The sequence below is a fragment of the Streptomyces sp. NPDC033165 genome (assembly GCF_055577965.1).
In genome coordinates this window covers 1-57,671 of the sequence record NZ_JBVIPK010000012.1, presented here as the reverse complement: position 1 = coordinate 57,671, position 57,671 = coordinate 1, and the positions used below count along the sequence as shown (strand labels likewise).

Annotated in this window: 46 protein-coding genes and 1 pseudogene (1 of these 47 running past the window's edge); 17 read left to right on the top strand and 30 right to left on the bottom strand. The window is 73.1% G+C overall.

Features of this window, described 5'->3' with window-relative positions:
* Together ACZ5WC_RS25185 and ACZ5WC_RS25180 are read left to right on the top strand one after the other, a co-directional pair.
* On the top strand, window positions 1–345 hold the 3' end of the coding sequence (locus ACZ5WC_RS25185) for an ATP-grasp domain-containing protein (protein WP_468542927.1). It extends 510 nt beyond the left edge of the window; 345 of the gene's 855 nt are visible here — the last part of the coding sequence; its start codon lies beyond the left edge, outside the window; it ends in the stop codon at window positions 343–345.
* 57 nt (window positions 346–402) lie between these two features.
* On the top strand, window positions 403–2,496 hold the full coding sequence (locus ACZ5WC_RS25180) for an MDR family MFS transporter (protein ID WP_468542926.1): 2,094 nt from the start codon (window positions 403–405) through the stop codon (window positions 2,494–2,496).
* Between the two features lie 55 nt (window positions 2,497–2,551).
* Here ACZ5WC_RS25180 and ACZ5WC_RS25175 read toward each other — a convergent pair whose 3' ends face one another.
* The 4 genes from ACZ5WC_RS25175 to ACZ5WC_RS25160 all read right to left on the bottom strand — a co-directional run bounded on the left by ACZ5WC_RS25175 (window position 2,552) and on the right by ACZ5WC_RS25160 (window position 5,149).
* Window positions 2,552–2,983 (bottom strand): YchJ family protein, encoded by a 432-nt coding sequence (locus ACZ5WC_RS25175; RefSeq protein ID WP_468542925.1) that lies wholly within the window; start codon window positions 2,981–2,983, stop codon window positions 2,552–2,554.
* A gap of 77 nt (window positions 2,984–3,060) precedes the next feature.
* Window positions 3,061–3,870, bottom strand: coding sequence for an SAM-dependent methyltransferase (locus ACZ5WC_RS25170; protein ID WP_468542924.1), 810 nt, complete (start codon window positions 3,868–3,870; stop codon window positions 3,061–3,063).
* Between the two features lie 182 nt (window positions 3,871–4,052).
* Window positions 4,053–4,289 carry a DUF397 domain-containing protein gene (locus tag ACZ5WC_RS25165; RefSeq protein ID WP_018955330.1) on the bottom strand — a complete coding sequence of 79 codons (237 nt, stop codon included), beginning with the start codon at window positions 4,287–4,289 and terminating at the stop codon, window positions 4,053–4,055.
* Window positions 4,289–5,149, bottom strand: a complete 861-nt coding sequence (locus ACZ5WC_RS25160) for a helix-turn-helix domain-containing protein (protein ID WP_468542923.1) — start codon at window positions 5,147–5,149, stop codon at window positions 4,289–4,291. Before ACZ5WC_RS25160 ends, ACZ5WC_RS25165 begins: the two co-directional genes overlap by 1 nt.
* Before the next feature lie 206 nt (window positions 5,150–5,355).
* Between ACZ5WC_RS25160 and ACZ5WC_RS25155 the strand changes: the two genes are divergently transcribed.
* Both ACZ5WC_RS25155 and ACZ5WC_RS25150 read left to right on the top strand, forming a co-directional pair.
* Entirely contained in the window at window positions 5,356–5,832 is a 477-nt protein-coding gene (locus ACZ5WC_RS25155; protein WP_468542922.1) for an ATP-binding protein, read from the top strand.
* Complete coding sequence (locus ACZ5WC_RS25150) at window positions 5,826–6,266, top strand: hypothetical protein (RefSeq protein ID WP_468542921.1); 441 nt, start codon at window positions 5,826–5,828, stop codon at window positions 6,264–6,266. The genes ACZ5WC_RS25155 and ACZ5WC_RS25150 overlap by 7 nt, the downstream gene beginning before the upstream one ends.
* Window positions 6,267–6,278: 12 nt before the next feature.
* Here ACZ5WC_RS25150 and ACZ5WC_RS25145 read toward each other — a convergent pair whose 3' ends face one another.
* The 8 genes and pseudogenes from ACZ5WC_RS25145 to ACZ5WC_RS25110 all read right to left on the bottom strand — a co-directional run bounded on the left by ACZ5WC_RS25145 (window position 6,279) and on the right by ACZ5WC_RS25110 (window position 15,200).
* Window positions 6,279–7,631, bottom strand: a complete 1,353-nt coding sequence (locus ACZ5WC_RS25145) for a 6-phospho-beta-glucosidase (RefSeq protein ID WP_468542920.1) — start codon at window positions 7,629–7,631, stop codon at window positions 6,279–6,281.
* 167 nt (window positions 7,632–7,798) lie between these two features.
* On the bottom strand, window positions 7,799–9,358 hold the full coding sequence (locus ACZ5WC_RS25140) for a cytochrome P450 (protein ID WP_468542919.1): 1,560 nt from the start codon (window positions 9,356–9,358) through the stop codon (window positions 7,799–7,801).
* 180 nt (window positions 9,359–9,538) lie between these two features.
* Window positions 9,539–10,153, bottom strand: coding sequence for a GTP-binding protein (locus tag ACZ5WC_RS25135; RefSeq protein WP_468542918.1), 615 nt, complete (start codon window positions 10,151–10,153; stop codon window positions 9,539–9,541).
* Window positions 10,134–10,505 carry a DUF742 domain-containing protein gene (locus ACZ5WC_RS25130; protein WP_096633079.1) on the bottom strand — a complete coding sequence of 124 codons (372 nt, stop codon included), beginning with the start codon at window positions 10,503–10,505 and terminating at the stop codon, window positions 10,134–10,136. The genes ACZ5WC_RS25135 and ACZ5WC_RS25130 overlap by 20 nt, the downstream gene beginning before the upstream one ends.
* On the bottom strand, window positions 10,502–10,909 hold the full coding sequence (locus ACZ5WC_RS25125) for a roadblock/LC7 domain-containing protein (protein WP_006128841.1): 408 nt from the start codon (window positions 10,907–10,909) through the stop codon (window positions 10,502–10,504). Before ACZ5WC_RS25125 ends, ACZ5WC_RS25130 begins: the two co-directional genes overlap by 4 nt.
* Entirely contained in the window at window positions 10,906–12,546 is a 1,641-nt protein-coding gene (locus tag ACZ5WC_RS25120; RefSeq protein ID WP_468542917.1) for a sensor histidine kinase, read from the bottom strand. The genes ACZ5WC_RS25125 and ACZ5WC_RS25120 overlap by 4 nt, the downstream gene beginning before the upstream one ends.
* A gap of 454 nt (window positions 12,547–13,000) precedes the next feature.
* Window positions 13,001–13,507 carry a MarR family winged helix-turn-helix transcriptional regulator gene (locus ACZ5WC_RS25115; RefSeq protein ID WP_468542916.1) on the bottom strand — a complete coding sequence of 169 codons (507 nt, stop codon included), beginning with the start codon at window positions 13,505–13,507 and terminating at the stop codon, window positions 13,001–13,003.
* Window positions 13,504–15,200, bottom strand: a pseudogene (locus ACZ5WC_RS25110) (FUSC family protein). The gene ACZ5WC_RS25115 and the pseudogene ACZ5WC_RS25110 overlap by 4 nt, the downstream one beginning before the upstream one ends.
* Before the next feature lie 109 nt (window positions 15,201–15,309).
* Between ACZ5WC_RS25110 and ACZ5WC_RS25105 the strand changes: the two are divergent.
* The 4 genes from ACZ5WC_RS25105 (at window position 15,310) to ACZ5WC_RS25090 (ending at window position 18,444) form a co-directional block, all read left to right on the top strand.
* Complete coding sequence (locus tag ACZ5WC_RS25105) at window positions 15,310–15,741, top strand: hypothetical protein (RefSeq protein WP_468542915.1); 432 nt, start codon at window positions 15,310–15,312, stop codon at window positions 15,739–15,741.
* A gap of 56 nt (window positions 15,742–15,797) precedes the next feature.
* Window positions 15,798–16,448 carry a DUF3105 domain-containing protein gene (locus tag ACZ5WC_RS25100; protein ID WP_468542914.1) on the top strand — a complete coding sequence of 217 codons (651 nt, stop codon included), beginning with the start codon at window positions 15,798–15,800 and terminating at the stop codon, window positions 16,446–16,448.
* Window positions 16,445–17,104, top strand: a complete 660-nt coding sequence (locus ACZ5WC_RS25095; RefSeq protein WP_468542913.1) for a DUF305 domain-containing protein — start codon at window positions 16,445–16,447, stop codon at window positions 17,102–17,104. Before ACZ5WC_RS25100 ends, ACZ5WC_RS25095 begins: the two co-directional genes overlap by 4 nt.
* 92 nt (window positions 17,105–17,196) lie before the next feature.
* Entirely contained in the window at window positions 17,197–18,444 is a 1,248-nt protein-coding gene (locus tag ACZ5WC_RS25090; RefSeq protein ID WP_468542912.1) for an ROK family protein, read from the top strand.
* Between the two features lie 115 nt (window positions 18,445–18,559).
* On the opposite strand, the gene xylA is transcribed toward ACZ5WC_RS25090, so the two are convergent.
* Window positions 18,560–19,726 (bottom strand): xylose isomerase, encoded by a 1,167-nt coding sequence (gene xylA / locus ACZ5WC_RS25085; protein WP_468542911.1) that lies wholly within the window; start codon window positions 19,724–19,726, stop codon window positions 18,560–18,562.
* Between the two features lie 221 nt (window positions 19,727–19,947).
* Here xylA and xylB point away from each other — a divergent pair, with 221 nt between their 5' ends.
* From xylB to ACZ5WC_RS25055, 6 genes are all read left to right on the top strand, one after another.
* Window positions 19,948–21,429 (top strand): xylulokinase, encoded by a 1,482-nt coding sequence (xylB, locus tag ACZ5WC_RS25080; RefSeq protein ID WP_468542910.1) that lies wholly within the window; start codon window positions 19,948–19,950, stop codon window positions 21,427–21,429.
* 93 nt (window positions 21,430–21,522) lie between these two features.
* Window positions 21,523–22,812, top strand: a complete 1,290-nt coding sequence (locus ACZ5WC_RS25075) for a VWA domain-containing protein (protein ID WP_468542909.1) — start codon at window positions 21,523–21,525, stop codon at window positions 22,810–22,812.
* Window positions 22,812–23,687 (top strand): hypothetical protein, encoded by an 876-nt coding sequence (locus tag ACZ5WC_RS25070; RefSeq protein WP_468542908.1) that lies wholly within the window; start codon window positions 22,812–22,814, stop codon window positions 23,685–23,687. The genes ACZ5WC_RS25075 and ACZ5WC_RS25070 overlap by 1 nt, the downstream gene beginning before the upstream one ends.
* A 131-nt stretch (window positions 23,688–23,818) precedes the next feature.
* On the top strand, window positions 23,819–24,037 hold the full coding sequence (locus ACZ5WC_RS25065) for a hypothetical protein (protein WP_468542907.1): 219 nt from the start codon (window positions 23,819–23,821) through the stop codon (window positions 24,035–24,037).
* Between the two features lie 9 nt (window positions 24,038–24,046).
* Window positions 24,047–25,531 (top strand): oxidoreductase, encoded by a 1,485-nt coding sequence (locus tag ACZ5WC_RS25060; RefSeq protein ID WP_468542906.1) that lies wholly within the window; start codon window positions 24,047–24,049, stop codon window positions 25,529–25,531.
* A gap of 227 nt (window positions 25,532–25,758) precedes the next feature.
* Window positions 25,759–27,126, top strand: coding sequence for a cytochrome P450 (locus tag ACZ5WC_RS25055; protein WP_468542905.1), 1,368 nt, complete (start codon window positions 25,759–25,761; stop codon window positions 27,124–27,126).
* 57 nt (window positions 27,127–27,183) lie between these two features.
* On the opposite strand, the gene ACZ5WC_RS25050 is transcribed toward ACZ5WC_RS25055, so the two are convergent.
* The 17 genes from ACZ5WC_RS25050 to ACZ5WC_RS24970 all read right to left on the bottom strand — a co-directional run bounded on the left by ACZ5WC_RS25050 (window position 27,184) and on the right by ACZ5WC_RS24970 (window position 54,010).
* Window positions 27,184–28,158, bottom strand: coding sequence for an ABC transporter substrate-binding protein (locus tag ACZ5WC_RS25050; protein WP_468542904.1), 975 nt, complete (start codon window positions 28,156–28,158; stop codon window positions 27,184–27,186).
* A gap of 1 nt (window position 28,159) precedes the next feature.
* A complete protein-coding gene (locus ACZ5WC_RS25045; protein WP_468542903.1) occupies window positions 28,160–30,145 on the bottom strand; it encodes an ABC transporter permease in 1,986 nt (661 codons plus the stop codon).
* Window positions 30,145–31,266 carry a quaternary amine ABC transporter ATP-binding protein gene (locus ACZ5WC_RS25040; RefSeq protein WP_468542902.1) on the bottom strand — a complete coding sequence of 374 codons (1,122 nt, stop codon included), beginning with the start codon at window positions 31,264–31,266 and terminating at the stop codon, window positions 30,145–30,147. The genes ACZ5WC_RS25045 and ACZ5WC_RS25040 overlap by 1 nt, the downstream gene beginning before the upstream one ends.
* Entirely contained in the window at window positions 31,263–32,882 is a 1,620-nt protein-coding gene (locus ACZ5WC_RS25035; RefSeq protein ID WP_468542901.1) for a GMC family oxidoreductase, read from the bottom strand. The genes ACZ5WC_RS25040 and ACZ5WC_RS25035 overlap by 4 nt, the downstream gene beginning before the upstream one ends.
* 98 nt (window positions 32,883–32,980) lie before the next feature.
* Window positions 32,981–34,483, bottom strand: a complete 1,503-nt coding sequence (locus ACZ5WC_RS25030; protein WP_468542900.1) for an aldehyde dehydrogenase family protein — start codon at window positions 34,481–34,483, stop codon at window positions 32,981–32,983.
* A gap of 269 nt (window positions 34,484–34,752) precedes the next feature.
* A complete protein-coding gene (locus tag ACZ5WC_RS25025) occupies window positions 34,753–36,528 on the bottom strand; it encodes an HEXXH motif domain-containing protein (RefSeq protein ID WP_468542899.1) in 1,776 nt (591 codons plus the stop codon).
* A gap of 61 nt (window positions 36,529–36,589) precedes the next feature.
* Window positions 36,590–36,778 carry a hypothetical protein gene (locus tag ACZ5WC_RS25020; RefSeq protein ID WP_468542898.1) on the bottom strand — a complete coding sequence of 63 codons (189 nt, stop codon included), beginning with the start codon at window positions 36,776–36,778 and terminating at the stop codon, window positions 36,590–36,592.
* A 116-nt stretch (window positions 36,779–36,894) separates the two neighbouring features.
* Window positions 36,895–38,061, bottom strand: coding sequence for an effector-associated domain 2-containing protein (locus ACZ5WC_RS25015; RefSeq protein WP_468542897.1), 1,167 nt, complete (start codon window positions 38,059–38,061; stop codon window positions 36,895–36,897).
* On the bottom strand, window positions 38,058–39,248 hold the full coding sequence (locus tag ACZ5WC_RS25010) for a hypothetical protein (RefSeq protein ID WP_468542896.1): 1,191 nt from the start codon (window positions 39,246–39,248) through the stop codon (window positions 38,058–38,060). The genes ACZ5WC_RS25015 and ACZ5WC_RS25010 overlap by 4 nt, the downstream gene beginning before the upstream one ends.
* A 92-nt stretch (window positions 39,249–39,340) precedes the next feature.
* On the bottom strand, window positions 39,341–43,726 hold the full coding sequence (fxsT, locus tag ACZ5WC_RS25005) for an FxSxx-COOH system tetratricopeptide repeat protein (RefSeq protein WP_468542895.1): 4,386 nt from the start codon (window positions 43,724–43,726) through the stop codon (window positions 39,341–39,343).
* On the bottom strand, window positions 43,726–44,799 hold the full coding sequence (locus ACZ5WC_RS25000; RefSeq protein ID WP_468542894.1) for an AAA family ATPase: 1,074 nt from the start codon (window positions 44,797–44,799) through the stop codon (window positions 43,726–43,728). Before ACZ5WC_RS25000 ends, fxsT begins: the two co-directional genes overlap by 1 nt.
* Window positions 44,796–46,313 carry a VMAP-C domain-containing protein gene (locus ACZ5WC_RS24995; protein WP_468542893.1) on the bottom strand — a complete coding sequence of 506 codons (1,518 nt, stop codon included), beginning with the start codon at window positions 46,311–46,313 and terminating at the stop codon, window positions 44,796–44,798. The genes ACZ5WC_RS25000 and ACZ5WC_RS24995 overlap by 4 nt, the downstream gene beginning before the upstream one ends.
* A 127-nt stretch (window positions 46,314–46,440) precedes the next feature.
* Window positions 46,441–47,268 (bottom strand): ATP-grasp domain-containing protein, encoded by an 828-nt coding sequence (locus ACZ5WC_RS24990; protein ID WP_468542892.1) that lies wholly within the window; start codon window positions 47,266–47,268, stop codon window positions 46,441–46,443.
* Window positions 47,269–47,303: 35 nt separating this feature from the next.
* Complete coding sequence (locus ACZ5WC_RS24985; protein ID WP_468542891.1) at window positions 47,304–48,557, bottom strand: cytochrome P450 family protein; 1,254 nt, start codon at window positions 48,555–48,557, stop codon at window positions 47,304–47,306.
* Window positions 48,554–49,855, bottom strand: a complete 1,302-nt coding sequence (locus ACZ5WC_RS24980) for a cytochrome P450 (protein WP_468542890.1) — start codon at window positions 49,853–49,855, stop codon at window positions 48,554–48,556. The genes ACZ5WC_RS24985 and ACZ5WC_RS24980 overlap by 4 nt, the downstream gene beginning before the upstream one ends.
* A 147-nt stretch (window positions 49,856–50,002) precedes the next feature.
* Entirely contained in the window at window positions 50,003–51,730 is a 1,728-nt protein-coding gene (locus ACZ5WC_RS24975) for a hypothetical protein (RefSeq protein ID WP_468542889.1), read from the bottom strand.
* 87 nt (window positions 51,731–51,817) lie between these two features.
* Window positions 51,818–54,010: a regulator gene (locus ACZ5WC_RS24970; RefSeq protein ID WP_468542888.1), complete on the bottom strand. Its 2,193-nt coding sequence runs from the start codon at window positions 54,008–54,010 to the stop codon at window positions 51,818–51,820.
* A 122-nt stretch (window positions 54,011–54,132) separates the two neighbouring features.
* Between ACZ5WC_RS24970 and ACZ5WC_RS24965 the strand changes: the two genes are divergently transcribed.
* From ACZ5WC_RS24965 to ACZ5WC_RS24955, 3 genes are all read left to right on the top strand, one after another.
* On the top strand, window positions 54,133–54,855 hold the full coding sequence (locus tag ACZ5WC_RS24965) for a response regulator transcription factor (RefSeq protein WP_468542887.1): 723 nt from the start codon (window positions 54,133–54,135) through the stop codon (window positions 54,853–54,855).
* Window positions 54,856–54,919: 64 nt separating this feature from the next.
* Entirely contained in the window at window positions 54,920–56,932 is a 2,013-nt protein-coding gene (locus ACZ5WC_RS24960) for an ATP-binding protein (RefSeq protein WP_468542886.1), read from the top strand.
* 124 nt (window positions 56,933–57,056) lie between these two features.
* On the top strand, window positions 57,057–57,482 hold the full coding sequence (locus tag ACZ5WC_RS24955; RefSeq protein WP_468542885.1) for a hypothetical protein: 426 nt from the start codon (window positions 57,057–57,059) through the stop codon (window positions 57,480–57,482).
* Window positions 57,483–57,671 lie beyond the last annotated feature (189 nt).

Below are 57,671 nucleotides of genomic sequence, written 5' to 3'. Positions count from 1 at the left end.
CTCCTCGTCCAGCCGAGGGTCACCTTCCGCTACGAGATGTCCTTCTACTTCGTCGACCACGACTTCCAGTACGCGCTGTACGCGCCGGACCCGGAGCGGCGATGGGTGCTGGAGCCGTACCCGGCGAGCGCCGAGGATCTGGCGTTCGCCCGGCGCTTCATCGACTGGAACGCCCTCGCGCACGGCATCCAGCGGGTCGACGCCTGCCGTACGGCGGAGGGTGCCCTGCTCCTCGTGGAACTGGAGGACCTGAATCCGTATCTGTCGCTCGACCGGGTGGGCGAGGACGTCCGGGAGGCGTTCGTGGCGCGGCTGACGGAGTCGGTCCTCTCGCTGACCGGCTGACCCCCGTCCGGACTGTCCCCGCATGCGGGCGGCGGGGGCCGGTGTGAGGGTGCAGACGTGACCACTGCCAGCGAGCCAGCCCCCGCCGCGCAGAGTGCCGCCGCGCCGCCGCCCGTCCTCGACCGGCGGCGCCGGAACATCATCTTCACCACGATCGTCCTCGGCATGCTGCTGGCGGCGCTGGACCAGACGATCGTCGGCACGGCCCTTCCCACGATCGTCTCGGAGCTGGGCGGCGCCGAGCACATGTCGTGGGTGGTCACGGCGTATCTGCTGGCCGAGACGGTGGCGACCGTCCTGGTCGGCAAGTTCGGCGACCTGTTCGGACGGAAGCTGGTCTTCCAGATCTCGGCGATCATCTTCATCACCGGGTCGTTCCTGTGCGGTCTCGCCTCGGACATGCTGCTGCTGATCATCTGGCGCGGTATGCAGGGCGTCGGAGCGGGCGGGCTCATGGTCACGTCGATGGCGCTGATCGCGGACGTGATCCCGCTGCGCGAGCGGGGCAAGTACCAGGGCGCGATCGGTGCGGTCTTCGGTATCTCGACGGTGATCGGACCGCTGCTCGGCGGCCTGTTCACCGACCATCTGACCTGGCGGTGGGCGTTCTACGTCAACGTACCGATCGCCATCGTGGTGGTGATCGCGGCCGCCCGGAACATTCCGTCGGTGAAGGCGGCGGGACGGCCGGTCATCGACTACGCCGGTATCGCGCTGGTCGCCGTCGGGGCGAGCGCGCTGATCCTGGCGACGAGCTGGGGCGGCAACGAGTACGCCTGGGGCTCGTCCGTCATCATCGGCCTCTTCACCGGCGGGCTGATCGCCCTGGCCCTCTTCTGCCTGGTGGAGCGGCGGGCCAGGGAACCGATGCTGCCGATGCGACTGTTCCGGAACCCGGTGTTCACGGTCTGCTCGATCCTCAGCTTCATCGTGGGCTTCGCGATGCTCGGCTCGATGATCTTCCTGCCGACCTACCTCCAGTACGTGGACGGGGACTCGGCGACGCTCTCGGGCGTGCGGACCCTGCCGCTGATCGTCGGTCTGCTGGTCGCCTCGATCTTCAGCGGCAATGTGGTGAGCAAGACCGGCCGCTACCGCCTCTTCCCCATCGTCGGCACGCTGGTCATGGCGGCCGGGCTGTTCCTCCTCTCCCGGATGGGGCCGGAGAGCGGGGTGTGGCTGGAGTCGCTGTACATGGTGATCCTGGGGCTCGGCATCGGGCTGGCCATGCAGGTGCTGACGATCGCCGTGCAGAACACCGTCGACTACGCGGACCTGGGTACGGCGACCTCGGGCGTGACGTTCTTCCGTACGCTCGGCAGCGCCTTCGGCACGGCGGTGTTCGGCACGATCTACGTCAACGCGCTCCAGCCCAATCTCGCCGAGGGGGTCGCGCAGGCGGTCGCGGCGGGCGGCGACCCGGCGGCGCTGATCGGCGCCTCGCAGAGCCCGCAGGCGCTGCACGCGCTGCCCGCCGCCCAGGCTGAGCCGCTGGCTCAGGCGTACGCGCAGACGCTGCACACGGTGTTCCTGTGGACGGTCCCCGTGGCGCTGATCGGCTTCGTCGTCGCGCTGTTCCTCAAGGAGGTGAAGCTGCGGGACTCGGCGCGGCTCTCCTCGACGGACATGGGCGAGGGCTTCGCCCAGCCCGGCAGCGGCGACTCGGAGATGCTTCTGGAGATCTCGGTGGCCAAGATCCTGCACGGCGCCGGCCCGGAGACGGCGCGCCGGATCGTCGCCGAATCCGACACCCGCCTCGACATGGCGGGGGCCTGGGCGGTGATGCAGGTGGACCTGTTCACCCGGATGGTCGGCCACGCGGGCCTCGGGCTCATCGCCGCCCGGCACCGCATCCCGCCGGAGGTCCTGGTGCCCGTCTTCGACCGGATGATCGAGGAGGGCTATCTGACGGGGGACGGGCGGCTCTTCTCGCACACGGCGGCGGGCCGCCGCGAGGCGGCGGTGATCTCCGACGCCTGGGGCCGCTGGCTCAACGAGCGCCTGGCCGAGGACGGCGCCCGCCCGGACGACCGCCGGCTCCGAGCCACGGTGGACCTGATCGCCAAGCGCCTGCTGGCGGAGGACCTGGCCCAGGAACTGTCCCCGGCGCCGAATCCCGGCGGCTCGACGCGGGTGGGGGCCCCGGCCTGAGCCTGCCGGGTGGGCCGGGCCGACCGGATGGACAGAGCCGACCGGATGGGCCGAATCAGTCGACGAAGACCGCCGTCGTGTAGACCCAGGCGCCCTCGTGGCGGGTGAAGCGGCTCTTCTCGTGGAGAGAGTCGGGACGCCCGTCGTCGGTGTAGTGGGCGCGGAAGGTGACCGTCCCGGCGGTGTGGAAGGCGCTGCCCTCGGTGGTGTCCAGGATCTCCAGCCCCGTCCAGCGCATCGCGGGGTCGAAGTCGACGGCGGGCGGCCGGGTCTCCGGGTGCCAGGTGCGCAGCAGGTACGCCGCGTCCTGGACGACGAAGGCCGCGTACCGGGAGCGCATCAGGGCCTCGCAGGTCGGAGCGGCGGCGGTGCCGGAGTGGAAGCGGCCGCAGCAGTCCCCGTACGTCGTGGGCAGGCCGCAGGGGCAGGGGGCCGCGGGCGTGATCCGCGGGGCGGCGGCCCGGGGCCGGGAGGTGCGTCGTGACATGGGTCCATTGTGACGCGGGGCGCCCGTGACACGCTCCGCCCCGCCCCGCGTACGTCGCGCGGGGCGGGGCGGGGGACTCAGACCTTGCGCGCTACGCCCGCGTAGCCCGGGATCGGGTCGTCGCCGGGGACGTCGACGACTTCGCCCAGCTCGGGGTGCCAGTCGGCGGAGAGCGAGACTCCTGGCTCGACCAGTTCGAGGCCGTCGAAGAAGGCGGTGAGCTCGGCGTGCGAACGGGGGCGCAGGGTCATCCCGCGCTCCTTGTACATGGCGCGTGCCTGCGCCGCACCCTCCGGGTTGAAGTCACCGGTGGTGTGCGAGAGCACCAGATAGCTGCCGGAGGGAAGCTGCTCGACGAGCTTGTCGACCAGGTCGCCCGCGCCGTCCTCGTCGTCGATGAAGTGCAGCAGGGCCAGCAGGGACAGGGCGATCGGCTGGTCGAAGTCCAGGATCTCGCCCGCCTCGGCCAGGATGCTCTCGGGCTTGCGGGCATCGGCCTGGATGTACTCGGTGGCGCCCTCGGGGGTGGAGCGCAGCAGGGCCGCCGCGTGGGCGAGGACGATCGGGTCGTTGTCGCAGTAGACGATGCGGGCGTCGGGGGCGGTCCGCTGGGCGATCTGGTGGAGGTTCGGCTCGGTGGGTATGCCCGTGCCGATGTCCAGGAACTGGCGCACCCCGTTCTCGGCGAGCCAGCGGGTGGCCCGGTGCATGAACGCCCGGTTGACCCGCGCCATGTCGCGGCCGCGCGCGTCCAGCTTGAGGAGCTGGCGCGCCATCTCCTCGTCCACCGGGTAATTGTCCTTGCCGCCGAGGAACCAGTCGTACATCCGGGCCGGATGCGGCTTGCTGGTGTCGATCTCGATGGAGTGGGGTTCTTGCCCGGCCATGGCTCGCTCCGTGGGTTGGGGGTCCGTACGTCGACGATCAGGAAAATCAGAAGGATCAGAAGAATCGGAAAGACAAGGATCGGGAAGATCGGGAGGGCCGACGAACAACTCTGCCGGCTCGTGCCCAAGTGCCTTGTCAGGCCGGGTTCTTCGGGGCCCGGACAGGATATGCGGCGGGGGCCTCAGGTGAGGAGGAAATCCGCCTGGCCCGCCTTGGCGCCCTGGATGAACGCGGCGATCTCGCCGTTGGAGTAGATGAGGGCTGGACCGTCCGGGTCGGCGGACTGGCGCACCGCGACCCGGCCGTCCGCCAGCTTCATGGCCTCGACGCAGTTGCCGCCGTTGCCGCCGCTCCACGGCTTGTACCAGCCTTCGGAGCCGAGATCACCGGCCGGCATGCCGTTGTATATGTGGTTCATCACAGCTCCTTGCGGAAGTCCCGGAGGATTTCCTTCGTGCGTTGTGCGGTTGCGGCCTGCGCCGCCATGCGGTCCATGGCCTCCAGGTAGGAGGCCACCTCGGGACGGGCGTCGAAGTAGACCGCACCGGTCAGGTACTCGCTGTAGACCATGTCGGGGAGTTCGGGCACCGCGAACCGGAAGAGGACGAACGGCCCGTACGTCCCCGGGTGATGGCCGGTCGCGAACTCCGCGATCTGCAAGGTGACATGGGGCAGCTCGGTGGCTTCGAGCAGCCTGTCGGCCTGTCCGCGCATGGTCTCGGGGCTGCCGACGGGACGCCGCAGGACGGTCTCGTCCATGATCACCCACAGCTTGGGGGCCTCGTCCTTGACCAGCAGGGACTGCCGTTCCATGCGCAGCGCCACATGCCGCTCGATGTCCTCGGGTCTGGTCTGGCCGACCGCCCCGGTGCGCATCACGGAGCGCGCGTAGTCCTCGGTCTGGAGCAGTCCGGGGACGAAGTGCGGCTCGTACATGCGCAGCAGGCTCGCGGCGCCCTCCAGGCTGACGTACATGCTGAACCAGTCGGGCAGGACGTCGTGGAAGCGCTGCCACCAGCCGGGCTTGTTCGCCTCCTCGGCCAGCTCGACGAAGGCCTCGGCCTCGGGGTCGGCGACACCGTACGCCTTCAGCAGCAGCTGGACGTAGGGGATCTTCAGTCCGACCTCGGCCGTCTCCATCCGGCGTATCGTCGCGGGGGCGACGCGCAGCACCTTCGCCGCCTGATCACGGGTCAGGCCGACGCGCTCGCGCAGATCTTGCAGGCGCTTGCCGAGAACGACCTGGCCCACGGTCGGGGCGGACCGCGGTTCGCTCACTTCAGACCTCCCCATGCGCTGTTTTGCGAGCAGTGTGCCACGCGTGCGCCCCCAACGACACAGTCACTCTGAAAAATTCAGAGTGCCCCTTGCCAAGTGTCCGCGTCAGGGGGAGAGTTGACTCCCGAACCAGTTCGCTCGGTCATGCCCGCTCCCGCATCCGGGGGCACGAAGCGTGACGCAGCCCCCACTGTGAGGAATCGGTCGTGGCACCTGGCAGTGCGCTCATCCCCCGGCTCATGGACCTCAGTCCCGGGACGGAGGCGCTCCGTTACTGCTTCGCGCTGCCCGCGCACCCCGGTTCGGTGGCCGGGGCCCGGCAGCTGACACGGGCCCGGCTGGACGCCTGGAAACTGACCGGCGACGCCTACGACGCGGCCGTTCTCATCGTCTCCGAGCTGGTCACCAACGCGGTCGTGCACACGACGAGCGCCCGGGTGGTGTGCGAGCTGCGCTGCCTCGGCAGACGGCTGCGGATAGCCGTGCAGGACCAGGGACACCCGCTCGACGGCCCCCGGCTGCGCCGCTCCTCCGACGACGAGCACGGCCGCGGTCTGCTCCTGGTCGACGCGATGAGCAGTTCCTGGGGATCGCACGACGCCGGGGACTCCTCCGGTCTCATCGTGTGGGCGGAACTGCCGCACAGCACGGAGCGACCGTGCGGCACGGAGCGGCCATGCTGAGGAACGCGCTGTCCCGGCTGCGCGGTGCGCACCGGGACCGGGCGGCTCCCGTGGAGACCCGCGCCGGGCGTGTACGGCTGGCGCTGCCCGCCTCGATGTCGGCCAGCCTGGGCTGCGACGCGGTGGGCGTCCCCGCGCTGCACGGCTTCCGCCTGATGTCGCATCTGCCGCGCACCGGCTGCGTCTTCGCGGACGCCGACCGCTGGTGGTGGATCGTCCCGGCGGGCTCGGACCTGGACCTGGACTGGCCCGAGCAGGTGACCTACGCGCGGGGCGCCGATGTCCCCGCCGGGCGGCCCCGGCTGATCCACTCGCCGGACGCGCTCACCCCGTACACCCCGCCGATCCCGCTCTTCCTGATGGTCTGCCAGGTGACCGGGGTGGCTCCGAGCTGGACCGCCGCCACCGCGCCCACGGCTGTCTCCGCGCCCTGAGCAGCCCGGACACTAGCCCTGCGTCCCGTCGAGGCGGGCGAGCTCCGGATGGACCTCGGTGTACCGCTCGACCAGCCGCCGGGCCGCCGCGACGGAGTCGACGAGCGGATGCAGGGCGAAGGCCCGTACGGCCGCCGCGCGGGAGCCGCTCTCCGCCGCCTCCAGCACCGCGCGTTCCACGGCCTTCACCGCGGTGACGAGTCCGACGGCGTGGTACGGGAGCGGCGTCACGGCCACCGGGTGGGCTCCGTTGGCGTCGACGAGGCAGGGCACCTCGACGACCGCTTCGGCGTCCAGTGCCGCGAGCGTGGTGCGGTTGCGGACGTTGAGGATCAGCGAAGTGCGTTCGTTGCGGGCGACGGCCCGCATCAGGGCGAGCGCGACCTGTTCGTAGCCGCCGGACTCCAGGTCGCTCTCCTCCCGCTCCCCCGCCCCGGCCACCTCGCGGTTCTCCGCCATGTAGGTGGCCTCGCGTTCGGCACGGGTGCGCTCCCACGTGGCCAGGGCCGGGGTACCGGGCTCCCGCATCCGGGCGTAGAAGCCCTCCTGCTGGTCGCGGAGGAACGCGCCCCGGGTCTGGTCGGCCTCCTGGTAGGCGCGGACGGCTTCGCGGTTGAAGTAGTAGTAGTGCAGGTACTCGTTGGGGATCGCGCCCAGGGACCGGAGCAGGTCGGCGCCGAAGAGCCGCCCCTCCTCGAAGGATTCGAGCAGCGTGGGGTCGGTGAGCAGCCGGGGCAGTTCGTCCCGCCCGTCCACGTACAGGCCCTGCACCCAGCCGAGGTGGTTGAGGCCCGCGTAGTCGATCCAGGCGCGCTCCGGGTCGGCTCCCAGGGTGCGGGCGATGCGCCGCCCGAGCCCGACCGGTGAGTCGCAGATTCCGATGACCCGGTCGCCCAGATGCCGGGACATGGCTTCGGTGACGAGGCCCGCCGGGTTGGTGAAGTTGATGACCCAGGCGTGCGGGGCGAGGCGGGCGATGCGCCGGGCGAGGTCGAGGGCGACGGGGACGGTGCGGAGCCCGTACGCGATGCCTCCGGCGCCGACGGTCTCCTGGCCGAGCACCCCCTCCTCCAGGGCCACCCGTTCGTCAGCGGCGCGCCCGGCGAGGCCGCCGACCCGGATCGCGGAGAAGACGAAGTCTGCGCCGCGCAGGGCCTCGTCCAGCTCTGTGGTGGCGACGACGGCGGGGGCGTCCGCGATGCCGCGCGCCTGTTCCTCCAGGACGCGGGCGACGGCGGTGAGCCGGTCGGCGTCGGTGTCGTACAGCGTCACCCGGGAGACACGGCCCTCGGCGTGATCGCCGAGGAGGGCCCCGTACACGAGAGGCACCCGGAATCCGCCACCGCCAAGAATCGTCAGCTTCACGCTGCTCGATAGTACGGGGAGGCCCGGCGCTGCGGCACTGCCACGCCCGCCCGCCTGTGGCGCAGTACAGCGGCTGCCCCGGACCGTGGGCGTGGCCTGGTCCGGGGCAGCCGCGGCTATGAGCGGCCACACGCAGTCAGGTGCGGTCAGATGCCGTCAACGGCGGGTCAGTAGCCGTTCCACCAGCGGGAGACCGCCTGCCAGAGCCGCGCGGGCGCGGCCGGGCGGCGCTGGCGCGGGACGGTCGCCACGGGGGCCGGCGCACCGGTGGGCGGCGCGGCGGGGGCGGGCTGCGGGGCGGTGCCCGGGGCGTGGGCGGGCTGCACGCCCGCCGCGGGCAGCGGCTCGGGGACGGGCGGGCGCGGGGAGGAGATCTCCCAGTCGTCGGCCGGGCGGGCGGTGCGGGCCATCACCGAGAGCGGGTCGGCGTCCAGCTTCTGCTGGGGGCTGGGGGCGAACTTCACCGGCAGCTCGACCAGGTGGCGCGACATGATGTTGCCGACCCAGCGCAGCTCGCTCTCCTCGACTCCGAGCTCCAGGTCGGGCAGACGCATCAGGAGGGCGTCGACCCCGACGTCGGCGATGGCACGGCCGATGTCCTGGCCGGGGCACTCGTGGGGGCCGCCGCTGAAGGCGAGGTGGGCGCGGTTGCCGCCCATGTCGGCGCCCAGGTCCGGGCGGACGGTGGGGTCGGTGTTGGCGGGGGCGATGCCGACGAGCAGGGCGTCGCCCGCCTTGATCTGCTGGCCGCCCAGCTCGGTGTCGCCGACCGCCCAGCGGCCGAAGACCGCGGTGAAGGGCGGCTCGTCCCAGAGGGTCTGCTCCACCGCCTCCGGCACGGTCATGTGGCCGCCGCTGAGCCGGGCTCGGAAGCGCGGGTCGGTCAGGACCATGCGCAGCACGTTGGCGATGAGGTTGGCGGTGGACTCGTACGCGGCGATGAGGATGAGGCGCAGGTGCTCGACGACCTCGATGTCGGTCATCGCCGCGGGGTGCTCGACGAGCCAGCTGGCCAGGTCCGGTGCGGGCTCGGTGCGGCGGTTCTCCACCAGGCGGGTCAGCACGGACACGATGTGGGCGTTGCTGGCCACGGCGGTCTCGGTGCCGCGGGTCATGTCGCGGGCGGCCTGGACGAGGCGCTCGTCGTACTCCTCGGGCATGCCGAAGATCGCGCACATCACCATCATCGGCAGGTGCTCCGCGAACTGGCCGACCAGGTCGGCGGTGCCCTTCTCGCAGAAGTCGTTGACCAGGCGGTTACTGAAGCGGTTGATGTGGCGGCGCACGCCACGGGTGTCGATGCGCTCCATGCTGTCGGTGACCGCGCCGCGCTGGCGTTCGTGCGTGGCGCCGTCGGCGAACACGCAGACGGGCTGCCAGGTGAAGATCGGGGCCAGCGGGTGGTCCGGGGCGACACTGCCGTCCTGGAGGGCCCGCCAGCGCCGCGAGTCCCGCGAGAACTGGGACGGCGTACGGGTGAGGTGGAGGTTCTCGCTGTGGCCGAGGACGAGCCAGGCGGGGACGTCGCCGTGGAGCAGGACCGGGGCGACCGTACCGTGTTCGGCGCGGAGTTTGTCGTAGAGGCCCGCGGGGTTGTTCTCCGCCTCGGGGCCGTAGAGGCGGCGCAGTCCGCCGGGACCGATGTCGCCGGGGCCGCTGCCGAGGTTGTGGGCCGGGCACTGGGGCGGCGGCACGGCACCGGGTTCGTGGTGGAAGGGGGTTGTCACTGTGGCTCCAGGGATCAGGACGGCCAAGGGTCGAGCACGGGCGGGCAAAGGACGTGTACGGGTAGTGCATGGGTGCGGCAGATGTGCCGCACGGGCGCGGCACAGGTGCTGCGCCGGGCGCGCGCCGGGGGAACGGCGCACGCTCGCCGCCGGGACGGCCGGGGAACCGTCCCGGGGGCGTCAGGCGAGCGGGACGGCCAGGCTGTGCAGATAGCGCATCAGGGTCATCAGCACATCGCGGCTGGAGGTCCGCAGCCGGGCGTCGCAGTCGATCATCGGGACCTCGTCCGGCAGGTCGAGGGCTCTGCGCAGGGTGTCGACCGGATGGTGCGGCGCGTCGGGGAAGGTGTTGACGGCCACCACGAACGGCACTCCGCGCTCCTCCAGCCGGCCGATGACGTCGAAGCTGACTTCGAGCCGTCTCGTGTCGATGAGGACGACGGCGCCGAGCGCTCCTTCGAAGAGGCCGTTCCACAGGAACCAGAAGCGTTCCTGGCCGGGGGTGCCGAAGAGGTAGAGGATCAGTTCCTCGCTGAGGCTGATCCGGCCGAAGTCCATGGCGACGGTGGTGGCGGTCTTCGTCTCCACCCCGGCGTTGTCGTCCACGCCGACACCGGCCTGGGTCATGGTCTCTTCGGTCGTCAGGGGCCGGATCTCGCTGACCGATCCGACCATGGTCGTCTTGCCGACCCCGAACCCGCCGACGATCACGACCTTCACCGCGGCGGTGGCCGTGGTGGGGAGGACGTCCTCGCTGCGGGGTCCGGTGATCGTGTCAGAGCTTCTGAAGTCCATGCATCACCGCTTCGAGAAGGGACCTGTCGGGGAGAGTGGCGCGGACGATCGGCGCGCGCGACTCGATGAGTTCGGTGGCGAGGAGATCGCTCAGGAGCGAGGTGACCACGCTGAAGGGCAGGCTGAGATAGGCCGAGATCTCGGCGACCGACAAGGGCGCCTGACAGAGCCTCAGAATCGCCGCCTGTTCGGGCTGGAACGTCGGCGAGGGCTCCGCCTGTGCGACGACCATCGTGACCAGGTCGAGCGCCCCGCGCTCGCTGTCGTCGAGATCGCCGGTGATCACGTACAGCCGTTCCGGGTCGTTGAGTGCCGGATCGGTCTTGCGGCGTTCTCGTTGGGGTCCGCTCATCCGGACTGCCCGCCGTGGCGGGGCGGGCTGGTCAGGTGGGCACCGATCCGCACGACCATGTCCCGCATCCTGGCGCCGACCAGTCCGGCGTCGACGGTCTCACCGGCCAGGACGGCGAGATACGCACCGGTACCGGCCGCCATCAAGTAGAAGAAGCCGCCGGTCACTTCGATGACCACCAGCTTCATCAGGCCGTCGCTGTAGGGGATTTCGGTGGCCACGGCGGCGGCCAGGCTCTGCAACCCGGCGCAGGCTGCCGCCAGCCGGTCGGCGACGTCGGGGTCGCCTCCGTGCATGGCGATGCGCAGCCCGTCCGAGGAGAGCACCACGATCTGGTGGATGCTCGGCACGTCGTCGGCCAGCTCCTTGAGCATCCAGTCCATGTTTCCCCGCTGCTGGATCACTTCAGGTCTCCCTTGTCCCACGCGTCATCGGAGTCTTCGCCGTGCTTCGGTTCCTGCGGTACGCCGTTGACGGCCTTGGTGAAGGCCTCCAGCCAGAGGCCGGGGGGCTTCTCCTCGCCGCGCCCGCCGTCCGCGCCCGCCTCCTGGCCGGGCAGGCCGCCGTTGGCGGGGGCCGGTGGCGGTGGGGGCTGCTGCGGCAGGTTGTGCGAGCCGAGCGGGGCGCGGCCCCTGCTGCGGCGCTGCGGCAGCCCGTTCTCGGTCCACTCGGTGACCACGGGAACGTCGTCCTCCATGGCCGACGCGGGGACGGCCGGGCGAGACGCGGCCGTGGGGGCACCGGTGGGGACCGGGGCGACCACGGAGGGCACGGGGCCGGTGGCAGCGGGCTTGGGCTTGCGCTTGCCGGGCGGCGGCACCACGTGCTGAAGCTGCGACATGTCCAGCGAGCTGGTGGGCCGCGAGGTGGCGCCGATGCCGTGGGCGATGCCCGGGGCGGGCCCGGTGGTGATCATGTCGCGCGGCACGATGAGGACGGCGCGGACGCCGCCGTACGCCGACTGGCGCAGCGAAACCTGGAGTTGGTACATCCGGGAGAGCCGTCCGACGACGGCCATGCCGAGCCGCGGGGACTCCCCCAGGTCGTTCATGTTGATGCCGGCCTGGGCCTGGGCGAGCATGTTCTCGGCGCGGGCGCGGGCCTCCTCGCTGAGGCTGACGCCGCCGTCCTCGATCTCGATGGCGATGCCGGTCTGCACCTCGACCGCGGTGACGTGCACCCGGGTCTGCGGGGGCGAGTAGCGGGTCGCGTTGTCGAGGAGCTCGGCGCAGGCGTGGATGAGCGGTTCGACCGAGGTGCCGACGATGGCCACCTTGGCGATCGAGTGCAGATCGACGCGCTGGTATTCGAGGATGCGGGACATCGCCCCGCGCAGCACGCTGAACAGCGGTACGGGCTTGGGCCATTGGCGGCTGGGGCGGGCACCGCCGAGAACGGCGATGGAGTCGGCGAGGCGGCCGATCAGCGCGGTGCCGTGGTCGATGCGCAGCAGGTCGTCGAAGACCTCGGGGTTGCGCCCGTAGTGGTCCTCCATCTCCCGCAGTTCACTGGCCTGGCGGTGCACGATCGCCTGAACCCGGCGGGCGACGCTGACGAAGGCGCGCTGGGCCGAGTCACGCCGGGCCTCCTCGTTGTCGATGACTTCGAGGACCTGGTAGACCTGCTCGCGCAGCGCCTTGGGCAGATGGCGGTTGGCCACGTCCGCGTCGACGATGTCGCGCATCACTTCTTCGGGCGAATTGCCCACGCGCAGCCGCCGGATGGCGGCGGGCATGACTTCCTTGGTGAGCCGCACGGTCTCGGAGTCGTGCGAGAGGATGCGGTGTTCCAGGTAGGCGATGCGCTGTTCGTACTCGGCGCGCTGAACCCGCAGGGCACGCCGTCGGCGGTGCAGTGCCACGGTGAGCACGGCGACCACGAGCGTGGCGATCGCGCCGCACACGGCGACTGGTATCCGCGCGGCCGGTACGACCAGGGCCGCGCCGGCGGCGGTGGCGCCGGCCAGCAGGGCCACGGGCAGCAGGACTACGCGGACGACGGGGACTTCTCTGTCGGTCGGCGGTGATTCAACACGGACCATCTAAAACCCTCTGGCGGTTGATTCCGGGATGTATGCGCACGTGAGCGGAGACTCAGGAACAAGTGCTCGAATTCATCTCAACTCGACTTCACTGCGCGTGAGCTTAGCCAGATCAGAACAGTGCTTCGGCATATTCGCCCAACCCCCTGCGGAGGCCCGCCGAGAGGAATACACTCTCCAGTTTTTGCACTGAGCGCTGCGGAGCGTGCGCAAGGAGTAAGGAAGGCTGGAAATAGCCCTTCTATGGGCCATAGACGCTGCTGAGGAAGTTCTTAATGAGGTTCTTTACAGGGCAAAACGCCCCGCCATCGGCCTCCGTCACCTCACAGAACCAGACAGAGGCACAGGTGATCGAACCGGATCGAAAGGTACAGTTTCCCGGCCGACGGAGGGGTGGCACGAAAAAGCGACGCGCTGACGCGTATGCGGACCCCCTCTCCGCGGGGACGTCGGGTCAGCGCCGGGCGCCGCCGAGGCGCCCCTCCAGCTGGACGAGCAACTCGCTCAGCCGAGAAGCGAGTTCGCCCCGGCCACCGTCGTCGAGTCCAGCCAACACCGAGCGTTCGTACGCCAGTTGCTCGGGCAGCAGTCGGTCGACGAGAGCGCGGCCCTCGTCGGTGAGGCGCACATGGGCGACCCTGCGGTCGCGGTCGTCGCCCCGGCGGCCGACCAGTCCGCGGTCCTGGAGGGCGCGCAGCCGCTTGGTGACGGCGGCTCCGGAGGAGAAGGTCTCGCGGGCCAGCTCGCCGGGGGTCAGCTCCCGGTCCGTACGGCGTACGGCGCCGAGCAGGTCGAACTCGGCGCGGGTCAGTCCGGCGGAGCGCAGCGGGGCGTCCTCCGCCTGCTGGAGCAGGGCGGCGCAGCGGTTGATCCGGCCGATGATCTCCATCGGTCCGGTGTCGAGCTCGGGGTTGACGGTCTGCCACTGCCGGACCACCGAGGCAACGATGTCGTCGGTCACTCCGCTCCGATCGAAGGGGCGTGACCCGTCGGGCCGCGCCGTTGTGCTGTCGCGGCGAGCGTACGGTGTCCGGCCTGCTCAGCAGCGAGAAGGCGCTGCTCGGGCAGGGCGCGCTGCCGCCATTCGCCCGCCGCGGTGTCGCCCGCCTCGCGCAGTTCCACGAGGCTCGCGGTGAGCGCCCGGCGGGCCCGGTCGCGTACGGCGGGCGGGGCGCCCTGGCCGGAGTGCGCCCGTTCGACGTCGGCGCGGGCCCGCTCCGTGGCGTCGAGGGCCAGCTCGACCCGGCCTGCGGCGCGCCGGTTGGTGACGAGCGTCGCGGCGAGGAATCCGGTGGCCGCGCCGAGGAGGGTGTCCAGGACCCGGTCGCCGATCAGCTCCCCGGCCGGATGGGTGCCGCCGAACTCCAGGACGAGCAGGGCCATCGGGGTCACGGCGACGGAGCCGAGCCAGTAGTTGCGGGTGATCAGGGCCTCGGCGGCGAAGCTGAAGAAGAGGCAGCAGCAGACGAGGGCGAGCGGGCCGGTCCGGGAGGCGGCAGCACGGCGGCGAAGACGAACACGCCCACGAGGTTGCCCAGGGTGCGCTGGAGGGCCCGGTTCCACGACAGGGTGAGGCTGGCCTGGCAGAGGGAGGCGGCCGTGACGATCGCCCAGTAGGGGCGGCCGACACCGAGCGCGGCGCACAGGTATCCGGCGAGCGCACAGCCGGTCAGGGTCCGGGCGGCGACGGGCAGCAGGGGCGATCCGGGGCCGAGGCGGCGCAGCAGGGCGCGGCGGGCGGCGCGGCGGCGGCCCGGGGTGCGCAGTTCGGCGCGTTCGGCGTCGATCCCGTGGAGCCCGTCGGCGGAGCCGGGCGCGGGCGGCGGCTCGGGCAGCGGCCCACGGGCGCGGGTCAGGGCGGCCCAGGTGCGCAGCCGGTCCACGTCCGCCGCGTCTCCCCCGGGCCGGGGCACGGCACAGGCGGCTTCGGCGTGCGCCACCAGGCGTTCCAGCGAACGTCGCACGGGGGTGGGACGCCCGGAGGCGAGCAGACACTGCCAGGCGGCGTGCACGGCGGCGGCCGCACCGTTCCGGGTCCGGGCGCCCGGGTCCTCCGCACAGTCGGCGGCGGCCGCCAGGGCGCGGGCCACGGCCCGGCGTTCGGGACCCTCCCGGCGGAGCAGGGCGGGCGCCACCGCGACCAGCCAGGCGACCGCGCCCGCGGCGAGCGTCAGCGCGAGGTGACCGGGCATCTGGCCGAGGCGCTGCGGGGCGAACAGGGCGGCGGAGCTGACGAAGGTGAAGATGACCGGGCCGGGCGGCCCGATCCGGGCGGCGTCGCACAGCAGCTTCTGGGCGGCGGCGAGCAGGGCGCCGACCGCGATGAGGACGGCGGTCGATCCGGTGAGCGACGCGGCGAGAAGGGCGAGCGCGAGACCGGCGGCCATGCCGAGCACCACGCCCGCGACGGCCCTGGCCCGGCGGGCGTACGGCAGGCCGTGGCCGTACAGCGCGCACAGCGAACCGGCCATGGTGTACATCACGAGGTCCAGCCGTCCGGCGGCCAGGAGCGACAGATGGGGTACGGCGGAGGCGGCGACCACGCTGAGCGCGGGTTTGAACCAGGTGTCGGAGGGCCGCGAGAGCCGGAGGGCCGGGGCCACGGGGAGACTGCGGACGAGGGGGCGCCGGGACCGTACAGATGTATCACTCACGTATATAAGTTAACAGGTGTTACACCCGTAAATGATTCCTGCCACTGTTGTGCGGACAGGGCGACCCATATTCTTTTGAACCTTCATGCACCTACTACGATGACGGGCGATGAGCAGGGTGAGCGCGCGGACCGACCGGCAGCTGTGCCGCCCTCGCACGCCCGTCGCTCTCGGCTGGGCACTCTTCCTCCTGGCCATGCTCCTCTGCTGTTCGGTGACCCCCTCGTCCGCCGCCGTGCCGGTGGCGGCGGGCCCGGTGGGCGCGCATTCCGTCCGCGCGTTCACTCCGGTCCCCGACACGTCCTTCGAGCCGGTCGTCCTGGCCGCGCCCGCCGACCGCGGGCTCGGCACCTCGTGCCACGGCCGGTCGGCGCACACGGCGGCCGTCGTGCTTCCGGCCTCGTCCGCACCCGTGGCCGTCCCCTCGCCCGTGGCCTTCACCCCGACCGCCCCGCTCACCGGGGCGGCAGCCATCCGGGGGCCCGCACACGACGGTGTGCACTCCGTCGATCAGCTACGACTCCAGGTCCAACGGGTCTAGAGGCAGCTCCGCTCTCCCGTAACCCGTTATGCATCCGTTGACGACGAGGACTTCCCATGGCTTCCGCCAAGAACCAGAACAACCCGGCCGCGGCACGTCGCGCCAAGCTCGAAGAGGCCCGCCGCAAGGAGCGGGCCCGCGAGCGCCGGGTCCGCATCATCACCATCAGCGCGTCGGTGGCCGTGGTCGCCGCGCTGGTAGCCGGGGGCGGCTACCTGATGGCGCAGGCGAACGAGAAGGAGAAGAAGGAGGATCAGGCCAGGACCTCGCCCGTCACCGGCGAGCGCAGCTGGGACAAGCTGAGCCAGGAGCACGTGGCGACGAAGGTCGACTACCCGATGAACCCGCCCGTCGGCGGTGACCACAACCAGGTCTGGATGAACTGCAACGCGGACGTCTACACCGACGAGATACCGAAGGAGAACGCCGTGCACTCCCTGGAGCACGGCGCGGTCTGGGTCACGTACAACGACAAGGCCTCCGAGGAGGACGTCGAGGCCCTGACGAAGCGGGTCAAGTCGACCCCGTACTCCCTGATGAGCCCGGTCAAGGACCAGAAGGACCCCCTGGTGCTCAGCGCCTGGGGCAAGCAGGTGACGGTCAAGAGCGCCGAGGACGACCGGGTCGCGCAGTTCTTCACCAAGTACGTGCAGGGTCCGCAGACCCCTGAGCCGGGGGCCGCCTGCACCGGCGGGCTGGACAAGTGACCGCGCTCGCGGGCCCGGGCTCCACCCGGCGGATGGCCCTCGCGGGAGCCTCCGTGCTGCTCGTGGCGCTGGGGCTGGTGGTGCTGATGGTCGTCCGTCCCTCCGAGGCCTCGCCGTCCGGTGGGGCTTCGGCCTCGCAGTCGGCTCCGGCGGAGGGTTCCGTGGACGCGGGCTTCGCCCGGGACATGGCGATCCACCACCAGCAGGCGGTCGAGATGTCGTTCATCGTCCGGGACCGCACCGACGACGAGGACGTGCGGCGCCTCGCGTACGACATCATCAACACCCAGGCCAACCAGCGCGGCATGATGCTGGGCTGGCTGGAGATGTGGGGGCTGCCGAAGAGCTCGGCCGGGCCCCCCATGGAGTGGATGGGGCACTCCGTCGAGCCGAGCGACGACGGTTCGCTGATGCCGGGCATGGCCACCGACGCCGAACTGGAGGCGCTGGAGGCCGCGGAGGGCGAGCGGGCCGAGGTGCTGTTCCTGCGGCTGATGACCGTGCATCACCGTGCGGGCGCGGACATGGCCCAGGCCGCCGCCGGAGCCGCCGGGACGGACGCCATCCGGAATCTGGCGGCGGGCATGGTCCGCGGCCAGAAGTCCGAGATGGGGCTGATGGCGGACATGCTGAAGGCCCGGGGCGCCAAGCCCTGAGCCGGGGGGGGGGAGGGCGGTCCCGGCCGGGTGGCCGGGGCCGCCCTCTCCCGTATCTGCTGCGCCCGGGATCACATAGGCTCGGCGACGACATGAAGAGCATCCTCACTCCGCTGGGACCCAAGGCCGACAAGGACACCGTGCGACGGCACAATCTGAGCCTGGTGCTGCGTGCCGTGCGGGACGAGGGCGAGCGCGGCGAGGCGACCCGCGCCGGGGTGGCCGCCCGGGTCGGCCTGACCCGCGCCGCGGTCTCCTCGCTCGTCGAACAGCTCATGGCCGGCGGGTTCCTCACCGAGTCGGGCAAGACGTTCAGCGGGCAGGCGGGCCGCCCCGGGACCGCGCTCAAGGTGGCCCGCACCGGGCCCGCCGGACTCGGCGTGGAGATCAACATCGATTACGTGTCGGTCTGCGTGGTCGACCTGGCGGGCACCGGCCGGGTCCGGCAGACCGAACACCTCGACAACCGGGGCGCGCCCGCCGGTGAGGTCCTCGCCCGGGCGGCCCGGATCGCGGCCCGCACCCTGGACTCGGCGCGCGAGCAGGAGCTGCGGCCGGTGGGCGCGGCCCTGGCGCTGCCGGGCCTGGTCTCCGACGGCGCGGTGCGGCAAGCCCCCAACCTCGGCTGGAGTGAGGTCCCGGCGCAGGAGCTGTTCGCGGACGCGCTGGCCGCCCTGCGGCCCGGCCGCCCCGTGCTGCCGGTCGCCTCGGAGAACGAGGCGAACCTCGCGGCGCTGGCGGAGCTGTGGTTCGGCGGCCTTGACGAGGTGCGCAGCTTCCTCTATCTGACCGGTGAGATCGGGGTCGGCGGTGCGCTGGTCCTCAACGGCGAGCTGCTGCGCGGTGCGAACGGTTTCGCCGGGGAGATCGGCCATGTGGTGGTGGACCCGACGGGTCCGGAGTGCCGGTGCGGTTCGCGCGGCTGCCTGGAGCAGTACGCCGGACAGGCGGCGCTGCTGCGGGCGGCGGGCATCGAGGGGCTCGGCGGCGCCTCCGGGGTGCTGGAGCTGGAGCGGCGCGCTGGGGCCGGGGACCCGCGTGCGGTCGCCGCGGTCGCTGAGGCGGGCCGGATGCTGGGCCGGGTGCTGTCGGGGGCGGTGAACCTGCTCGACCCGGACGCGGTGGTGCTCGGCGGGATCTACCGGGGCCTGATGCCGTGGCTGTCGCGGCCCGCCGACGAGGAGCTGACGGGCCGGGTGGTGTCGGGCCTGTGGTTCCCGGGCAGCGGCCGGCTCCGCGCGTCGTCGCTGGCGGGTGACGCGGCGCGGGGTGCGGCGGCGCTCGTGGTGCAGGACGTGCTGGACGATCCGGTGGGGTACGCGGAGGCGTCCGGCGGGTGAGCCGGGGCCGGGCGGCTCCGGCACACCCGGTACGCCACCGTCCGCGGTTCGCCCGGTACGTGGAGCGGCCCCGGCCTCACCCCGTACGCCACGGGCCCCGGCCTCACCCGGTACGTCAGCGGACGCCGAGCAGGTGGTCCATCGCCAGCTGGTCCAGCGCCTCGAAGGCCATGCCGCGTTCGGCGGCGGCGTCCACGTCGAAGTCCTCGTAGGCGCTGCGGTCGGCGAGGAGGCCGGCGAGGCCCTCCGCCGCGGTGGGGCGCACCAGTTGGTCCAGGCGGGACGCGCGCAGGGCCGCCTGCACCTCGGGGTCGGCACGGAAGGCGGCGGCGCGTTCCTTGAGGATGAGGTAGTTGCGCATGCAGCCCGCGGCCGAGGCCCAGACGCCCTCGTGGTCCTCGGTGCGCGGCGGCTTGAAGTCGAAGTGGCGGGGGCCTTCGTAGCCGCTCTCCAGCAGGTCGACGAGCCAGAACGCCTGGCGCAGGTCGCCCGCGCCGAAGCGCAGGTCCTGGTCGTACTTGATGCCGGACTGGCCGTTGAGGTCGATGTGGAAGAGCTTGTCCGCCCACATGGCCTGGGCGATGCCGTGGGGGAAGTTGAGTCCGGCCATCTGCTCGTGCCCGGTCTCCGGGTTGACGCCGACCAGTTCGGGGCGCTCCAGGCGCTCGATGAAGGCGAGGGCGTGGCCGATGGTGGGCAGCAGGATGTCGCCGCGCGGCTCGTTGGGCTTGGGCTCGATGGCGAAGCGGAGGTCGTAGCCCTGCTCGGTGACGTACTCGCCCAGCAGGTCGAAGGCCTCCTTCATCCGGTGCAGGGCGAGGCGGACGTCCTTGGCCGCACCGGACTCCGCCCCCTCGCGGCCGCCCCACGCCACGAAGGTGCTGGCGCCGAGCTCCACGGCCAGGTCGATATTGCGGAGCGTCTTGCGGAGCGCGTAGCGGCGTACGTCGCGGTCGTTGGCGGTGAACGCGCCGTCCTTGAAGACGGGGTGGGTGAAGAGGTTCGTCGTCACCATGGGCACCGTGAGCCCGCTGCCGTCGACGGCCTGCCGGAAGCGCTTGACGACTGCCTCGCGCTCACTCTCCGTGGAGCCGAACGGGATCAGGTCGTCGTCGTGGAAGGTCACGCCCCAGGCGCCGAGCTCGGCGAGGCGCTGTACGGACTCGACGGGGTCGATGGCCGCCCGGGTGGCGTCGCCGAAGGGGTCGCGGCCCTGCCAGCCCACGGTCCACAGGCCGAAGCTGAACTTGTCGCCGGGGGTGGGGGTGAAGCGTTCCGTCATCGTCGTCCGACCGCCTTCGCCTGCCGTCGGGACGCCCGGCCGACAGCCCGGCACCCCTATTTGTTAAGTGTCATGACTAATCAAGCACACCACACCTCGACCGGGGAACCCCCCTGTCGGGTGGAGTCGACCCCAACCCCCTGTGCAGGGCGACAGGCATCCCGTAATTTGTTCGTGCCCCAGCCAAATGATCAGGCCGTACCGCGCGAAAGAGGCTCCCCATGCCGTCACCCGCCGTCGTCATCGGCGTGGACAGCTCGACCCAGTCCACGAAAGCCGCCTTCATCGACGTCTCGACCGGTGAGCAGCTCGCCGTCGGGCGCGCCCCGCACCTCGTCACCGGCGAGTCCGGGGCCCGCGAGAGCGATCCGGAGATCTGGTGGCGGGCACTGTGCGAGGCGGTGGCCGCCGGGCTGGAGGAGTCGGGCCTCCCCGCCCGCGCGGTCACCGGTATCGCGGTCGCCGGACAGCAGCACGGGCTCGTCGTGCTGGACCGGGCGGGCCGTCCGCTGCGCCCCGCGCTGCTGTGGAACGACACCCGCTCCGCGCCGCAGGCCGCCGCCCTCACCGACGCGCTCGGCGGGCCCGGGGCCTGGACCGCGCGCACCGGTTCCGTACCCGTGGCCTCGATCACCGCGTCCAAGTGGCAGTGGCTGCGCGAGCACGACCCGGCGAACGCGGCGCGGGCGGCCGCGGTCCGGCTCCCCCACGACTTCCTCACCGAACGCCTCGCGGGCGTCGCCGCCACCGACCCGGGGGACGCGTCGGGCAGCGGCTGGTACTCCACGGCCACCGGCGCCTACGACCCCGTCCTGCTGGATCTCCTCGGCCTCGACGCGGCCCTGCTGCCCGAGGTCGCACCCACCGGGGCGGCCCGGGTCGGCTCGCTCACCGGGGCGGCGGCACAGGCCCTCGGGCTGCCCGCGGGCATCGCCGTGGCGGCCGGCACCGGGGACAACATGAGCGCCGCCGTGGGCCTCGGCCTGGGCGGCGGCGGGCTGCTGGACCACCCGGCCCTCAGCCTCGGCACCTCCGGAACGGTGTTCGCCGCCTCCCGCACCCGGCCCGGCTCTCCCGCACTGAACGGGTTCGCCGCCGCCGACGGTACGTATCTGCCGCTGGCCTGCACCCTCAACTGCACCCTCGCCGTGGACAAGGTGGCCGCCCTGCTGGGCCTGGACCGCGAGGACGCGGCGCCCGGCGGGGAGGCCGTGCTCCTCCCGTATCTCGACGGCGAACGGACCCCCGACCTGCCGACTTCCTCGGGGCTCCTGACCGGGCTGCGCCACGACACCACCGGGCAGCAACTGCTGGGCGCCGCCTACGAGGGCGCGGCCGTCACCGTACTGCGGGCGCTCGACGAACTGCTGTCGGCGTGCGGCCTCGATCCGCACGCCCCCGAGGTGGCCGCACGCCCGCTGCGCCTGATCGGGGGCGGGGCGCGGGGTCGGATGTGGGTGGAGACGGTCCGCCGGCTCTCCGGCCGCCCGCTCGTCCTCCCCGGCAGCGGGGAGCTGGTCGCCCTCGGTGCGGCGGCGCTCGCCGCCTCGGCCGCGGGCGGAGGCGATCCGGTGGCACTGGCGACGGCGTGGCGACGGGGCGGGACGGACCGTCAGCTCGACCCGGTGGCACGGGACACGGAGACCTGGCAGCGGGTCACCTCGGTGCTGGACCGGGCCGCACGGCCACTGCTCGGCGGCTGATCGTCCGCCCCTCGGCGGGCCGGTCAGCCACCCCGCGACGGGTCTCACCGACCCCGGTTGGGAATACGAACTGATTTTCCATAAGATCCGGCGATGATCACTAGAAATCGGCTGACGACCGGGGTGGGCATAGCGCTCGCCACCCTGGCCGCCGGGCTCGGCACCGCGATCCCCGCGGCCGCCGACGAAGCCCCCGCCGCCCCCTCCCCCAAGGTCGAGCTGGTGCTCGACGTCAGTGGCTCCATGCGCACCCGCGACATCGACGGCCAGTCCCGGATGGCCGCCGCGAAGCAGGCGTTCAACGACGTCCTGGACGCGGTGCCCGAACAGGTGCAGCTCGGCATCCGGACGCTCGGCGCGGACTACCCCGGCGAGGACCGCAAGGTCGGCTGCAAGGACACCCGGCAGCTCTACCCGGTCGGCCCGCTGGACCGTACCGAGGCCAAGACCGCCGTCGCCACACTCGCCCCCACCGGCTTCACCCCGATCGGTCCCGCCCTGCTCGGCGCGGCCGACGACCTGGAGGGCGGCGAGGGTTCGCGCCGGATCGTGCTCATCACGGACGGCGAGGACACCTGCGGCCCGCTCGACCCGTGCGAGGTGGCCCGGGAGATCGCCGCGCGCGGCACCCACCTGGTCGTGGACACCCTCGGCCTGGTGCCCAACGCCAAGATCCGCCAGCAGCTCACCTGTATCGCGGAGGCCACCGGCGGCACGTACACCGCCGTCCAGCACAAGGAAGAACTCTCCGACCGGGTCAAGCAGTTGGTGGACCGGGCGGCCGAGCCGGTCGTCACCCCGGTGGCGACCGAAGGGGCTGCGAGCTGCTCCGCCGCGCCCGAGCTGAAGCCCGGCCTCTACACGGACCGCGCGGAGATCGGCGAACACCGCTGGTACCGGGTCGACGTGCTGCCAGGTCAGGAGCTGCGCGCCTCGGTGAGCGTGGCGGCGGACCGCGCGGTGGACGACGACTACGGTGTGCTGCTGCGCGCGGTGACGGCCCACGGCCGGGAGATCGTCCGGGGTTCCGAGGCGGGCACGGGCCGCACCGATGTGATCTCGTCCGGACTGCGCTACCCGAAGGCCGGGGCGGAGGACGAGGACTCCGGCGACAGCGGTGACGGCCAGCCCGCCGCCGAGACCGTATGCCTTCAGCTCGCCCACTCCTTCTCGGCGCCCGCGTCCGTGAAGCGGTCTCCCGGTCTGCCGGTCGAGCTGACCGTGGACCTGGTCGAAGGTCCGGCCGAGGCGTCCGACACGGCGGCCTTCGGACTCGGCCGCGGCTGGTGGCTGCTCGGGGTGCTCGTTCTGACCGGCCTGATCGCGGGCCTGCTGACCGGCTGGCTCTCGCGCTGGCGCGTCGCCGTATGGAGGACCAACTGATGCGTACGACACCTCGCCGCACCCACGGCGTACGGGGCGCGTCGAGCCGCGCGCACGGCATGCGGCGTGCCCTGGCCGGAGCCCTGCTCGCCGGGGTGGCCCTGTTCACCGCCACCGGCCCGGCGGTGGCCGACGACCCGTCGGCGAGCGCGAGCCCCGCCGGGGACGGGGCGGGCCCCACCGAGGCCGGAACCACGTTCCGTACGGCGACCGCGCTCAAGCAGGGCCAGACGGGCACCGCCCAGGCCTCGACCGGGGACTACCTCTACTGGGTGTTCCCGGCCGACGCCGGGCAGCGGCCCACCGTCGAGGCCACGGTGAAGCTCCCCGAGAGCGCCGCCCGGAGCGGGGCGTCCACCTGGCAGATCGACGTGTACGACGGGCTGCGCCGCCGCCAGGCCTGCCAGTACGGGCACCAGACCAGGAAAGCGGCGGCCGACGCGGCCACCGTGGAACTGTCCTGCGTCCTGCGCACCGTGCGCTCCTGGTCCGAACCGTGGGCGAACGACCCGCTGCCCGGCAGCTACTACGTCCGTCTCACGGTGGCGGGTCTGCCCGCCGAGGACCTGGGCCTGCCGTTCGGGGCGGAGGTGCGGGCGGCCTCGAAGGAGCAGAGCGGCGCGCACGACGTGGACGGGTCGCTCTCCGAACCGCTGGTACCGGGCGTCTCGATCGCCGCGCCGGGCGACGCGAACGCCTCCGCCCCCCGGACGCCGGCCGCCGCCGGGCCGGAGGACGGCTGGGCCTCGGGCTGGTGGACCGACCGCTGGCTGTGGACGGTGGGCGGCGGAGTGCTCGCCGCGTTCGCGGCCGTGTTCGGCTACTCGCTGACACGGGGCCGGGGCCGCCCGGCACACGTCCCGCCCGGCGTCTGAGAGACCCACGGCACCGCTCCCCGAACGGCGGCCTCCCCGCACCTCGAAGATCCTGGCCCGCGACGGGACGGGACCGCTTCGGGACGGGGAGGCACGGCCGGGGCGGCAGTTCTTCGCGGACAACCCCTCGGGTGGCCGTGTTCGCCGTGACCACGGCCGGCGCGCCGCCCGCCCTGGTGCACTTCGGCCCGGCGAGGCTCGGGGCGGCCGGTGTGCTGCTCGCCGTCCTGGCCGGGACCGTCTGCATCCAGCTGATCGCGGGGCTGCGAGGCGAACGGCTCGGGCGCCATGGTCACACCAGCCGCGACAAGATCCTTCACTCGCATGCAGCAGCCATGGAGCAGCCGTAGCCTGGAGCCGTGTTGATCTACGGCGAACTGACGGCGGCTGAGCATGCCTTGTGGGATTCCTTCCCGGAAGGGCGGTGGGTGGATCTGCGCACCGGGGAGCCCGAGGACGACGATCCCGCCACCGGGGCGCGTTGGGGGGCCGAGCGCACGGTCCGCGCCGAGGTCGTGGCCGCCCTTCTGCTGGGCGGCAACACGGAACGGTCGAGCAGTGTCGCCTCCCTGCGTCTCGCCGGCGCACGGATCACGGGCCGCCTCGATCTGGCCGGTGCGGAGATCGGCCACCTGCTCTGGCTGAAGGAATGCCGGTTGGATCAGCCGGTCAGCTTCAACGCGGCCTCGACACGGACGATCCGGATCACGCGCAGCCGGGTTCCCGGCGTGGACGCCGGACTGGCCCGCGTCGAAGGCCGTCTCGACCTGACCGGATCGGTGATGGAGGCGGGCCGTCTGTCCCTGATCAACGCCTATGTGGCGGGGGAGCTGACGCTGGACGGGGCACGGATATCGGCTCCCGGACCGTGGGCGGTGTTCGCGGGGGGCCTGGTCATGGGCGGCGGCGTCTTCTGCCGGCACGGCTTCACCGCGCGGGGCGGAATACGGCTGCCGGGCGCGCAGTTGCCCGGCGGCCTGTTCATGGAGGGTGCCCGGCTGGAGAGCCCCGACGGGGAGGCGCTGATCGCGGACAACGTGTCAACCACGGTGGTGCACCTGTCCGAGGGGTTCAGCGCGACGGGAACCGTGCGGCTGCGGGGCGCCCAGATATCGGACCTGCTGACCCTTGAGGGAGCCACCCTCGGCGGCGGCGACACGGCGCTTTCAGGCGTCGGGATGCGGGTGGGAACCTTCGACTTCACCCTTGCCGCACAGCCTGCGGGAGCGGTGAACCTTCAGGGTGCCATGGCAGCCGTCCTGCGCGACGGCGAGCGGAGCTGGCCGGAGGAGGTACGGCTGGACGGCTTCGTCTACGGATCCCTCCACTCCGACAGGACACCCCCGCACAGAGACGTGGCCCACCGCCTGGCATGGCTCCGCCGAAACCCGGGCTATGCCCCGCAGCCGTACGAGCAACTGGCCTCCTGTTACCGCCAGGCGGGTCACGACGACGACGCCCGAAGAGTGTTGCTGGAGAAGCAACGCCACCGTCGCAGCACCCTGAACGCACCGGGACGAGTATGGGGGTGCCTTCTCGATGCCGCCGTCGGATACGGCTACCGGCCCTGGCTGGCCGCCTTGTGGATGACAGCGCTCTGCCTGCTCGGCAGCCTGGTGTTCGGCGCCCGCACGCCGGTCCAGACGAAGGACGGCGAGGGCGCCCCGTTCAGCCCCTTCTTCTACACCCTCGACCTGCTCTTCCCCATCGGTGACTTCGGCCAGCGCGGCGCATGGCACTGGACGGGGGCGACACAGTGGCTGTCGTACGCGCTGATCGCCATCGGCTGGCTCCTCACCACGGCTGTGGTCGCGGGCGTATCCCGCACTCTGAGCAGGAACTGACACGCCTCAGGCGGATGGTCACGCGTGGCGGCGACTCCGGCACCCGCCCCGGTCCGAATCCGAAGGCCGCTCCGACTGCCCTCGGCAACTCACGTACTCCGTCAGGCCGGTGGCACATTCCGGGCGGCGCGGGCCGACACCCTGGCGGAGCACCTCCCCCATCCTGTTCGATGGGTTCGAACGATGGCGCGCCGCCCGTGGCGCGCCCCAGGGAGCGGAGTCCTTCGATGTCCACGCAGACCGGCCCGGCACTCGACACCCCGTCTCGCGGCCATGCGCTCGTACCGGGACCCAAGGGGCTGCCGCTGCTGGGGAACCTGCCGCAGTTCGCGAAGAACCCGCTCGCCTTCTTCGAACTCCTGCGGGGCCACGGAGACATGGTGCGCTGGCGGTTCGGGCGCAACCGGTGCGTGTTTCTCGCCGATCCGGAGTGCATAGGCGAGTTGCTCACCGAGACGGAGCGCTCCTTCGACCAGCCGCGGCTCGGCGTCGCGTTCCGGGCGGTGATGGGCAACGGCATCATCGTGGCGCGGGGCCGGGACTGGCGGCGCAAGCGCTCCCTCGTGCAGCCCTCGGTGCGGCCCAAGCAGGTCAGGTCCTACGCGGCCACCATGGCGGCCTCGGCGGTGGAGCTGGCCGACAGCTGGTCGGACGGTGAACGCGTCGACGTCAAGCGGGAGATGGCGGCCCTCACGCAGAAGATCGCGGTACGCACCATCTTCGGCGTCGACACCCCGGCCGACTCGGAGGCGATGGGCCGGGCGATGGACGTCGCCCAGATGGAGATCGGCAAGGAATTCGCCGGGATCGGCGCCCTGCTTCCCGACTGGGTGCCCACGCCCGGCCGGGCGCGCATCAGGAAGGCCGCCGCCGTCATCGACGCCGAGGTGGGCCGGGTCGTCGCCCGGCACCGGGACGGCGAGGAGGAACGCCCCGATCTGCTCAGCCGGTTGCTCACCGCCGTCGACGAGAGCGGAACGCGGCTCAGCGACGAGGAGATCCGTGACGAGGCGGTCACGCTGTACATCGGCGGTCACGAGACCACCAGTTCGACGCTGGTGTGGGCGTGGTACCTGCTCGCCCGCAGCCCCCGGGTCCGGGAAGCGCTCGCCGAGGAGCTGGAGCGGGTGCTCGGCGACCGGGAACCCGGCTTCGAGGACTACGCCCGGCTGACGTACACCCAGGCCGTGGTGAAGGAGACCCTGCGGCTGTACCCCACGATCTGGCTGATCACCGGGGTGGCGAAGGAGGGTGCGCGCCTCGGCGGGCTGCCGATCCCGGAGGGGACCCGGGTGTGGACCAGCCAGTGGTCCACGCACCGCGACGCGCGGTGGTTCCCGGAGCCGGAGGAGTTCCGGCCCGAGCGCTGGGACGCGGAGCGGGGCGACGCGATCGCGGAGTACGCGTGGTTCCCGTTCGGCGGCGGGCCCCGGGTCTGCATCGGTACGCGCTTCGCGATGGTGGAAGCGGTCCTCATTCTGGCCGTGCTGGCCCGCCGCTTCGACCTGGACGTCGACCCGGGCGAGGTCGGGCCGGTACCGAGCCTGACGCTCCAGCCGGACCGGGACGTCCTGGCCACCGTCCGGGCGAGGTAGGGGGACGGCGGAAGGCGGCGGTGCCCGGCTGCCTCGCGGAGCCGGGCACCCAGGACCTCAGTCCTGCGGCAGCCACTTCTCCCAGACGTCCGGGTGCCGGTCGATCCAGCGCTTCGCCGCCTCCTCGGGCGTCAGCTTCTGCGAGGCGATCATCTCCGAGACCTCGTTCTGGTCCTCCTCCGACCAGTGGAACTTCTTGAGGAACGCGGACGCCTCCCCGCCGCGCTCGGCGAAGTCCGCGTTCAGGAACTTCTGCAGCGGCGTCGTCGGGTAGGCGCAGTCGATGTCCGCGGGGTCCTTCGCCGCGCACTCGTCCGTGTAGGCGGGGAGCTTCACCTCGACCATCGGCACCTCGTTGAACAGCCACTGCGGCTGGTACCAGTAGCTGAGGAAGGGCTTCTCCGCCTTGGCGAACTGCTGGATCTGGGTGATCTGGGCCGCCTCGGAGCCGGCGAAGACCACCTGGTAGTCCAGGTCCAGGTTCTTCACCAACGCGACGTCGTTGGTGATGTAGGAGGGCGAGCCGTCCATCAGCTGGCCCTTGCCGCCGCTCTCGGCGGTCCTCAGCTCCTTCGCGTACTTGTTGAGGTTCTTCCAGTCGGTGACGTCGGGGTGCTCGTCCGCCCAGTACTTGGGCACGTACCAGCCGATGTGGCCGGTGACCCCGAGGTCGCCGCCCCTCACGATGGTCTTCTTCTCGTCGATGTACAGCTTCTCCTGGTCCGGGTGGCCCCAGTCCTCCAGGATCGCGTCGACGCGGCCCTGGCTCAGGGCGTCCCAGGCGGGGACCTCGTCCGTCTGGACCAGGTCGACGCGGTAGCCGAGCTCCTCCTTGAGGAGCTGTTCGGCCACGGCGACGTTCGCCTGGGCGCCGACCCAGGACTGCACGGAGAGCGTCACCGTCTTGACCCCGGCGGGGGCCGCGAACGGGGATGCCTGCTTGGTCATGTCGGCGGCGCCGCAGCCCGCCGTGGTGAGCAGGGCGGTGGCCGAGGCGAACGCCACGAGCAGGCGTGTGCGGGAGCGGTTCATTTCAGCCCTCCTGTCGCTGGCGGCGGGCGGTGGGCTGGGTGACCCGGTCGAGCATCAGGCCGAGACAGACGATCGCCGCTCCGGCGACGAGCCCGGTGGCCAGGTCGCCCTGGGCGAGGCCGAGGACGACCTCGTAGCCGAGCGCGCCCGAGCCGACGAGTCCGCCGATGATGACGACCGCGAGGACCAGGACCACGGCCTGGTTGACGGCGAGCAGCAGCGAGGGCCTGGCCAGCGGGATCTGGACCTGACGCAGCTGCTGGCCGGGGGTCGCGCCGAGCGAGCGGGCGCACTCCATCGCCGCCGGGTCGACGCCCCGCAGCCCCTGGGTGGTGATGCGGACGACAGCGGGCAGCGCGTAGACGACCGCGGCCGCGGCCGCGGGGGCGCGGCCGACGCCGAAGAGGGCGACGACGGGAATCAGGTAGACGAACTGCGGCATCGTCTGGAAGACGTCCAGGACCGGTCGCAGCAGCCGCTCCAGGCGCTCGCTACGGGCTGCGCCGATCGCGATGCCGAAGCCGAGGACCAGGGTGAGGGCGACGGCGGCGAGCACCTGGCTGAGGGTGTCCATGGACGGCTCCCACACGCCGAGGACGCCGATCGCGGCCATCGCGAGGACGGCGGTCACGGCGGTGCGCCAGGTGCCGATGGTCCAGGCGAGGGCGGCGACGATGAGGAGAACCGACCACCAGGGCAGTCCGGTGAGTCCGCTGCGCAGCGGGTTCAGGATGCCGCTGGTGAAGTGGGAGGCGAGGTCGGCGGTACCGCCGACGACGGGCACACCGGTGTAGAGGTGGTCGACCATCCAGTCCTTGGCGGTGTTGACCGGTCCGGCGATCGCCACGGTGACGTCCTCGGGCCAGACCCGGCCGCCGGTGAGCCGTCCGACGGCGGCGACGGCGGCGGTGACCACGGCGGCCAGGGCCCAGCCCCGCGGGCCCCGGAGGAGGGCCGGACTGGTGGGCTCGGTGCCGATGCGGCGGCCCGCCGCCTCCGTCGTACGGTCCAGGACGACGGCCAGCAGCACGATCGGGATGCCCGCGGCGAGCGCCGCGCCGACGTCCACGGAGGACAGCGCCTGGTAGACGCGGTCGCCGAGGCCGCCCGCGCCGATCACGGAGGCGATGACGGCCATGGAGAGCGCCATCATGATGGTCTGGTTGAGGCCGAGGAGCAGCTCCTTGCGGGCCAGCGGGAGGCGGGCCGTCAGCAGCCGCTGCCGCCCGGTCGCGCCGAGCGAGGTCACGGCCTCCATGACCCCGCGGTCCGCGCCGCGCAGGCCGAGCGCGGTGAGGCGGGCCATCGGCGGGGCCGCGTACACGACGGTGGCGAGGACCGCGCCCGGGACGCCGATGCCGAAGACCAGGACGACAGGCAGCAGATACGCGAACGCGGGCAGCACCTGCATGGTGTCGAGCACCGGGCGCAGGATGCGGAAGACGCGGTCGGACAGCCCGGCGGCCAGGCCGAGGAGGAGCCCCAGCACGACGGAGGCGAGGACCGCGACGACCATCAGCGCGAGCGTCTGCATGGTCGGCACCCACATGCCGAGCAGTCCGCAGACCAGGAACGACAGGGCTGCGGTCAGGGCGAGCCTGACGCCCGCGACGCGCCAGGCGACGGCGGCGGCGAACACGGTGACGCCCGCCCAGCCGAGGGCCAGGAGGACCAGGTAGACGCCGCGTACGGAGAGCACGACGGCGTTGCTGATGTGGCCGAAGAAGTACAGGAACAGCGGGTGGCTGTCGCGGTTGGAGACGATCCAGTCGGTGACGTTGCCGAGCGGCTCGGACAGGTCGGCGGTCAGGGCGTCCGGCCAGATGCCTCCGCCCCAGCGTCCGTGGACGAGGGGGACGAGGACGGCGGCGGCGAGTGCGAGGAGCAGCAGCTTCCCGGCCGCCGGGCGTTCGCGGAGGGCGGCCAGCGGCCCCCGGCTCGCGCCCGGCTGTGCGGCGCGGACCGGGGTGGCCTGGGCGGTGGCCATCAGACGGTCACCTCGCGGGAGCCGTCCGGGGCGTCGGGCGAGGCCGTGTCGGATCCTCCGCCCCTTCCGGCCACGACGTCCAGCAGGCAGGCGTGGTCGACGACGCCGACGAGGCGGCCGTCCTCCATCACCCGGGCGGCCGGGTCGCCGGAGCGGGAGACCGCCTCGATGGCCTCGGAGACGGTGGCGTCGGGGCGCACGGCCGGGCCGCGCTCGCCCTCCCCGGCGAGCGCGGGGCGCATAGCGGTGGCGACGGTGAGGACCTGCTCGCGCGGTACGTCGCGGACGAACTCGGTGACGTAGTCGTCGGCGGGCGAGCCCACGATCTCCTCGGGCGTGCCGAGCTGGACGATGCCGCCGTCGCGCATGAGGGCGATCCGGGTGCCCAGGCGCAGCGCCTCGCTGAGGTCGTGGGTGATGAAGACCATGGTGCGGCCCTCCTCGCGGTGCAGCCGCACCACCTCGTCCTGCATCTCCCGGCGGATCAGCGGGTCCAGCGCGCTGAACGGCTCGTCGAAGAGCAGGACGGACGGGTCGACGGCGAGCGCGCGGGCGAGGCCGACGCGCTGCTGCTGGCCGCCGGAGAGCTGCGAGGGACGGCGGTCCTCCAGGCCCGCGAGGCCGACCTTCTCCACCAGCTCGGCCGCCTTGGCGCGGCGCTCGGCCTTGCCGAGGCCCTGGACCTCCAGGCCGTAGGCGACGTTGTCCAGCACCGTGCGGTGCGGCAGCAGGCCGAAGTGCTGGAAGACCATCGCGGCACGGTGGCGGCGCAGTTCGCGCAGCCGGGCGCGGTCCATCGCGAGGACGTCCTCGCCGTCGATGGCGAGGGTGCCGCTGGTGGGCTCGATCAGCCGGGTCAGACAGCGTACGAGGGTGGACTTGCCGGAGCCCGACAGGCCCATGACGACGAAGACCTCACCCTTGCGGACGTCGAAGGAGACGTCGCGTACGGCGGCGGTGCAGCCGGTGGCCTCGCGCAGTTCGGCGGGCGGGAGTGCGGCGTGCTCGCTGCCGGGGATGCGGTCGGCCTTGGGGCCGAACACCTTCCAGAGGTGGCGCACGGAGAAGACGGCGTCCTCGGTGGCCTCGACTGCGGCCTCGGTGGTCTTGGTCGCGGTCATCGGGCGTCACCTCCGGTGCTGGTACCAGTGGCCGGCACGGCGTCGGTGCCGCCCGGCCGGTTCGCGAGGAGTTCGGCGCACTTCTCGCCCACCATGAGGACGCCGATCATCGGGTTGACGGCGGGCATGGTCGGGAAGACCGACGCGTCGGCGATCCGGATACCTTCCAGCCCCCGGATGCGCAACTGCGGGTCCACGACCGCCTCTTGGTCGTCCGTCGCGCCCATCTTGCAGGTGCCCGCCGGGTGGTAGACGGTGTGGGCGACCTTGCGGGCGTACTCGCTGATCGCCTCGTCCGACGTGACCTCGGGGCCGGGGCAGACCTCGCGCTTGAGCCAGTGGGCCAGTGGTTCGGTGGCCGCGATCTCGCGGGCGAGCTTGATGCCGTCGACCAGGGTGCGGCCGTCGTAGTCGTCCTCGTCGGTGAAGTACCGGAAGTCCAGGGCCGGCTTGACCTCGGGGTCGGCGCTCGTGAGGTAGAGGCGGCCCCGGCTGCGCGGCTTGGGGATGTTCGGCGTCATCGACACCCCGTGCTCGGGCTTCTCGTAGCCGAGGCGTTCGGGGTTGTCGGTGAACGGGATCTGGTAGAAGTGGAACATCAGGTCCGGGCCCCGGGATCCGGGGTCGCGGCGGACGAAGAGTCCCGCGTCGGAGTCCATCGCGGAGTTCTCCGGGATGGGACCGTCGGTCTCCCAGACGATGACGGACTCGGGGTGGTCGAGCAGGTTCTCGCCGACGCCCGGAAGGTCGTGGCGGACGTCGATGCCGAGCGCTTCGAGGTCCTCGCGCGGGCCGATCCCGGAGTGCATCAACAGGCGGGGCGTGTCCACCGCGCCCGCGCAGACGATGACCTCACGGGCGGCGCGCAGCAGGATCTCCTCGCCGTCCTTGGTCCTGACGTGCACTCCGGTGGCGCGGGCGCCGTCGAACTCCAGGCGGTACGCCCAGGTCTCCAGCATGATCCGCAGGTTGGGGCGGTCACCGGCCTCGATGTGGGGGTGGAGGTAGGCGACCGAGGCGGAGGAGCGCTTGTTGTTCTCGGGGTGGTAGGCGAGGTCGAAGAAGCCGACGCCCTCGTGGAACGGCTTGCTGTTGAAGCTGTCCACGCGCGGGACTCCGGCCGCCTCCTGGGCGGCGTCGACGAAGTCGCGGGCGATGGCGTTGCGGTCCTTCTCGTCGACCGGGACGATGTTGTTGCGCAGCTTGGCGAAGTACGGGTCCATCGCGGCCGCGTCCCAGCCCTCGGCGCCCGCCTCGGCCCACTCGTCCCAGTCGCCGGGCAGCGGCTTGAAGCTGATCAGCGTGTTGTGCGAGGAGCAGCCGCCGAGTACCCGGGCGCGGCTGTGGCGGATGTGGGAGTTGCCGCGCGGCTGCTCGGTGGTGGGGTAGTCGTAGTCGAGGTCGCCGCCGAGGAGGCCGAGCCAGCGGCGCAGGGTGAGGACGTCGTCGCGGTCGATGTCGGTGGGGCCGCCCTCGATGACCGTGACGGTCACGTCGGGGTCCTCGGTGAGCCGGGAGGCGATGACCGATCCGGCGGTGCCACCGCCGACGATCACGTAGTCGGCCAGGCGGGCGTCGGGGTCGGGGACTGCGGTGCTGCTGGGGGTGGGGGGCATCGGTCACTGCTCCTTCTGCAAGGTTCGTGCGTGTGCGTGGTGCTGCGAACAGCCGGTCGGGACCGGGCGGCGGGTCTTCCGCCCGGTCCCCGCAGGCGTCAGCCGGCGAACCAGCGCTGGGGGCGCGGGTTGAGGTTCTGGTAGATGTGCTTGGACTCGCGGTACTCGGCGAGCCCCGTCGGGCCGAGCTCGCGCCCCGTACCGGACTTGCCGAAGCCGCCCCACTCGGCCTGCGGGAGGTAGGGGTGGTAGTCGTTGATCCAGACGGTGCCGTGGCGCAGCCGTCCGGCGACCCGGCGGGCCCGGCCCGCGTCGGTCGTCCAGACGGCGCCCGCGAGGCCGTAGTCGGTGTCGTTGGCCAGCGTGATGGCCTCTTCCTCGGTACGGAAGGTCTCGACGGTGAGGATCGGGCCGAAGGTCTCCTCGCGCACGACGCGCATCTCGCGGTGGCAGCCGTCCAGGACGGTCGGCCGGTAGAAGTAGCCGCCTTCGGGGCGTACGTCGCTGGGCTTCGGGCGTTCGCCGCCGGCCCGGACGATCGCGCCCTCCTCGCGGGCGGAGGCCACGTACGCCTCGACCTTGGCGAGCTGCTGGGCGGAGACGAGGGGGCCGCACTCGACGCCGTCCAGGGTGCCCCGGCCCAGGCGGACGGCGTCGGCGCGGCGGGCCAGCTCGGTGACGAACCGCTCGCGGACGCTCTCCTCGATGATCAGGCGGGCCCCGGCGGAGCAGACCTGGCCGCTGTGGAAGAACGCGGCGTTCAGGGCCTGGTCGACGGCGGTGTCGAAGTCCTCGTCGGTGGCGCAGGCGTCGGCGAAGACCACGTTGGGGTTCTTGCCGCCGAGCTCCAGGGCGACCTTCTTCACGGTCGGCGCGGCGGCCTGGGCCACCTTCGTACCGCTGGCGAGGCCGCCGGTGAAGGAGACCAGGTCGACGTCGGGGTGCTCGGAGAGCCGGGCGCCCACCGGGTCGCCCGCGCCGGTGACGAGGTTGGCGGCGCCGTCGGGGAGTCCGGCCTCGGCGAGGAGCTTGATCAGGTGGACGGTGGAGAGCGGGGTGACCTCGCTGGGCTTGAGCACGAAGGTGTTCCCGGCGGCGAGGGCCGGGGCGATCTTCCAGCTGGCCTGGAGGAGAGGGTAGTTCCAGGGGGCGATCAGCGCGCAGACGCCGACGGGCTCGTGCACGACGATGCTGTGGACGTCGGGGTCGCCCGCGTCGACGACCCGGCCGCCGCTCTCGTTCATCACCAGGTCCGCGAAGTAGCGGAAGGCGTTGGTCACGTCGTCGACGTCGACCCGGCCCTCTTCGAGGGTCTTGCCGGTGTCGCGGCTCTCGGTGATCGCGATCTCCTCGCGGTCCCGCTGGAGCAGCTCGGCGACCCGGCGCAGCAGCCCGGCCCGCTCGGCGACGGGCTTGTGCGGCCAGGGGCCGTCGTCGAAGGCGCGCCGCGCCGCCGCGATCGCCGCATCGGTGTCCTCGACGCCGCCCTCTGCGACGACGGCCAGGACGGTGGCGTCGGCGGGGTCGAGGACCTCGCGTGTCGCGCCGGATCCGGCGGCCCGCCAGACGCCGTCGATGTGGATGGTACTGAGCGCCGACATGTCGTTTTTCGCCTTCCGTGCCTGAAATGCCCCCTCCGGTTCGGCCGGGGCGTGCTGCGTGGCGGGCCGGGTACGGCGCACCAGCAGCCTGGACCCCTCCCCGGTCCGGCGGAATGTATGCCGAGAATTTCACTCAGAGTGATGCGCCTCACGTGTGGACCCCCCGATGGGGGCCTGGAGCGGGCCTGACGTGGGCCTGGCATGGAGCTGACACGGGGCTGCGGAGGGCCTGCGCGCGCCGGCTCGGCCCGGCGGCTCCGCCCGGGGGCTCAGCCCCGCCGCCCGGCCCCCGCGAGCCACCGGGCGGTCCGCTCCCACTCCCCCGGGTCCGCCTCCGCCACGGCCGCCGCGAACCGCTCCGGGCGGGCGAGGAGGCGCCGGTGGCCGGGGTGGAGGGCGGTGTGGGCCAGCAGCCAGCCCGCCATCAGGTGCGGGTCCCCCGGCGCGTCGGCCCAGCCCCGCGCGTACGCCTCCCGGGCCGCCGCCGCCTCGCCCCGCACCAGCAGGACATCTGCGCGGCAGGCCCCGTCGGGCACGGCGTACGGGCGGAGGTGGAGGGCGCCCCGGACGTCCCTCCAGTGGCCGCGCTCGGCGACCGGGACGAGCACCGGCCGCCGCCCGGTGACCGGGGCGGCCCCGGAGCGCGGCGCCACCGCCAGGGCCGCGCGCTCCTCGTCCGCGCACCGCAGATTGCGCAGCCGCCACTCGACCCGGTGACCGGCCGCCGTGGCCCGGGCCCGGGCCACGGCGGGCCCGTCCAGCGGTTCGCGCAGCCAGCCGTCGACGGTCCGGGTGAGCCCGGCGACCAGACGGCGGCCGGGCGGGGTGAGGGAGGCGCGGGTGGCCAGGGTGCGCAGGACCGTACGGGTCTGGACGCGGCGGAGCGCGAACCGGAAGGGCGCCAGGCCGTGCGGGTCGGCTGCCCGGTCCCCGATCCGCGCCCGCCAGAATCCGGCGACGCCCACGAAGGCGTACGCGCCGTGGAGCAGCCCCGGCAAGTGGCGCGGGTCGGGGCGCCAGGGGGCGTAGTGCTCCTCCGTCCGGTCGTCGTCGAGCATCGGGAAGAGGTGGAGCAGCGCGCCGAGCTTGCTGTGCTGGAACTCGTGGACCATCGTCTCGGCGAGCGCCGCACCGTCCGGGGGCCCGGCCACGACCATCGAGCCGAACGCGTCGCCGGTGGAGGCGCTGAGCCCCTCGACGGGGGCGCTGGGCAGCGGTCCGGGCCAGGGCACGATGCGCCGGACCTCCTCGGGGCGCAGGGTGCCGGGGCCGGAGCCCACAGCCGGGCCGGGGCACAGTAGCCTCACCGCTTCGTCGAAGCGCCTCCGCCAGGTGGCCAGTTCATCAGGGGTGAGCCGGCGGGGCGGTACCGGGCGGTCGAGGTCGCGGTAGGGGTCGGTGTCGTCGAGAGCGACCTCGGGCCCGCCGGGCCGGACCGGAAGCCGGTGCGTCGGCCACCACAGGCCGTTCTGCGGCGTGGTGAGCGGCCGCAGGGTCAAGTCCATCGCCCCGGTGGCCCGGCCGCTCGCGGTGAGGGTCAGCTCCTGGTCCCGTACGAGCGCCCGGACCGGCTGGAACCCCGGTGGCGGAGCGCCCGGCAGCCGGGCGAGGCCGAGCGTGGGCAGGGCCACATCGCCGTCCCTCGCCGGTACGACGAGGTCGGCGGCGGTCCCGGCGCGCAGGGCTGCCACCAGGGCGACGGCGGCCAGGTGCCCGGTCTCCACCCACAGCGGAGGGCCCACGGCGGTGCCGTGCAGCCTGCGCAGGGTGTGCGCGAGCCAGCCGCCGACCTGGGGGCTGAGCAGCACGTCCTCGACACAGCCGGGGCTCTGGCCCTCGGCCTCCTCGACAGCGCCCCAGATCGCGCCGAGGTCGGCGGGGCCGAGCAGCGCGGGCCGCTCCTCCAGGCGGCCCAGCAGGTCGCCCAGCAGAGCGAGGCGCCGGGCCCGCTCGCTGCTGACGAGGAACGCGACCGCCTCTGCCGAGCCCCCGCCCGCGGCGAGTTCGTCGAACCAGTGGCCGGGCATCCGGATCGGTCTGTGCACCCCGCGCTCCTCTGTCGTGGTCCGACGCGCTCCTCTCCCCCCGGCCCGGCCCCGAAGGCCCTCAGTCCGCGCGGGCCTGGGGCGGTTCGCCCGCGACCGTGCTGATGCGCGCTCTTCGGATCTCCTCCAGCAGTCGCCGTCCGGGCGCGGGAGGCAGCTCACGTACGGCGGCCACGCTCATCTCCGTGAGATCCGCGACGTCCGACTCCAGGTAGTCGGCCGGATTCCCGCCCGGTTCCGTCTGCTGCAAGACGTGTTCCCCCTCAATGGTCCGGCCTGGCGGTCCGACGGCACACCATGCCACTCGTCCCTCCCATCATGACGAATGGGTTGCCTTCCGGAAACCCGTGCGATCACGCCGTGCGATCACGGACCGGGTGGCACCTCGGCCAGGAACTCCCCGATCGCTTCGTCGAGTTCGGCTGCCCGGTCAGGGTCGTCGTCGAGCAGGGTGACGGCCCGGAAGAGGTCCCGGAGGCCTTCGGGGCTTCGCCGTACCGTACGCAGGATGCCCATCACGTCCGTACGGGGCACCGCGTGCCGCGGCATCCGGGCCACCAGTACGGGGTCCAGCTCCGCGACCATCGCCTGCCGTTCGTCCCGGTCGATCATCAGCGGATACGCGAGGAGCGCCTCGACCACACGGAGCAGTTCCCCGCCCGTCCGCACGCCTACGGGACAAACTCCCTTGGTAGGCGGGGGTGTCGGCGCAGCTGGGGGGAGGATCTCCTCGTGTCCGGCCCGGTAGAGCCGGAGTACGGGCAGCTGGATGCCGTTCCCCTCGGCGCGCAGCCGGTCGAAGCGGGCACGGACGGCGGCGAACAGCGCTTCGGGGTCGGGGGCCAAGTCGTCGGGCAGCGCGGCCAGTTCACGCAGCAGGATGTCCGAGAACACCCCGTGGCCGCGTACGGGGTCGTTGGCCGCGCGCTGTCCCCGGTCGGCGGCCAGCATCACGTTCTGCCGGTGCACCCGCAGCCGCTGCCCGGCGGGGAGGCTCCCGTCCGGGAGCGACACGGGCTCGTTGTGGCGTTCCTCGAAGGTCTGGCAGGCGTCGACGACCCAGTTCTGCACCGCGAACCCGGGCAGCGCGTCGCTGCTCAGCCGGCGGCGGGCGGACTCCAGGTCGATATTGCGCCGGTCCGCGCCCGAGGCGTCGGCACAGTACAGCCGCTGGTGTTCCTCGCGGTCCAGAACCCCGTGGCCGCCCCACCAGATCCAGAGCACGTCCCCCTGCCGGGCGGGCAGTTCGTGGACCAGGACCCGGCGCAGGGTCTCGTGGTCGGCGGGCCCGCGACCGCCGCCCGCACCGGGCCTCGCGTCCGGCCGCTCCGCCGGGCCCCCGGCGGGACTCTCGGCGGGGGCGAGGTGCAGCAGGATGTTGGCGTCCGGTACGCCTGCGGAGCGCAGCCAGGCCCGGAAGCGCAGGGCGTCGCGGACCGGCCCCGGCAGGGTCCAGCGGGGGCCCGCGGCGTAGCGCTCGATGCCGACGACGAGAGCCGTCACCCGCGCCGGGTCGACGGTGCGCCCGGTCACGGCAGCCGCTCCCCGATGGCGCGGTAGACCGCCGGGTCGGACCAGTAGGCACTGTGGGCGGCCGGGAACGGCTGCCGGTTGTCCGTCGCGACGTCCTCGGCACGGCCGGGGAACAGGGGTGCGGCGGCATAGCCGAGCAGATCGCGGCGGTCGTGGACGTTCAGCCACGGAGGGACGTGGGCGGGCAGCGGGTCCGGGTGGTCGAGGCGGGGCAGCGCGCCCGTCTCGTACAGGAACGGCCCCTGCGAGCCGACCGTGACCAGCAGGCGGACACCGGGGAGCGGGGCCTCGATCAGCGTGTCCAGGGCGATGATCCCGCCCAGGCTGTGACCGAGGAGGACGACGGGCGGCTCGGCGGTGGCGGCCAGCTCGCGCAGCGCGGTGCGCAGCGGTCCGCCGCGCACGAGGTACTTGAGCACATCGCCCGCCGCCGGGTGGGCGGCCCCGGTGAGGGCCCGGCGGCGGCGCACGGCGTACCGGCTGCCGAGCCGGAGGACGGGTCGTCCGATCAGCCGGCCCACCGGCCCCCTGCCGCTCCCCTGCGCTGCGCCGCCGAGGGCCACGGCCATCCGGTCGACGGCGGCGTCGCGGGTGGCGCCGTCGCAGATCACGGGCGCGTCCGCCGCGAGAGCCGCGCCGGTCACCGCCGCGGCCAGGGCGCGGGCGAGAGTCCACGCCAGTTCGTCGGGGTCCAGGGCCTCGGCGGCCGGGGCGAGCAGGGGGCTGCGGGCCAGGGCGGTGGCGTGCGCGGCGAGTCCGGGGCCCAGCTCCGGCGCGGCCGCGTCTCCCCGGGCGGCCAGCGCCGCCAGCCGCTCCCGGATCTCCTCGTCCGGGAAGGCCGCGCCGGGGGGTGTCCGGCCCAAGGGGCCGCGAGCGGCGGCGAGGGCGAGCTCCGCCTCGGGGTCCCGGTAGAGGCGGTCCCACAGCAAGGCCTCCGCATCGGCCTCGTACGTCTCGCCCGCCCCGCCCGTCTCTTCCGCCGTGTCCCGTCCGGTGGCCCCTGCCCCCTCGGGCGGGATGCTGGCGCCACCGGCCGCGAGCCGCGCACCGTACCGCTCGCCCCAGTCGAGGGGCACGACACGCACCCGGGGTGCGGTCTCGGCCAGCGAGGCGGTGACCCGGGCGTTCAGGGCCGCGGAGTGCGGCGGCCGCACCCCGGTGCCGTGGATGAATATGACCGTGGTCATGCGTCGCCCCCCGTGAGTGGTCCTCCGGCCGCCCCCGGCCGGTGTGTCGATGTGTTCGGTTCAGTCCGGGGCAGCAGGCGATTGCCCCCCGTTCACAGCGGCATCACCACCACGTCGCACTCGATGCGCTGGTGCAGCCGGGCGGAGGCCTGCCACGGGTGCTGGTCCCCCAGGACCCGGGCCAGCCCTTCCACCGCCTGGGCGTTGAGGCGGTCCGCCTCGGCCGAGCGGCCCAGCCCCCGCTGGTCCAGGGAGAGGTTGGCGACGCAGGCGAGGGTCAGCGGATGGTCGGCGCCCGCCACCTCGGTGAGCAGCGGCAGCGTGGCGCTGTCGACCTCCAGGGCGCCGGCGAAGTCCAGCCGGGCGTAGTGGTCGTTGGCCCGGCTCAGCGCCGCCGCCAGCGTGTAGGAGTGCCGCTCCCCCAGGTCCGCCCGCAGCCGTTCGCCCGCGACAGCGTCCAGCCGCTCGGCCTCCTCCACGTCCCCCATGGCCCGCAGGGTGGCCGCCACATTGACCATCGCGCACATCGTGTACGGGTGGTGCTCGCCGAAGATGTCGCGGTAGCGGACGAGGATCTGTCGTCCGAGCCGCCGCGAGTCCTCCAGCCTGCCCGCGATCCTGCGGTCGACGACGGCCGCCATCGCGGCGCCCAGCGTCTCCGGGTACTCGGCGCCGTACCGGGTGGTGAACCGCTCCAGGACCTCCTCGACCAGCTCCGACGCGCCCTCCAGCAGGCCCGCGCGGCGGCGGCAGTTCGCGAGGTTCAGCGCGGCCCGGATCGTGGCGGCGTTGGTCGCGCCGAAGTGGGTCAGATAGGTCTGGTACGTCGACTCCTGAAGGGCCCTGGCCTCCAGGAAGTCGCCCGCCTCACGGATGTCGATGGCCAGGGCGTTCAGGGTGTTCAGCGTGAGGCCGCTGGTCGGCCCGTACAGCAACTGGCGCTGCCTGACGGTCTCTTCGTCGAGCTCCTTCGCCCGCCGGAAGTCACCGCTCACGCGCAGCGAGATGCCGTGGCTGTGCGCCGCGCTCAGCGTCGTCGGGTCCTCCATCCCGTAGAGGTCACTCGCCCGTTCGAAGGCTTCGGCGTCGAGATCGCGGGCGGCGTAGAAGTCGCCCCGGTAGCGCAGCGAACCGGCCATCTGGAGCATGGAGTCGATGAGTTCCTCGTCCGGGATCGGCGCGCCGCGCGAGATCTCCAGGGCCTGCTCGCTCAGCACCGCGGCCTCCGCGATCCGGCCGAGGTGCTGGAGGTAGAAGCCGAGCATCTTGGTGATCCGGATGACGTGCAGGTCCTCCTCGCCCGACTGGGCGCGCCAGGCCGCCCATGCCTTGCGGGTCAGGTCCGCGCCCGCCTCGTGGGCGCCCCAGTAGTAGAGGAAGGTGACCATGTCGAAGACCAGGTCGCGCACCCAGGCGTCGGAGCTGCTGACCGCCTCCGACGCGATCACGTGCGGCAGCAGACCGAGGTAGGCGGGCCACTGCTCGGGCGAGGCGGGGACCCCGGGCTTGGCGGTGGTGAGGAGCAGATGCGCGGCGTTGCGCATCCGCTCCCGCTCCTCGGGGTCGAGCCGGGCGACGATCACGTTCTGCATCAGCCGGTGCATCTGGAGCGTCCCGGCCTTGTGGTCGAGGCGGACCAGGGAGAGCTTGCTGAGATCACGGGTGGCGCGGGCCAGCAGCAGCGGGTCGCGCAGCACGGGGTCCAGCTCGGGGGTGATCTGGACGTTGCGGCCGCCGCGCAGCATGTTCAGCGGGATCGGCTCCGGTGCCATGCAGGCGCAGATCTGGAGCAGTTGGCGGGCGGCCGGGTTCTCGACGGAGAGGCGCCCCAGGGAGATGTCCCAGACCGCGGCGACCGGCAGGGGGTAGTCGGGGGACGGGGCGAGTTCGAGGATCTCGGGGCGGCGCTCTTCGAGCAGTTGGAGATACTCGTCGACCGGCATGCCGGTGGCCGCGTGCCAGGCACCCGCCTGCTCGACCGCCAGGGGCAGGTCGCCGAGGGCCTCGGCGAGCCGGTCGGCGTCGTGGGTGGTCAGCCCCCGGGCCCGCCGCTTGAGCAGGGCGATGCTCTCCTCCCGGTCGAAGACGTCGACGCTGAGGGGGGTGGCGACCCGCTCCCATTCGCGGTTGCGGGAGGTGACGATGATCTTTCCGGGGCCGCCGTTCGGGAAGTACGCACGGACCGCCTCGATGTCCTCGGCGTTGTCGAAGACCAGCAGCCAGTTGTCGAACGGCTTGCCGGTGCGCAGGGCCTCGCGGACGGCGGGGACGGCGGTGTTGGCCTGTGGCCCGACCTCCAGGCCGAGGCTCCTGGCCAGCTCCGCCAGAGCACCGAGGATCAGGCTCTCCTGCTCGGCGGGGATCCACCAGATGACGTTGTACTCGGCGCTGTGGCGGTAGACGTACTCCACCGCGATCTGCGACTTGCCCACGCCGCCGAGGCCGTGCAGAGCGTGCGGGAGGACCGCCGTCGTCTCGTCCTCGGTCAGCTGCCGCTCCACGGCGGCGAGCAGGGACTCGCGGCCGGTGAAGTTGGGGTTCTTGGGCGGAACGTTGCCCATGATCTTCGGCTGGCCCGAACGGACGAAGCGGAGTTCCGGCGCTTTGACTTCCATGTCCTCGTGAGCCCTCCGGGCGGTGTTGTCAGCTGGTGCCGAGGTGTCAGCTGCTGGGGGTGTCGTGGGCGACACGGATCCTCCTGGTGAAACGACGCTGTCCAGTGCCACCGTGGCGTACTTCCGGTCTTCTTTCGGCGCACTTGCGTCGATATCACCCGGGTGGGCAGCGGAGTCGTCCGGCGTTCGCACCAGACGGGCCGCCACCCGGGCCGCGCGCCCGGCGTAGGGACCCGCCAGCGCCCTCAGGACGGCCAGCTCGATCCTGAGCCAGGGCCGGGCGCCGGGGCCGGGGCCGGGCAGGGCGGCCCGTACCGGGTCGTGGAGCGCGGCCCGGAGCCGGGCGCCGTGTCCGCCGCCGGTACGCAGCTCCGCCAGCAGGCCTACCGTGCGGGCGAGTTGGGTGCGGGTGCTGGTGGCGAGCAGGGCCTCGCGTACGTCCTCGGCGAAGTCCGGGACGCCCTCGGCGTGGGCGTTCCAGTCGATGAGCCCGCCCATCATGACCTCAGCCAGATGCTCGGGCCCGGCGTCCGGCAGGGCCCGGTCGCGCAGCTCCTCGATGACGGCGAAGTCCATCGGGACGACCGCCAGCAGGACGGCGAGCTGCCGGGCCAGCGGGCTGGCGAGCGAACGGAAGCGGCGTACGGCGGCGGCCGCCGCTCGGGGGCCGTCGAGCGCGGGGGTGCGCAGCCCGGGGGCGGAGGCCCCCTTGGCCATCGCCCCCGCCAGCACCACCGGCAGGGTGCGGCGCACTCCCCGCTCCCCGGTGACCAGGTCGGCCCAGGCGCGGAAGGACCCGGCGCGCACGCTGAGCACCGGTACGGGCACGGTGTCGGCCGATTCGGGCAACGGGCGGACCGGGTCGCGCAGGCCGCCCGGCGGACGGCAGTCGAAGCGCCTGTTCAGCGCGCCGAACCCGCCGGCGTCCAGCTGGGCCCGGAAGGGGAACAGCGAGGAGCGGTGGCGCAGGTAGGGCGGCAGCAGGTGGACGAGGGCGGTGGGCCCGCCGGCGGCGAGCCGGGCCAGCAGCCGGTCCGCACCGCTGCCCGCCCAGCCGTGGGCGAGGCCGTCCGTGACGACGAGGAAGAGCCGTGAGCCCCGCCCGTCCAGCAGTTCGGCGGGGTCGCCGTCGCGGCCGCCGGGCCAGCGCAGCGCGGGCTCCCCGTCGTCCGCGGGCAGGGTCACCCCGACGGTGCGCACATCGCGGAACGCCCCGCTGTGCGCCACGTCGTCGGCGATGCCACGGACCGTACCGGCCCAGGGCGGCATGGTGGGGGCCCGGTCGACGAGGAGCACGAGGTCGAACATCCGCTCGCGGTCGGGGAGGAAGTAGGGCATCCACAGCCCGTCGGCGAGCCCGTGCTCGGCCGTGCCTTCCTCGTCCAGCACGGACCGGGCCCGGGTGGGGACCCGGCGGCCGAGCCCGCGCAGGGACCGGGCCAGGCGCAGTGAGGTCGCCCGTACGGGGGCGGTGCCGGTGCCCGGCATCCGGTCGGGGCTGCCGTGGGCCCGCTCCCGGACGGACCGGATCTCGCGTTCGAACTCCGGGGGCCCGGGCAGCCCGGAGACCCCGGGCACGGTGTCCGCGCCGGGGCCGTGCGGCCCGGCGGGCGGCAGGTCCGGGGGGAACGATGCGTCGGGGTGGGGTACGTCGGAGGGCGGCCGGTCCGGTCCTGGGTTGCCGGTGCGGGCGGAGCCGATGCGGGCTGCCGCGAGCCAGGCCGCGTCGGCGAGGACCGTCCAGTCGGTCCCGCCGGGATCGTGCGGGCCGCCGCCCTCATGTCGGTCGCCTGGGTCGCGGTCGGGGGAGTCGGTCGGCACGGACGAGGTGTCCGGAGCGCGCTCCCGGGGCAAGCCGTCCATCAGCGGCCCTTCGAGAGGTCTCGGAGGAGCATCTCGATGAGCTTACGCCCGGCGGCATCGGGTTGAAAACCGCCCGCGGTCGTCAGCTGAACGGCGTTCAGCAACTGGTCGATCGACTGGGTTCCGCCCCCGCGCAGCCGGTTCTCGAACTCGTCGACGAGCGCCTCGACGCCCTCCGGGCACTGCTGCAAGTGGCTGACGACGATACCGATCAGCTGCTCGCGGGTGGGCGGGCGCATCTCCAGCGGCAGGCAGCGGCGGCGGAACGCGGCGGGGAACTCGCGCTCGCCGTTGCTCGTGATGACCACGACCGGGAACTGCGCGCACTCCACCCGGCCCCCCTCGACCAGGGCGCGGCCGTGCGGGTCGTCGGTGAACACGGTCGCCGACTCCACGTTGCTGCGCACGAGTTCGGGGATGTCGTAGCTGCCGTTCTCCAGGACGTGGAGAAGGTCGTTCGGCAGGTCGATGTCGCTCTTGTCGAGTTCGTCGACGAGCAGCACCCGGGGGCGCTCGAAGGCGAGCAGCGCCGTGCCCAGCGGCCCGAGCGTGACGAAATCCCCGAGCGCGGGCGGCCCTTCGGTGTCCGGGGCCGTCCTCGCACCCTGCCCGGACCGGCCGTCCCCCGAGTCGGCCGCCCGCCAGGCCGCGATGGCCTGGGCGCGGCCGATCGCGTCGTACGCGTACAGGCCGCCCTTGAGGGTGCTGCGGCTGACGACGCTCCATTGCAGGACCCGGCCGAGTCCCAGTTCACGGGCGATCAGATAGGCCAGGGTGGACTTGCCGACGCCCGGCGGGCCGGTGATGAGGAGCGGGCGGCGCAGCAGCAGGGACGCGTTGACCGCGTCGATCTCCTCCTCGCGCAGCTGCGGCCCGTCCTGGACCAGGCCGAGGCGGCGCTCGGCGGCGCGGTCGTCCTCGGGGGGCGGCGGCTGGAGCGGTCCGCCGGGGAACGTGCGCCACGGTGGTGGCGGGGGCAGCACGGGCGGCTCGCCCTCCGGGGCCTTTCCGGTCGCGTGGAAGACCCACCACGGGGGCGGCGACGGCGGTGATGCGGCGGCCTGTCCGGTCATGCCGGTAACAACTCCTCACGGTCGACCAGTCGGTACGGGTCGTCCCACAGGAACGCGACGTGTCGCCCGACCCACAGCGGGCCGTCCTCCTCGACTTCCGCCCCGGTCCTCAACCTGCTGACTTTTTCCGGTAGTTGTGTGTAAGAGTGCCCCAGGAGCAGGGTCAGCAGCTCGCTGGACTGCGAGGTGCTGCCGGGTCTGCGGTCCCAGGCGGCGAGGCCGACGCCTTCGAGGACGGCGGCCTGGAGGGCTTCCAGGCCCTGCCCCGGGAGCGCGGGCGCGTCGAGGATGACCGCGGTCAGCCGTTCGTCGCCCGCGAGGTGCGCCCGCCATCGTTCGAACCCGTCCCGGTCCGTGGACCGCCAGCGGTGGGTCGCCGGGGCGGGTGCCTTGCGCAGCTGCTCCCAGCGGGCCTGCCAGCGGCGCAGTTGCCCGGCGTCGCCGCGCATCCGGTCCAGGCTGCGGAGGTGGACGTGATAGCGCATCCCGAGCGGCCAGGGCCTCGGGGCTCTGCTGCCCAGTTCGAGGCGGGCCATGTCGTGGTTCAGCAGCTCGAACGGCAGCAGGAACTCGACGTGGACCGGCCCCTCGTCGCTCCCCCCGGGGGTGCGGGCCCACAGTCGCTCGCCCTTCTCGACGGCGCGTTCGACGGCACCGGCGAGGGTGGCCAGGGTGACGGTCTCCACCGGGCCGGGCTCCGGCCGCCAGTAGCCGGGCGCCTTGTTGATCCAGTGCCGTACGAAGACGTCCGGGGAACCGTCGTGGGCGGGGTCGACCATCACGACCAGGCACCGGGGCACGGTCGGGTCGGGGGCCGCGGGCCGGTCGAGGCGCCGACGGCACGCGGCGACCGCCTCCGCCGCCCCGGGAACCGCCAGCCGGGCGGCGGCGGCCGGGGCGGTGGGGTCCCCCGCCGCCCACCGGTCCGTCCACCGGCGGAGCGGTGCGCGGCGCTCCGCCGACAGGGCCGCGGCCGCCTCGATCAGTACGACGGCGGCCGGAAGACCGTCGGCCCGGGCGGCCATGTCCAGTGCGTGGTCGAAGAGTTCGACGGGCGATCCGCTGTCCGGCAGGTCCCCGGGCAGCTCCTGGGCGATCAGGGCCCGCAGCCGGGTTCCGTCGAGGTCCGTCGCCTCGCCGAGCAGCCTGCGCGCCTCCCGGGCGACACCGTCGGCGAAGACCGGGGCGGGCCAGGGCGGCTGCCGGTCGTACTCGGCCCGGATGCCCGCCTCGGCGGCGATCCGCTCGGCGTCGTCCTTGCCGGAGACGGCGCGGACGCCGTAGATCAGCGCCTCGGGTCCGCCGGGCCGGTGGATGACCTTGCGCACGAGGTGCATCATGTCGATGCGGGGCGTGCTGTCGGGGTAGGTCAGTTCGACGCCGAGCTTGAAGGCGACGGCGTCCACGAACTCGACGCGCTGGCCTCGGTCCTTGACGCATTCGAGCAGGGTCAGCGCGTCGACCAGGGTCTGCACCAGGTCCGGTCCCCAACGCTCGTACGGGACAGCGTTCATCACCGACCATCCCCCGCCGAGTCGGTCCAACTCACATGGCTGACGGCGAAGTTACCACGATGAATCTTCGGCAACCAGGATCTCTCACCACCCCTGCGGCACCGTCCGCCCCACCGGGACGGCCGCCTCACACCCGGTTCGTGGAGCCGGTGGCCCCGGTCCGCCGGAACGCCAGGCCGGCGGCCGCACCGGCAAGGCCCGCGGGGCCCGCCGACCGGAGCACCACATCCAGGGCGCGGTCCGGGTCGGCGGCGTACACGGTGCTGAACCAGGCCATGTTGGCCTCGACGACCGCCCAGGCGGGCCCCCGGCCGGGGCGCCGCATCCGGCCCACGTCCACGACGACGGCGCTGGGCAGGGTGGCCCCGCACTCCTCGGTGAGCCGCCGGGCGAAGGCCCGTACGGCGGGCTCCTGGGGGCAGCCCTCCAGGGGCGCCACGTCGAGCTGCCCGTGGACGGCGTACCGGGTCCCGGTACGGATCTCCCCGTCGAGCAGGAAGAGCCTGAACTCGTCCTCCCAGGTGACCACTTCGCTGATCTGGACGACCGGGTCGCCCGCACCTTCCGGGGGCGGCGGGAGGGCCGCGCCGCTGGGGTGGACGGCGGCGGGGAAGCTCTTGTCGGTGGGCGGCTTCGCGAAGAGCGGCCCGGGCAGGCGGCGGGCCTCGGAGAGCGGCATCCGGCAGATGCTCCGGCCGGTGAAGGCGTACGGCAGGGAGTCGAGCCAGCCGTCGTGCGGCTCCAGCAGCGCCACCCCGAGCATCCCGGCGACCCGGGCGGCGAAGCGCGGGCCCCCGTAGTAGTGCCCGTCCGCCCGGTGCCGGTACCGCTCGGGGACGCCGTCGACGGGCAGCACGGTCACCTCCATGCCGCGCCGGTGTGCGGCGTCGGCCAGCAGGGACGCCGTGCCGGAGCGGTGCGGCGCGAGTGCCAGAAACCCTTGCCCGCAGCCCATGCCGCTCCCCCGCTCCCTCTTCTCGTGCGGCCGGCTCAACCCAGCAGCACGGGGAAGGCTGCCATGTCGTTCTGCGTCATCACGGGGAGTTTGGTGATCTCCTCGTCCGGTACGGCGAGCCGCAGCCGGGGGAAGCGGGCGAAGAGGGCGGGCAGGGCGACGCCCGCCTCGACGCGCGACAGCGCGGCGCCGGGGCAGATGTGCGGGCCGTGCCCGAAGGTCATGTGGCGGTTGCGCGTGGGCCGGTTGATGTCGAAGGCGTCGGCGTCGGGGCCGTGCTGCCCGGTGTCGCGCCCGATGGCCCGGTAGGAGATGACGATCCCTTCCCCCTTGCGTATGACGTCGTCGCCCACCGGGATGTCCTCGGTGGCGAACCGCATCAGCAGGTGGGTGGTGGGGGTGTCCCAGCGCAGCGTCTCCTCGATCACCGCGTCCCAGCCGGTTTCCCCGGCGAGGACCTGGCGGAGCTGGTCGGGGTGGGAGAGCAGGGCGCGTACGGCGTTGAGGATCAGTCCGATGGTGGTCTCGTGCCCGGCGGCCACCATGGCCTTGAGGTTGCCGACCACCTCTTCCTCGGTGAGCGGCTCGCCGCCCTCCTCGGCGAGGATCAGCGCGCTGGTGAGGTCGTCGGTCGGCCGGGCGGTCTTCTCCCGGACCAGTTCGGTGTAGAAGACGTCCAACTCGGCGAGGTGGGCGAGGCGTTCGTCCTGCGGGGTGAGCATCGAGAAGAACGCCTTGTACTGCCGGGTGAGCATGGCGTGCTGGGACTCGTCGACGCCCATGAGCATGCCGACCACCCGCATCGGCAGCGGCTGGGCGAACACGGTCTTGAGGTCGACGACCCCGTCCTCGCCGCGTGCGGCCTCCAGGTCGTCCAGCAGCTCTTCGGTGAACTTCTCGATGGCCGGGCGGATCGCTTCGAGCCGCCGCGGGGTGAGCGCCTGCGAGGTCTTGGTGCGCAGCCGCCGGTGCTCGGCCCCGTCCACGGTGAACATGGAGCGTCCGGCGTCGATCATGCCGATGAGCGGCCAGGCGTGGGTCACGGCACCGCTCTGCCAGAGGCTCCAGGCGTTGATGTCCTTCACCAGCCGGGCATCGACGAGCAGTTGACGCGCCTCGGCGTGCCGGGTGACCGTCCGGGCCGGTACGCCGAGCAGGTCGATCCGGGCGAGCACCCCGGCGTCGCGCAGCCGTGCCGTCTCGCCGTCCAGGTCCTGGACCATGGGGTCGATGACGACGGTCCCGCCGCTCCGGTCGGCCTGCGCGGCGGCAGTGTGCGGGCAGTTCACAGCGCGTCTCCTGTCGAGCGTACGGGCGTGAAGCGTACGGGCAGCACGGTCGTGCCGCGCAGAAAGGCGGACGGCCGGCGCACCAGCTCCGTCACGGGGACGGACAGTTCGAGGTCGGGCAGCCGGTCGAGCAGCACCTCGATGCCGGTACGGGCGATGATCTCGGCGATCTCCTGGGCGGGGAAGGGGCAGCGGTACTCGCCGTGGCTGAACGCCATGTGCGCGCTGTTGCCGCCCTGCCCGGACCGGACCACCACGTCCGTGACCTGCTGGCGGATGTGCGGGTCGGCGTTGGCCGCGCCGAGGCCGAGGAGGAGCATGTCGCCGCGGGCGATCTCGCGGCCGCCGAGCCGGGCGTCGCGCGAGGCCCACCGCCCGGCCAGGATCTGGGTCGGGCCGTCCTCCCAGAGCACCTCGTTCATGGCCTCGGCGACGCTGTGCCGCCCACCGGACAGGGCATCGGCGAACTGGTCCTCGGTGAGCATCAGCCGGGTGGAGTTGCTGATCCAGTCGGCGGTGGTCAGATGGCCCGCGGCCGTGATGGCCATCAGGTCGAGCGCGTACTCCTCGTCGGTGAACGGCCCCGGGTGGGCGAGCATCCGGGAGGTCACGTCGTCGCCCGGCCGCGCCCGCTTCGCCGCGACGAGCCGCTGCATGTGCTCGCCGAAGCGCAGATGGGCCTTCTGGGCGTCGGGCCCGCCGTCGGCGAGGTCCTTGAGCACCCGCGCGATGTCGGCGCCCTCGTCGTCGGGGAACCCGACGAGCCGGGCGAGGACGAGGACGGGGAGCGGTTCGGCGAACTCGGCGACGAGGTCGGCGGTGCCGCGGCTGCACACGGCGTCGATGAGCCGGTCGGCCAACTGCTCGCAGTGCTGCCGGATTTCGAAGGGGTCGGCGCCTTCGAGCGCCGGTACGACCATGTCGACGTGGCGGCGGTGCTCGGCCCCGGCGGTGAAGTAGATGGAGGGCATGGGCGTGCCGACCATGGGCAGCAGCGGCCAGTCGGCGGGGATGTTCTCCCACTGGTTCCACAGGGAGACGTCCCGGGGGAACAACTCCCCGTCGCTGGTGACCTGGTGGAGTTCCCGGTAGCCGATCACGAGCCAGGCGGGGAAGCCGCCGGGCAGCTCCACCGGGACGACGGGCCCGTGCTCGCGCCGCATGGACCGGTAGAGCTCCTGGGGTTCGATGTGGAAGCCGGGCCCGCCGATCGGGACGGCTCCCGTGCCGGAGCCCATGGGGCAGCCACCGCCTCCACCGGCCGGGGGCTCGGGCGTGGCGGACGAGGGGTTCGTCATCGTACGGACTCCAGTGGCGACGGCTTCGCGCGTTGCGACCATACGATCAACGCGGGACCACTATAAGGAGCTTCTGCGAACCACCGGGGTCGATTGCACTCATTCCCGATCGATTTCTCATCGATTTCTGATCGGTTCCTGGTTGTCCTACCTCGGCGAGGTGAAGGCCACCCGGATCTCCCATTCCCCCGTGCGCAGGGTCAGCCCGTCCGTCAGGTCCTTCGTCCGCTCCCCGTCCGTGAGCCAGAGATTGACCGCCGACCCCAGCAGGACCGGGTCGAGCGGAGGCCTGCGGGCACCCCAGTCGCGTTCGGTACGGGCCTCCAACTGGCGCCCGCCGCGCAGCCGGACGAGGCAGCGGGTCTCGTCCAGCCGCGCGACCAGGACATTGAGGTTCTGGTGGCGCAGGGCCGCTTCGGCGATCCAGTCGAGCGCGGACACCTCGGCGTCAGCGACCGTCCGGGCCAGCACCTCCGCGGCGTGCGGCCAGTGGGGGTGGTTCTCCTCCGTGGTGACGGCGTAGAAGCCGAGTGCCCGCGTGTGGTGCCCCGCGACGAGGGGCCGCCGCCGCACGTCGACGATTCCCCACGCCGTGTGCGCCCCCGTCACGTCGTACGCCGTGGGCGCCGTACGGCTCACCGGTTCGGGAGCGGGTACGGGGACGGGCTGCGGGGCCTCCTGGGGCACCCGGACCCCGCGCCCCGCGAGAAAGCCGTACATCCGGGCCCGTGTCACCTCACCGGAGGTGTCGATCGAGGCGAGCTGCCCGTCCACCACGGGGCGCAGCGCCGCCGGGTCGTGGCGGCGGGCCGCGTCCAGCAGTTGCGCGTGGAGGTCCCCCTCGGGGTCCAGCCGCGGCGCGCCCCTCCCGAACGCGGCGGCGGGCGACAGGGGGTCGAGCTCGTCGAGGCCGGTGGCGGCGAGCAGCGTGACGCGGTCGGCCGCGGCCGAGTAGAACGACGTACTGCCGTGGTCGCCGACCACCCAGTCGCTGGCCACCACCGCGGCGCGCCAGCCCTCCTGAGGGGGAATGATCATGAGCCCCGCGTCCATCGCCGCCGCGAACCGCTCCAGCACGCCCGCCTGGGTGTGCCGGGCCCACACATTGGGGTGGAAGACGGCCGCGACGGCGAACTCGTCGGCCGGGAGCGAGGTGACCAGACGCAGTGGCAGGTCCGGATGGCGGCCGAGCAGCGAGTGCTCGCTCCAGGTGGAGTGGACGACCACCAGCCGCCGCCCGTCGACCGCGCCGAGCCGCGAGCGATAGCGGTCCCGGTGCGACATGCTCGCGGTGATGCGCTGGAAGCACCAGTCGCCGATGGCCAGGGCGTACGGAGCCGCCTCGGGGCAGGTCTCGGCGAGCCGGTCGATCTGCGCCTGATGGGAGACGCCGATCGCCTTCGGGACGACCTTCCCCCGCCACATCAGCTCCCGCCGGGACAGCCCGGCGGGGGCGCGGGAGTCACCGGTCGACTCGGTGACGAGCCGGTTGTACCCGGCGCCGTGCGGCAGCACCATCAGCGGGGCGTCGAGCCTGCGCATCGTCGGGTGCACCGAACAGCTGACGGCCAGGTCGAAGGAGCGCCGGGTCGCCTCCTCCCAGCTCAGCACGTGGACACCGAGGCCGGACAGATAGGCGTCGAGGCCGTCGGCGAACGCCGATCCCGGATTGACCGTGTAGAACTTCTCGATGCCGTCCTCGCTGCGCAGCAGATGCATCACGTCCGCCACCCGGGTGGCGGAGGTGAGCGTCCGCGCCACCCCGAGCACCTCGGCCCGCGGCGGGTCCCAGGTGTTCCAGCGGGAAGGGGCCGGCCGGCTGGACCGGCGGAACCAGCTGGACGGGCGGCTCAGCAGTGACGGCACCGGGGACAACGCAGCTCCGAGGGGACGGGAGGAAGGGGGAGAAATGGCAGAAGGGGGCGGGCGGGGCGCACGGCGCGCCCCGGCCGCTGCCGGGCGTCAGCCCGTGCCGTCCGGTGGCTTCAGTCCCATCGTCCGGCGCAACGCCCGCTGTTTCTCCTCGCACGCCGCCCGCAAGGGCTCGTCCTCGGCCTGTTCGGCCAGCGAAGCGAGCAGGGCGAGGGCCTGGTCGAGCTTGGCCAGCTGCCCCAGCGCCGCGGCCCCGTCGGCCGCCGCACCGGCCGCGGCCACCGCCCGGGCCATCTCCCCGAGTCCGGCGAGGGCACGGGCGCGTACCAGATCGATCCTCGGCAGCATGGGGGCGTCGCCGGTCGCCCGGGCGGTGTCGGCCGCCTCGTCCAGTACGCCGAGGGCGTCGGCCCACCGCGCACCGGCCACCAGCGCCTGCCCGACGTTGTAGCTCTGGACGACGACGCCGTGCGGGTCAGGCACCGCGCGGTTCGCCGCCAGCGCCCGGTCGAAGAGCTCCCGGGCCTGCCCGGGCAGGTCGCGGGCCAGGGCGATCAGGCCTCGGGTCTCCCACACGACACCGCTCAGGCGGGGGTCGCCGACGAGGCCGAGCAGTTCCGTGGCGGCGGCCAGTTCGGCGTCCGCGCCGTCCAGATCGCCCAGTTCGTACGCGGCGCGGGCCACCTGGTTGCGCATCCGGACCTCCACGTCCGGGCGCGCCTCGTGCCGGGCCGCCTCGATGCCCTGACGGCCGGTCGCGACGCAGTCGGCGAGGTGCTTGCGGCTGTGGTAGAGCGCCCACAGCGACTCGCAGAGCCGCCACACCTGCCCGTGCCGCCCCTCCTCGGCGGCGACGCGGATGACGGCCTGGAGATTGACGCGTTCCGCGTCCAGCCACTCCAGTGCGTCCGCCCGGCCCGTGAACAGCGCCCCCTGCGCGGCGAGTTCGGACAGTGGCCGGACCGGCGGCGGCTGAATCCTGAACCGGTTGCCCAGCACCAGCGCGTCGGCGTGGGCGGCCGCGTCGGCGTAGAAGTCCACGGCGAGCCGCAGGACGTCCCGCCGCCGTTCCTGCGGCAGGGCCCGCGCCCGCAGCCGGGCGTGGGACCGCACCACATCATGCAGGCGGTAGCGCCCGGGCCGGTCGGACGACTCCACCAGGACCGCGAGCCGGGACGAGACCAGCTCGCCGAGCGCCTCGTCGACCCGGGCGGCGCCCACGGCCCGCAGCAGATGCGCCGTGACCGTCGTGCCGGGCAGCACCCCGAAGAGGTCGTAGACGTGCCGGGTGTGTCCGGACACCTCGGCGACCACGGAATCCAGCACCGTGTCGACCGCCTCGCCCACGCCGCCGCCCTCCCCGGTTCCCTCGCGCACACGGTCTTCCGGAGACCCCTCGCCCACGCCCATGGCCGCCCCCGCCGCCTCACGTACCCCGTCTCCGCCGTCGCCCGTTCCGTACCGTCCGGCCGTCAGATCACGCACCACGTCGTCCAGCGTCAGATGCGGCCGCGCCGCCAGCCACTCCACCGCGGCCCGCAACGCCAGGGGGTGCCCCGCACACAGCCGTACGACGTCGGCGGCCGTCTCCTCGTCCGCCCCGGCATACCAGCGGCGTACCAGTTCCGTGCCCGCCGCCTCGTCGAGCGGGGCGACGTCGATCAGTACGGCCCCGTCCATCAGCAGCGACGGCAGGACCCGGCGTCCGGTGACCACGAGCAGACCCTGCGGCGGTACGAGGGCGCGGGCCTCCGGCGCGTGCTGCACGTTGTCCACCACCACGAGCAGACGGCTGCGGGCGGCGACACTGCGGAAGAGAGCGGTACGTTCGGCGAGTCCGCCGGGCACGTAGTCGTTGTTCACCCCGAGGGCGCGCAGGAACCCGCCGAGGACCGCGGCGAGATCGACCACACCGTCCCGGCGCAGATCCTCCAGGTCGACATAGAGCTGCCCGCCCGGGAAGCGTTCCTTCAGTTCGCGTCCGACGCACTGGGCGACGAGCTGGGTCTTGCCGACCCCTCCGACGCCGATCACCAGCACCACACCCGGCTCCGGTTCTGCGGCCAGGGCCACTGCCGCGTCCAGCAGACCGGCGCGTTCCTTGATCCGGTTCACGAACACCCTGCTGGGCGGTGGGCCCTGACGCGGCGGGGCGTCGGGCGCCGCGGGCGGCAGCCGGATGCCCTCGATGCGCTGCGCCATCAGAAGGGGTCCGACGACGACGGCGTCTCCCGACACCGTGTTGTACGTCGATCCGCCGCCGTCCCCGCCAAGGCTGTTCAACCCGTCTCCTTCCGCCGGTGCGCCCACCTCGCGGAGGTGAACGCGCCGGTTCCCTTCCCGGCTTCCGCACTCCCGGAACCCGCCCCTGCCTCGCACTTTAGCCGCGCTCTACGATCGGAGGCGTGTGCGCAGACGTCATAGTTGCCGAGGACGACGAGAAGCAGGCCGAACTCGTACGCCGCTATCTGGAACGGGAAGGACACGCCGTACGGATCGTGGGCGACGGCCTCGCCGCGCTCGACGCCGTCCGGCACCAGGAGCCGGACCTACTGGTTCTCGATGTGATGATGCCCCGGGCCGACGGCCTGGACGTGGTGCGGGTGCTGCGGGCGGAGGGCCGGGAGCTGCCCGTGCTGATGCTGACCGCCCGTTCGACCGAGGACGATCTGCTGCTCGGTCTGGATCTCGGCGCCGACGACTACATCACCAAGCCGTACAGCCCGCGCGAACTGATGGCCCGGGTCCGCACGCTGTTGCGCCGGGCACGGCGGGCAGCGCCCCCCGGGCCGGCGGCCCAGGACCCTGTCCTGCGGGTGGGTTCCCTGGTGGTCGACCCGGAGCGGCACGAGGTGTCGGTGGACGGGGAGCCGGTGGAGTGCACCCGCGGCGAGTTCCGGATCCTGGCGGCGCTGGCGGCGGGCCCGGACCGGGTGTTCAGCCGTCAGCGGCTGCTGGAGGAACTGCACGGGTTCGACCGCTACATCAGCGACCGGACGGTCGATGTGCACGTCATGAACCTGCGGAAGAAGATCGAGCGGGCCCCGCGCCGACCGGAACGGCTGCTCACCGTCTTCGGCGTCGGCTACAAACTGACCGACCCGGCGAGGGCCGCCCGGCGTGCGTAGGGCGCGGGAAATCCGTCGGGCGAGGGGCGGTCCGGACGGCGGACCGAGCGGGGGCGGAGACCGGTTGCCGGAGGATCGCGGCCGGGCCCGGCTGCCGTTGCGGCGGAGTCTGCTGGGGCGGCTGCTAGCGGTGTCCGTGCTGGTGGCGGTGTGTTCGGTGGCGGCGACAGCCTGGATCGCCGTGCAGACGACCTCGGGCGCTATCAAGCAGGAGCAGGGCCAGAACCTCACCGCCGACGCCCGGATCTACGACACCCTGCTCGGCTACGCGGCCCGCCATCCGACCTGGGACGGGGTGGAGGCCACGGTGCGGGAGCTGGCCCGGGAGTCGGGCCGCCGGGTCGCCCTGACCACCCAGTCCCGGCAGCCGCTCGCCGACTCCGCCGCCGACCCGGGCGCTCCGGCGCTGCCGCCGGAGGCCTCGGCCGTGGTCGACCCGTTGTCCGTGGACACCGTCCTGGCCGCCCGGAGCACCGACCGGCAGGGCGCGGCCGCCGACCGGATCGACCCCCGGGCGGTCGGCCCGTTCCGGTTGTCGGCGGCCGAGCGCACGGCGTTGCGGCGGACCGCCGACGGGCAGGTGGAGTGCCTGAACCGGGCGGGGATCGCCTCGGACGTGGTCGTCGGCCCGAGCGGCCGCCCTCGGGTGCAGGTCGTGGGCAACGACCCCGAACGGGCCCTGGGCACCCGCTGCGACCTCGGGGCCCTGGAGGAGCCCACGCGTTCGGAACGCAAGGCGCTCGACGCCCTGACCGAGCTGGCCGACGCCTGTCTGGAGCGCCAGGGCCGCGGCGGTGTGCGGCTGAACAACGACCTGTCCTGGGGCGATCCGGCCGAGGAGGGGCCGGTCGAGCCCCGGCCGGTGGCGTCCGAAGCACCCGGCCTGACCGGCCCCAGCGATCCGGGCGACCCTCGCCCGAAGGAGGCCGTGCCGTCCGTCGTACCGGACGGGCGCACCGGGGAGGACGACCGGGCCATCGCGTCCTGCGTGGGGACGGCCCGCAGCGAACAGCTCAGCTCGTACGTGGCCTCCCCCGCCCTGCTGTTCATCGGTGACGAGGGCGGCGCGACGCTGCCCGGTTTCGATCTCTCCCCCGCCAACACCGCCAGGATCGCGGGCGCCGCGGCGCTGGTGCTGGCCCTGACCGTGGGTGCGTCGGTGCTCGCGGGCGCCCGTCTGGTGCGCCCGCTGCACGCGCTGACCGGCGCCGCGCAGCGGATGCGCGACGGCGAACAGCCCGCTTCCGTACCGGTCTCCACGGACGACGAGGTCGGCCGGCTGGCCACGGTGTTCAACGACATGTCCGCGCACCGGGCGCGGCTGGAGGAGCAGCGCAAGGCCATGGTGAGCGATGTCGCCCATGAGCTGCGCACTCCGCTGAGCAACATCCGGGGCTGGCTGGAGGCGGCCCAGGACGGACTCGCCGATCCCGATCCGGCGTTCGTCGACTCGTTGCTGGAGGAGGCGGTGCAGCTCCAGCACATCATCGACGACCTCCAGGACCTGGCCGAGGCCGACGCCGGGGCCCTGCGCCTGCACCGCGAACCGGTCCGGGCCGGGGAGTTGCTGAGTCAGGTCGCCGCCGCCCACCAGGCCCGGGCCGAGCATGCGGAGGTCACGCTCGCGGTCACCACCGCCATCCCGGGGCCCGCCCTCCTCGCGGACCCGGTCAGGCTCCGGCAGGCGGTGGGCAACCTGGTCTCCAACGCCGTACGGCACACCGGGGAGGGCGGCCGGGTGACGCTGCGCGCGTACGCCCCGGAGCCTGCGGGGGACGGCGGGGCGGTGGTGGTCGTCGAGGTGGCGGACACCGGTTCCGGGATTCCCGCCGAGGACCTGCCGCACGTCTTCGACCGCTTCTGGCGCGCCGAGAAGTCCCGTAACCGCCGTACGGGGGGCAGCGGCCTCGGCCTCGCGATCGTCCGGAAACTGGCCGAGGCCCACGGTGGTACGGCGGAGGCGACGAGCACCGAGGGCGGCGGGTCGACGTTCACCCTGCGGCTGCCCGTGTCGGCGCGGCCCGGGCAGGAGGAACCGGGCCCTGTCAGGTCGAGTAGCACCGGTCCCGGCCCCTGATGGGATGACCACAGCGCTCTGACAGCTTCTTCATAACTCCGCGACAGCCTGGCGGCATGCCCCGTACCCGGCGCGAACCGGCACCGGGTCCGTCCTGGGCCGAGTCCGGAATGGAGCCATCCGTATGACCGCTTCGACCTCACGCCTCACCCTGCGTACCGCCGTCCTCGCCGCCGCCGCGGCCGGTGCGGTGCTGGTCCCGTCCACCGCAGCCCTCGCCGACGCCTCCCCGAAGCCGTCGGCACCCGCCGAGGCAGCTCCGGTGGCCGAAGCCCCCAAGGAGGCCCGGCCGTCCGACGCCCCGAAGGAGGTCCGCCCGTCGGTGGCCCCGCGCGGCGGTGTCGCGGCGGGCGACCGCTCGGCTCCGGCGCCGAAGGAGGAAGCCCCGGCCGTCACGCCGCGCGGCGGTGTCGCCGCTGGTGAACGCCCCGCCGCAGGGAGCGCCGTAGGCACCACGGCGCTGGCCGGTTCGGTGGCCGGAGCCGCGCTGCTGGCGGGCGCGGGCACGCTCGTGCTGCGCCGCCGTTCGGCGGACGGCCGCAACGGCTGACGGGCCCCGCACCCACCGCCTGACCGTGGGGGGGGGGGGGGGGGGGGGGGGGGGGGGGGGGGGGGCCCCCCCCCCCCCCACCCCCCCCCCCCCCCGCCGCAGTTATCCCCACACGGAGGCACCCATGGGGCGCTATGTCGCACGACGACTGCTCCAGATGATCCCGGTCTTCATCGGGTCGACCCTGCT

Excerpts from the sequence above, each read along its gene's own strand:
- ACZ5WC_RS25070 (WP_468542908.1), top strand. The coding sequence starts at position 22,812 with ATGCGTACGACACCTCGCCGCACCCACGGCGTACGGGGCGCGTCGAGC.
- ACZ5WC_RS24995 (WP_468542893.1), bottom strand. The coding sequence starts at position 46,313 with ATGAACGCTGTCCCGTACGAGCGTTGGGGACCGGACCTGGTGCAGACC.
- ACZ5WC_RS25100 (WP_468542914.1), top strand. The coding sequence starts at position 15,798 with ATGGCTTCCGCCAAGAACCAGAACAACCCGGCCGCGGCACGTCGCGCC.
- ACZ5WC_RS25090 (WP_468542912.1), top strand. The coding sequence starts at position 17,197 with ATGAAGAGCATCCTCACTCCGCTGGGACCCAAGGCCGACAAGGACACC.
- fxsT (WP_468542895.1), bottom strand. The coding sequence starts at position 43,726 with ATGGACGGCTTGCCCCGGGAGCGCGCTCCGGACACCTCGTCCGTGCCG.
- ACZ5WC_RS25135 (WP_468542918.1), bottom strand. The coding sequence starts at position 10,153 with ATGGACTTCAGAAGCTCTGACACGATCACCGGACCCCGCAGCGAGGAC.
- ACZ5WC_RS24980 (WP_468542890.1), bottom strand. The coding sequence starts at position 49,855 with ATGACGAACCCCTCGTCCGCCACGCCCGAGCCCCCGGCCGGTGGAGGC.
- ACZ5WC_RS25175 (WP_468542925.1), bottom strand. The coding sequence starts at position 2,983 with ATGTCACGACGCACCTCCCGGCCCCGGGCCGCCGCCCCGCGGATCACG.
- ACZ5WC_RS24955 (WP_468542885.1), top strand. The coding sequence starts at position 57,057 with ATGACCGCTTCGACCTCACGCCTCACCCTGCGTACCGCCGTCCTCGCC.
- ACZ5WC_RS25000 (WP_468542894.1), bottom strand. The coding sequence starts at position 44,799 with ATGACCGGACAGGCCGCCGCATCACCGCCGTCGCCGCCCCCGTGGTGG.
- ACZ5WC_RS25035 (WP_468542901.1), bottom strand. The coding sequence starts at position 32,882 with ATGCCCCCCACCCCCAGCAGCACCGCAGTCCCCGACCCCGACGCCCGC.
- ACZ5WC_RS25050 (WP_468542904.1), bottom strand. The coding sequence starts at position 28,158 with ATGAACCGCTCCCGCACACGCCTGCTCGTGGCGTTCGCCTCGGCCACC.
- ACZ5WC_RS25055 (WP_468542905.1), top strand. The coding sequence starts at position 25,759 with ATGTCCACGCAGACCGGCCCGGCACTCGACACCCCGTCTCGCGGCCAT.
- ACZ5WC_RS25170 (WP_468542924.1), bottom strand. The coding sequence starts at position 3,870 with ATGGCCGGGCAAGAACCCCACTCCATCGAGATCGACACCAGCAAGCCG.
- ACZ5WC_RS25105 (WP_468542915.1), top strand. The coding sequence starts at position 15,310 with ATGAGCAGGGTGAGCGCGCGGACCGACCGGCAGCTGTGCCGCCCTCGC.
- ACZ5WC_RS25075 (WP_468542909.1), top strand. The coding sequence starts at position 21,523 with ATGATCACTAGAAATCGGCTGACGACCGGGGTGGGCATAGCGCTCGCC.
- xylA (WP_468542911.1), bottom strand. The coding sequence starts at position 19,726 with ATGACGGAACGCTTCACCCCCACCCCCGGCGACAAGTTCAGCTTCGGC.
- ACZ5WC_RS25010 (WP_468542896.1), bottom strand. The coding sequence starts at position 39,248 with ATGACCACGGTCATATTCATCCACGGCACCGGGGTGCGGCCGCCGCAC.
- ACZ5WC_RS25165 (WP_018955330.1), bottom strand. The coding sequence starts at position 4,289 with ATGAACCACATATACAACGGCATGCCGGCCGGTGATCTCGGCTCCGAA.
- ACZ5WC_RS25130 (WP_096633079.1), bottom strand. The coding sequence starts at position 10,505 with ATGAGCGGACCCCAACGAGAACGCCGCAAGACCGATCCGGCACTCAAC.
- ACZ5WC_RS25045 (WP_468542903.1), bottom strand. The coding sequence starts at position 30,145 with ATGGCCACCGCCCAGGCCACCCCGGTCCGCGCCGCACAGCCGGGCGCG.
- ACZ5WC_RS25030 (WP_468542900.1), bottom strand. The coding sequence starts at position 34,483 with ATGTCGGCGCTCAGTACCATCCACATCGACGGCGTCTGGCGGGCCGCC.
- ACZ5WC_RS25120 (WP_468542917.1), bottom strand. The coding sequence starts at position 12,546 with ATGGTCCGTGTTGAATCACCGCCGACCGACAGAGAAGTCCCCGTCGTC.
- ACZ5WC_RS25150 (WP_468542921.1), top strand. The coding sequence starts at position 5,826 with ATGCTGAGGAACGCGCTGTCCCGGCTGCGCGGTGCGCACCGGGACCGG.
- ACZ5WC_RS24990 (WP_468542892.1), bottom strand. The coding sequence starts at position 47,268 with ATGGGCTGCGGGCAAGGGTTTCTGGCACTCGCGCCGCACCGCTCCGGC.
- xylB (WP_468542910.1), top strand. The coding sequence starts at position 19,948 with ATGCCGTCACCCGCCGTCGTCATCGGCGTGGACAGCTCGACCCAGTCC.
- ACZ5WC_RS25040 (WP_468542902.1), bottom strand. The coding sequence starts at position 31,266 with ATGACCGCGACCAAGACCACCGAGGCCGCAGTCGAGGCCACCGAGGAC.